This is a genomic window from Dyadobacter linearis (assembly GCF_907165045.1).
GTDB lineage: Bacteria > Bacteroidota > Bacteroidia > Cytophagales > Spirosomataceae > Dyadobacter > Dyadobacter linearis.
The window spans coordinates 56740-107176 of record NZ_CAJRAU010000012.1; the positions used below are offsets into that span (position 1 = coordinate 56740).

General features: G+C 43.4%; 44 protein-coding genes and 1 pseudogene (1 of these 45 cut by a window edge). 34 read left to right on the top strand and 11 right to left on the bottom strand.

What is annotated here, in order from left to right:
• Together KOD92_RS26080 and KOD92_RS26085 are read right to left on the bottom strand one after the other, a co-directional pair.
• On the bottom strand, positions 1-707 hold the 5' portion of the coding sequence (locus tag KOD92_RS26080; RefSeq protein WP_215236552.1) for an ABC transporter permease. 685 nt of this gene lie to the left of the window's left edge; 707 of the gene's 1392 nt are visible here — the first part of the coding sequence; its start codon is at positions 705-707; its stop codon lies beyond the left edge, outside the window.
• Positions 704-2143: an ABC transporter permease gene (locus KOD92_RS26085; RefSeq protein ID WP_215236553.1), complete on the bottom strand. Its 1440-nt coding sequence runs from the start codon at positions 2141-2143 to the stop codon at positions 704-706. The genes KOD92_RS26080 and KOD92_RS26085 overlap by 4 nt, the downstream gene beginning before the upstream one ends.
• A 203-nt stretch (positions 2144-2346) precedes the next feature.
• Here KOD92_RS26085 and KOD92_RS27805 point away from each other — a divergent pair, with 203 nt between their 5' ends.
• The 12 genes and pseudogenes from KOD92_RS27805 (at position 2347) to KOD92_RS26145 (ending at position 21283) form a co-directional block, all read left to right on the top strand.
• Entirely contained in the window at positions 2347-2676 is a 330-nt protein-coding gene (locus KOD92_RS27805) for a helix-turn-helix transcriptional regulator (RefSeq protein WP_215236554.1), read from the top strand.
• A gap of 88 nt (positions 2677-2764) precedes the next feature.
• Positions 2765-3079 (top strand): SDR family oxidoreductase, encoded by a 315-nt coding sequence (locus KOD92_RS27810; protein ID WP_215236555.1) that lies wholly within the window; start codon positions 2765-2767, stop codon positions 3077-3079.
• A gap of 118 nt (positions 3080-3197) precedes the next feature.
• A complete protein-coding gene (locus KOD92_RS26100; RefSeq protein WP_229254883.1) occupies positions 3198-3641 on the top strand; it encodes a Rossmann-fold NAD(P)-binding domain-containing protein in 444 nt (147 codons plus the stop codon).
• Between the two features lie 436 nt (positions 3642-4077).
• Complete coding sequence (locus tag KOD92_RS26105) at positions 4078-5007, top strand: NAD-dependent epimerase/dehydratase family protein (protein ID WP_215236557.1); 930 nt, start codon at positions 4078-4080, stop codon at positions 5005-5007.
• A gap of 189 nt (positions 5008-5196) precedes the next feature.
• Positions 5197-5304 (top strand): annotated as a pseudogene (locus KOD92_RS26110) (AraC family transcriptional regulator); the annotation flags it as partial.
• 202 nt (positions 5305-5506) lie between these two features.
• Complete coding sequence (locus KOD92_RS26115) at positions 5507-6154, top strand: response regulator transcription factor (RefSeq protein ID WP_215236558.1); 648 nt, start codon at positions 5507-5509, stop codon at positions 6152-6154.
• A gap of 27 nt (positions 6155-6181) precedes the next feature.
• Positions 6182-7948 (top strand): sensor histidine kinase, encoded by a 1767-nt coding sequence (locus KOD92_RS26120; RefSeq protein WP_229254885.1) that lies wholly within the window; start codon positions 6182-6184, stop codon positions 7946-7948.
• Between the two features lie 318 nt (positions 7949-8266).
• Entirely contained in the window at positions 8267-11329 is a 3063-nt protein-coding gene (locus KOD92_RS26125; protein ID WP_215236559.1) for a glycosyl hydrolase, read from the top strand.
• 22 nt (positions 11330-11351) lie between these two features.
• Positions 11352-14534, top strand: coding sequence for a SusC/RagA family TonB-linked outer membrane protein (locus tag KOD92_RS26130; protein WP_215236560.1), 3183 nt, complete (start codon positions 11352-11354; stop codon positions 14532-14534).
• A 26-nt stretch (positions 14535-14560) separates the two neighbouring features.
• Positions 14561-16090, top strand: a complete 1530-nt coding sequence (locus KOD92_RS26135; protein ID WP_215236561.1) for a RagB/SusD family nutrient uptake outer membrane protein — start codon at positions 14561-14563, stop codon at positions 16088-16090.
• Positions 16091-16113: 23 nt separating this feature from the next.
• A complete protein-coding gene (locus tag KOD92_RS26140) occupies positions 16114-19698 on the top strand; it encodes a VCBS repeat-containing protein (RefSeq protein WP_215236562.1) in 3585 nt (1194 codons plus the stop codon).
• A 463-nt stretch (positions 19699-20161) separates the two neighbouring features.
• Positions 20162-21283: a glycoside hydrolase family 26 protein gene (locus tag KOD92_RS26145; protein WP_215236563.1), complete on the top strand. Its 1122-nt coding sequence runs from the start codon at positions 20162-20164 to the stop codon at positions 21281-21283.
• 123 nt (positions 21284-21406) lie between these two features.
• Here the strand turns inward: KOD92_RS26145 and KOD92_RS26150 are convergent, their stop codons facing one another.
• Together KOD92_RS26150 and KOD92_RS26155 are read right to left on the bottom strand one after the other, a co-directional pair.
• Entirely contained in the window at positions 21407-21820 is a 414-nt protein-coding gene (locus tag KOD92_RS26150) for a Plug domain-containing protein (protein ID WP_229254886.1), read from the bottom strand.
• 133 nt (positions 21821-21953) lie between these two features.
• Positions 21954-22292, bottom strand: coding sequence for a winged helix-turn-helix domain-containing protein (locus KOD92_RS26155; protein ID WP_215236564.1), 339 nt, complete (start codon positions 22290-22292; stop codon positions 21954-21956).
• A 296-nt stretch (positions 22293-22588) separates the two neighbouring features.
• Here KOD92_RS26155 and KOD92_RS26160 point away from each other — a divergent pair, with 296 nt between their 5' ends.
• The 3 genes from KOD92_RS26160 to KOD92_RS26170 all read left to right on the top strand — a co-directional run bounded on the left by KOD92_RS26160 (position 22589) and on the right by KOD92_RS26170 (position 25845).
• Positions 22589-23188 carry a recombinase family protein gene (locus tag KOD92_RS26160; protein WP_215236565.1) on the top strand — a complete coding sequence of 200 codons (600 nt, stop codon included), beginning with the start codon at positions 22589-22591 and terminating at the stop codon, positions 23186-23188.
• A gap of 940 nt (positions 23189-24128) precedes the next feature.
• Positions 24129-25148, top strand: coding sequence for a PDDEXK nuclease domain-containing protein (locus KOD92_RS26165; RefSeq protein WP_215236566.1), 1020 nt, complete (start codon positions 24129-24131; stop codon positions 25146-25148).
• A 208-nt stretch (positions 25149-25356) separates the two neighbouring features.
• On the top strand, positions 25357-25845 hold the full coding sequence (locus tag KOD92_RS26170) for a hypothetical protein (RefSeq protein WP_215236567.1): 489 nt from the start codon (positions 25357-25359) through the stop codon (positions 25843-25845).
• A 1443-nt stretch (positions 25846-27288) separates the two neighbouring features.
• Here the strand turns inward: KOD92_RS26170 and KOD92_RS26175 are convergent.
• Positions 27289-27681: a hypothetical protein gene (locus KOD92_RS26175; protein WP_215236568.1), complete on the bottom strand. Its 393-nt coding sequence runs from the start codon at positions 27679-27681 to the stop codon at positions 27289-27291.
• A 163-nt stretch (positions 27682-27844) separates the two neighbouring features.
• Here KOD92_RS26175 and KOD92_RS26180 point away from each other — a divergent pair, with 163 nt between their 5' ends.
• The 9 genes from KOD92_RS26180 (at position 27845) to KOD92_RS26220 (ending at position 34989) form a co-directional block, all read left to right on the top strand.
• On the top strand, positions 27845-28129 hold the full coding sequence (locus tag KOD92_RS26180; RefSeq protein ID WP_215236569.1) for a hypothetical protein: 285 nt from the start codon (positions 27845-27847) through the stop codon (positions 28127-28129).
• A 59-nt stretch (positions 28130-28188) separates the two neighbouring features.
• Positions 28189-28707: a hypothetical protein gene (locus KOD92_RS26185; RefSeq protein WP_215236570.1), complete on the top strand. Its 519-nt coding sequence runs from the start codon at positions 28189-28191 to the stop codon at positions 28705-28707.
• 38 nt (positions 28708-28745) lie between these two features.
• Entirely contained in the window at positions 28746-29060 is a 315-nt protein-coding gene (locus tag KOD92_RS26190; protein WP_215236571.1) for a hypothetical protein, read from the top strand.
• A gap of 417 nt (positions 29061-29477) precedes the next feature.
• Positions 29478-29870, top strand: coding sequence for a hypothetical protein (locus tag KOD92_RS26195; protein WP_215236572.1), 393 nt, complete (start codon positions 29478-29480; stop codon positions 29868-29870).
• Positions 29871-29998: 128 nt separating this feature from the next.
• Positions 29999-30487: a hypothetical protein gene (locus KOD92_RS26200; protein WP_215236573.1), complete on the top strand. Its 489-nt coding sequence runs from the start codon at positions 29999-30001 to the stop codon at positions 30485-30487.
• A gap of 62 nt (positions 30488-30549) precedes the next feature.
• Complete coding sequence (locus KOD92_RS26205) at positions 30550-31710, top strand: hypothetical protein (RefSeq protein WP_215236574.1); 1161 nt, start codon at positions 30550-30552, stop codon at positions 31708-31710.
• Between the two features lie 365 nt (positions 31711-32075).
• Complete coding sequence (locus KOD92_RS26210) at positions 32076-32732, top strand: hypothetical protein (protein ID WP_215236575.1); 657 nt, start codon at positions 32076-32078, stop codon at positions 32730-32732.
• 10 nt (positions 32733-32742) lie between these two features.
• Positions 32743-34251: a T9SS type A sorting domain-containing protein gene (locus KOD92_RS26215; RefSeq protein ID WP_215236576.1), complete on the top strand. Its 1509-nt coding sequence runs from the start codon at positions 32743-32745 to the stop codon at positions 34249-34251.
• Between the two features lie 33 nt (positions 34252-34284).
• The gene (locus KOD92_RS26220; RefSeq protein WP_215236577.1) at positions 34285-34989 is read left to right on the top strand and encodes an Ig-like domain-containing protein; all 705 of its coding nucleotides are present in this window, start codon (positions 34285-34287) and stop codon (positions 34987-34989) included.
• Between the two features lie 1015 nt (positions 34990-36004).
• On the opposite strand, the gene KOD92_RS26225 is transcribed toward KOD92_RS26220, so the two are convergent.
• Both KOD92_RS26225 and KOD92_RS26230 read right to left on the bottom strand, forming a co-directional pair.
• Positions 36005-36508 (bottom strand): Imm26 family immunity protein, encoded by a 504-nt coding sequence (locus KOD92_RS26225; RefSeq protein ID WP_215236578.1) that lies wholly within the window; start codon positions 36506-36508, stop codon positions 36005-36007.
• Entirely contained in the window at positions 36508-39726 is a 3219-nt protein-coding gene (locus KOD92_RS26230) for a DUF6443 domain-containing protein (RefSeq protein ID WP_215236579.1), read from the bottom strand. Before KOD92_RS26230 ends, KOD92_RS26225 begins: the two co-directional genes overlap by 1 nt.
• A gap of 69 nt (positions 39727-39795) precedes the next feature.
• Between KOD92_RS26230 and KOD92_RS26235 the strand changes: the two genes are divergently transcribed.
• Positions 39796-40365, top strand: a complete 570-nt coding sequence (locus tag KOD92_RS26235; RefSeq protein ID WP_215236580.1) for a hypothetical protein — start codon at positions 39796-39798, stop codon at positions 40363-40365.
• Positions 40362-41636: an ATP-binding domain-containing protein gene (locus tag KOD92_RS26240; RefSeq protein WP_215236581.1), complete on the top strand. Its 1275-nt coding sequence runs from the start codon at positions 40362-40364 to the stop codon at positions 41634-41636. Before KOD92_RS26235 ends, KOD92_RS26240 begins: the two co-directional genes overlap by 4 nt.
• 146 nt (positions 41637-41782) lie before the next feature.
• On the opposite strand, the gene KOD92_RS26245 is transcribed toward KOD92_RS26240, so the two are convergent.
• On the bottom strand, positions 41783-42370 hold the full coding sequence (locus KOD92_RS26245; RefSeq protein WP_215236582.1) for a recombinase family protein: 588 nt from the start codon (positions 42368-42370) through the stop codon (positions 41783-41785).
• Positions 42371-42580: 210 nt separating this feature from the next.
• Positions 42581-43198, bottom strand: coding sequence for a hypothetical protein (locus KOD92_RS26250; RefSeq protein WP_215236583.1), 618 nt, complete (start codon positions 43196-43198; stop codon positions 42581-42583).
• 313 nt (positions 43199-43511) lie between these two features.
• On the opposite strand from KOD92_RS26250, the gene KOD92_RS26255 reads away from it, so the two are divergent.
• The 3 genes from KOD92_RS26255 to KOD92_RS26265 all read left to right on the top strand — a co-directional run bounded on the left by KOD92_RS26255 (position 43512) and on the right by KOD92_RS26265 (position 46279).
• On the top strand, positions 43512-44915 hold the full coding sequence (locus KOD92_RS26255; RefSeq protein WP_215236584.1) for a TlpA family protein disulfide reductase: 1404 nt from the start codon (positions 43512-43514) through the stop codon (positions 44913-44915).
• 327 nt (positions 44916-45242) lie between these two features.
• Entirely contained in the window at positions 45243-45674 is a 432-nt protein-coding gene (locus tag KOD92_RS26260) for a hypothetical protein (protein WP_215236585.1), read from the top strand.
• A 155-nt stretch (positions 45675-45829) separates the two neighbouring features.
• A complete protein-coding gene (locus KOD92_RS26265; protein WP_215236586.1) occupies positions 45830-46279 on the top strand; it encodes a hypothetical protein in 450 nt (149 codons plus the stop codon).
• An 81-nt stretch (positions 46280-46360) separates the two neighbouring features.
• Here KOD92_RS26265 and KOD92_RS26270 read toward each other — a convergent pair whose 3' ends face one another.
• The gene (locus KOD92_RS26270) at positions 46361-47224 is read right to left on the bottom strand and encodes a DUF5712 family protein (protein WP_215236587.1); all 864 of its coding nucleotides are present in this window, start codon (positions 47222-47224) and stop codon (positions 46361-46363) included.
• A gap of 178 nt (positions 47225-47402) precedes the next feature.
• Between KOD92_RS26270 and KOD92_RS26275 the strand changes: the two genes are divergently transcribed.
• The 4 genes from KOD92_RS26275 to KOD92_RS26285 are packed head-to-tail and all read left to right on the top strand — an operon-like array spanning position 47403 to position 49018.
• The gene (locus KOD92_RS26275) at positions 47403-47789 is read left to right on the top strand and encodes an ArsR/SmtB family transcription factor (RefSeq protein WP_215236588.1); all 387 of its coding nucleotides are present in this window, start codon (positions 47403-47405) and stop codon (positions 47787-47789) included.
• Entirely contained in the window at positions 47786-48373 is a 588-nt protein-coding gene (merTP, locus tag KOD92_RS26280; RefSeq protein ID WP_215236589.1) for a mercuric transport protein MerTP, read from the top strand. The genes KOD92_RS26275 and merTP overlap by 4 nt, the downstream gene beginning before the upstream one ends.
• 6 nt (positions 48374-48379) lie before the next feature.
• Positions 48380-48589, top strand: coding sequence for a GDCCVxC domain-containing (seleno)protein (locus tag KOD92_RS27500; RefSeq protein ID WP_139012237.1), 210 nt, complete (start codon positions 48380-48382; stop codon positions 48587-48589).
• A gap of 18 nt (positions 48590-48607) precedes the next feature.
• On the top strand, positions 48608-49018 hold the full coding sequence (locus KOD92_RS26285; RefSeq protein WP_215236590.1) for a bleomycin resistance protein: 411 nt from the start codon (positions 48608-48610) through the stop codon (positions 49016-49018).
• Positions 49019-49055: 37 nt separating this feature from the next.
• On the opposite strand, the gene KOD92_RS26290 is transcribed toward KOD92_RS26285, so the two are convergent.
• The gene (locus KOD92_RS26290) at positions 49056-49670 is read right to left on the bottom strand and encodes a recombinase family protein (RefSeq protein ID WP_215236591.1); all 615 of its coding nucleotides are present in this window, start codon (positions 49668-49670) and stop codon (positions 49056-49058) included.
• Between the two features lie 119 nt (positions 49671-49789).
• Between KOD92_RS26290 and KOD92_RS26295 the strand changes: the two genes are divergently transcribed.
• Positions 49790-50437 (top strand): DUF4158 domain-containing protein (locus KOD92_RS26295; RefSeq protein ID WP_215236592.1); only part of this gene is annotated, 648 nt, incomplete at its 3' end.

The window sequence follows — 50437 nt, forward strand, 5'->3', positions numbered from 1 at the left end:
AAAGCAATAACCAGTACTGAGATTGTGAACCAGAACAATACGTAAAGCAACACGACAAGTAGCAGCTGAAACGTAGGCGCTGAAACGGGAAGCTGCAATGCAACAACTGCTGTCAAAAAGACCAGCAACGTAGTTGTTAGAATAATTGCCAGTCGAACCAGGAGCTTACCCGCAATGGCTGCGCCAATGCTATCGCTGGTTGTCCGGACTATTTTCCACACGCCATTTTCCTGTTCTTCCGAAAGCACATTATAAGTAAATGCAATGATCAACAGTGGGAAAAGAAATATGAAAACAAAGGATGCATCCAGGTTGCCAACTAGCAGCGTGAGCGGGTTGGTGAGCTCCGAGTCGTAAAGCTGGCCTTCAATGGCCAACATTTTGACCTTCAATGTGAAGGGGTTCACATCCCGTTGCCCGATCGAGAATTTTTCCCAGGGCGATGCAGGGTTGGTCGTGTAAAAGAAAGGATAATAGGCGGTGGAACCCACCATTTTTCCTGTTCCGTGTCTGGCAATTTCTTGCAAATGGTGTTTTTGCACGTCAGGCACGAATGCTATGGTTTTCTGCTGGCGATCGATTACCTGGTTGCCATGATAAAAGCTGTAAAAGCCAAAAAGCAACAAGCTGATCGCTCCGATAAGCACGGTTTTTCCCAGCAGGAAATTTTTGATTTCCAGAAATAGGACTTTCATATTTATTTTCATAACTGGTAAGCTCGTTTGGAGGAAACATAGGTCAATGCACCAAATCCCGCTAAAACCCACGCAAGCAGCGCAGTCAGACTTAAACCGCCGGCAGTCAGGTTTTGGTTGATGGTTAAAGGCTGGAAGGCAAAGTCAGGTTGCTCCTGCCAGTTTTTGGCGCTAACCTTTTGTTTGCTATCGTTTTGGTATTTGATCTGGGTCAAATGAATCTCATTGAGCTTTTTAGTTTTCTCGAAACGGTATTTTTCTGTTTGCTTTTGAAATGCTGTGAAACTATCAAAGTCGGTACCTGAAAGGTTCATAGAGATGTTACGGATCGCCAGGTAAGGGTCGATAAAGCTCAGTACCGAGGATACAGCATTTTGCGATTTGTAAATGCTAATCAGCCGATCGAAATGTTCATTGAAGATGTTTGATGATATGTTTTCACCTTCCTGCATAACCAGCGCACCATAATTAACAGGTAGATGTGAGATCGAATCCACGCCGTATTTTTTTAAGGTATTAGCTTTCAAACTGGCAAAATGTGGATCGTCTGGATCGTGGCTGTCACCTTGCTCGCTTACATCTTGCTCAATAGCCTGCTCAAAAGCAATTTTACCGGGAGCCTCGTGCAAGCTGCCTCCGAGCGACTGGGCGCTTTTGGGAATGACAATGAAGAACAGCATCCAGATCAGCACCAAGACCATCAATGCATTTTTGGAAGATTTGCTCATTGCCGATACAGCGACTACCAATATCGTAATGATCAGAAAATAGAGCGCATACAAAAATGTCAGCAGTAGCGTGCGCAGTAGTGTTTCTCCTTGAATCTCACCAGTAATGAGCAGGTTGCCAGCGATCAGGCTTACCAGTAGCAAGGGTAAAAACAATGCCCAGACGACAGCGGTTAGCCCGGCCGTTTTGCCAATAAGAATATCCAGGTAGGACGCCTTTTGGCAAAGCAATATTTTGAGCACACCATTCTGTTTGAGCCCGGATATGGTCTGAAAGCCAATAAAAATGATAAACAGTGGCACGAGCAGTTGCAGCACCATGGCCATGCTAAGCTCGCCAAACCGCAGCATTCCATTGGAAAAGCCTGCTTCGCTCATGTTGACCGTATTTTGCCGGTGTGCTTCCAGAAACACAGAATTGCCCACGTAACTGTCCAAACCAAAATCAAAAAAGCTAAGCGGGGATTTTTCACGAAAAACCATGTAACCATAATGGGCAACACGGTGCGGGTGCCGGTTGGGCTGGCTCATCCATTGGTCGTGCACCTGCTGATGCGCGTTTTTTTGCTGATGGTTGAATTTGCTTACATACTGCCAGCCTGTAAATGTGGCGAGTAAAGAAACAACCAGCAATACGGAAAACAATGCAAGCGGGATCTTACTACGGAAAATGGAAGCCCACTCCTGGCGGGCGATGATGGTAATGAATTTGAAATGCATTGTATATATGTATTCGTATATCGCAAGTACTGCACCAGATTCTCGATGCAGTATGCTAGATGCAACCGCGTTGCAATTTAGATAGATTACATTTTTTTTGCATCATAGTTGCAAAGATAAATTTAAGGTAGGATCCGGCTACAAAGTGAGGATTATGTAACCGCTTTGATGTGTTTAGAAATTCGGTCGTTAAAATGTAATTGGTGCTGGATGATCGTTTAAAGATTTATCCTAAAACGAAGCCAGTCAGCACGAGCAACCACCTCCCTATCTTACAAAGTGCTTTGACAAACTATCAATTGATTGACATTCACTACGAGTCGGCTCAAAACGAAGCAACTTCAAGGCAAGTACAACCTTTCGCACTGCTCCTGAGTACAGAAGCCGATTGGCTTCTAGTCGGTTGGTGTCGATTACGGCAAGGCTTTCGTATTTTTCGGCTAGATCGAATCTCATCTCTTCACGTGCTAAACCTTTACTTTAAGCCTCATTCCATTACGCTGAAGCAATATTTCGATACACTTGGAGAATAAATAAAAAGACCCCTGACATACCTTTGTCACACGAGCAGGCTACGTTTGGCCATCTAAACAATCATTTATTCCACCAAACGAAAAGCGTATGTATATCATTCTTGGAGCAACGGGCCATGTAGGCTCGGCAGTGGCTCAATCACTGCTGGATCAAAACGAATCAGTAACTGTGCTAACTCATGATCCGAAAAAGTCGAGCGAATGGGAGAGAAAAGGGGCAACCGTATCAGTTGTAGATGTACGCGACGTGGAAGCTTTACGTAACGTATTTAAAAAAGGAAAGCGGCTTTTTGTCCTTAATCCGCCAGCCCCCCATCGACTGACACAGCTTTGGAGGAGCGTAAGAATGCTGCCTTTATCTTGGAGGCATTGCAGGGTTGGGGATAGAGAAGGTAGTAGTTGAATCTACCTATGGCGCTCAGCCAGGAGATAAGATTGGCGATCTGGGAGTACTTTACGAATTAGAGATAGGTCTGGCTAAAACGGGGATTCCAACCAGCGTAATACGAGCGGCTTACTACATGAGCAATTGGGACATATCGTTGCCCACAGCTCAAAAAGAAGGAAAGGTGCATACGTTCTTTCCGCCCGATCTGAAACTGCCAATGGCTGCCCCAGGTGACTTGGGTCGGATGGCAGCCAAGCTACTCATGGAGCCTATCGGGGAAACAGGTCTGTATTATGTGGAAGGCCCCAAACGTTACTCATCGGCGGATGTAGCTGCTGCTTTTGAATCTGCTTTGGGCAGACCGGTGAAAGCTGTACAGACGCCTCACGAACAATGGAATACTGCTCTAAAAGCTGCTGGTTTTTCATCAGAAGGAGCCGATTCGATGGCGGCCATGACGGCTATTACGATAGAAATGATTGAAGGAAAGTTGGAGTTACCCAGCGCACCTGAGCGAGGTGCCACCTCATTAGAGAGCTACATCAGCGCAATAGTGGCAGAGAGCAGCAAAAATTAATGAGCAAATCTTATCTGATCCAGTAATATGGGACCATGACTGGTATTTTATCAAGATTAATCAAGAATTCATGTTGGTCCTCGCTTTCAGAAAAAGTCGTTTAAGATAAAAGTTGTTATCAAATGCTTCTTTGGAAATTGCAATTTTTCTCCTAACGAAATTTAGAAATAAATTTGTTTGGGATATACTTTTTTAATGCGCTGATTCCCTAAACATGTATTGATCTATTATCGCTCCTACTTACTTCGCCACTTTTTGATCATTTTTACGCCAACAATGTTCGGTTCAGCCAGTTGTATGGGTTTATCTTCAAAAGTCAAATAAGGAGGAAACCGAAGCTTAGTTCAATTACTTTCTTAAGTTTGACCTGTATCTATTGAGAACGGAAATACTCATTTGATCTGGCGATATATTTCCGTTAAACATAAAATTTATCATGAAAATATTTGTAACAGGTGCAACTGGATTCGTAGGAAGGGCTGTCGTTGAAGAATTACTTAGTGAGGGCCACCAGGTGGTAGGTATGGTAAGAGACCTGGCCAAGGCGGCGCCCTTGACCAAAAAAGGGATGAAAACGGTGGTTGGTGAAATGACCTCTCCTAAAACCTATTTGTCTGCCATACCCTCGGTTGATGTGGTCATACAGACAGCTCAATTAGCAACTAAGGGGCGCTTCACTAATTCAGCCAAGGAGAGGGTTAACCAGGCAGATGAATTAATGACGCTGGCTCTTGCAAATTCTTGCATTCAGCACGACAAGGTACTTGTCTACACCAGTGGCTGCTTCAATTATGGAGATCATGGTTCTAAATGGATAAACGAACAGACACCTTCGAAACCGTCACCCTTGGGAGAGGGCCATGCTCATGTAGTGTATCAGTTGATGGAGTTGCATAAGAGACAGGGGTTAAAACTGATTGTACTTAGTCCTGGTTTCGTTTACGGGCCGGGTGGTTTGTTTAAAGCGTCGTTCTACGATACGATGAAAAAAGGCCAGCTTCGGGTTTTCGGGAAGGGTGAGAACTACTGGAGTCCCATTCAAGTGAATGATTTGGCCAAGGCTTTCAGTTTGGCCGTAACTTACGGACGCCATGGCGAAGTTTACAACATTGTAGACGATACACCCATCACTTTGCGTCAGCTGATCGACCATATTACAATGACCCAAGAAGTAAAACAGGTCGGGACAATTCCACCTTGGCTGATTGGATTGATGATTGGAGGTCCGCTGGTTAAATCGCTTACAAGTTCTTTCCGAGTAAGCAACCAGAAAGCGAAAGAAGAATTGAACTGGAAGCCGCAGTATGAATCCTTTGAAGAAGGAATAAAGGGTGTTATGAGAGATCTCAACAAGAGTGCCGATTGACTCAGATTTTATCTTTGAGTTAAATTAGGAAATTGCGTTCGTCAAACCGGTTGACTCGTGAACTTTTTACTGGTAGAATTTGACTCATATGCAGATTAAGAGATCCGCGCTGGTTGGTAAAAGTTCTTCAAATAAAGCAAGCGGAGCACACTTTGGCAAGTTGGCTTAGGATTACTTACCACAGCAGATGCGGCTTATGCGTTGGGCTTTGAGCATCCGCAATCTTTCAATAAATTATTCAAACAGAAAACCGGCATGTCACCCGCTGCTTTTCATAAGTTGCTGTATCCGAATTAGCAACTGGTCACTTACTAGATGGATGCTTCCTGCCAAGCTTCTTCATAGTTCCTTGGCGACCAGATACATGACGTCTGATTCCCCAATAATGTCCTTAGGGTTTTCCCTAAAATTTGTGAGATGGGAACTGTTGGATTTATGTTCACGGCTGATTCATCGTACTTTCGATAGATAGATATGAATTTATACTGTATATATACGCATGATACGAGTTCTCATTGCTGATGACCATAATGTCTTTGTTGAAGGCATAGAGTCGCTCATTTCAGGATCACTGGATATTGAAGTGACGGAGCGCTGCTACACGGTACAGTCAGTTATTGAGCGATTAAGCCAGACTACGATCGATGTCATTTTACTTGATATTTCGTTTCCCTGCATTGAAGACGGCCTTGGCCTTTGTGAGTATATAGTCCGTACGTACCCGGAAACGAAAGTGGTAGCACTGACGATGCACAACGATGCCAGTCTTATTAAGCGGGTCGTGAAAAAGGGGGCGAAAGGCTATTTGTTGAAGAATACTACGAAAACGGAGTTGCTTCAGGCCATCCAGGCGGTTCACCACGAGAAGCAATATTTTAATGAATCGATCACGCAAATTCTGCTGAACGATAATCCCAAGACCAGAAGGTCAACGGCCGGCATTGGCGCAAAACCACATCTCAGCCCTCGCGAATCGGAAGTGCTTACCCGCATTGCACAGGGATTAACAACACAGCAGATGGCCACTCAGTTATTTGTGAGCGCCAAAGCAATTGAATTTCACCGAAGCAGTCTATTGATGAAGTTCGGTGTTCCTAACACAGCCCTACTGATAAAGACGGCTATGGAAATGCAAATGATTGATTAGTTCTATTTGTCATTACAGGTAATGCTCATGAAATGCTTTTCTCTCCGGTCTGGTTGGCGGATCATTCTCCTCTTCTTGGTTATTTTGACCGGCGGGTTACAATCTGCGAAGGCGGTATCGGACACGACGTTTGTTGATAGCTTAAAGAAACAGATTAAACTGTTGGTTCAGGATAAGCATTATAGTCAGGCTGCAAAGGCTTATGATTCCCTGGGTAAACTATACCATCGGCAGTATGGATATAATAAGTATACGATGGACTCTTATTTCAGCAGCTTGAAATACTACAGCCTGATAGGCGACTCGCTGGGGTATTTTAATCAGTACCTGGTAATAGGAGATTACTACACCCAGGACTATTTTATGCATGCTTACGCCAAACAATATTTGAAAAAAGCCCAGCAATATTTCGAGCGAACCCATAACATGCCCAAAGTCATCGAATCTCGATTGGGTTTGGATAATATCGCTCAATATGTAGAACCTATGCCGCCCGGTTTGAAAACTCACTTGCGTGAAACCGAGCGGCTTAGCGTAAAGTACAAACAACCCTATTCTCAGGCGTATGCCCTTAGTCTGCTGGCCAATACGTACTCTCGGGACAAGCAGCCCGATTCTGCATACTATTTTGCCAGCCGAAGTCTGATCATATCAAATCGATTAAAAGTTAACTGGTTAATTGCCTTAAATCTCTTTTACCTGGGCCTGGTCGAGCAGTTCAGACATCATAGCCTGGCTGCTATTGAAGCCTACCAGAAGAGCTACAACCTATCGAAGGCGGAAAATAATCTGGGTATGATGCGGGAATTGTCGCGGCACACGGCAGATAGCTATTCCCGTATGGGCGACCATAAAAAAGCATACGATTGGTCATTAAGAACGCTCGATTTTACGGTCCAGTTTTACGCATCCGAACAAACAAAAAGTATTCGTTTGCAGGAACTAGATAGTCAGATCAAAACGCTGGCAGTTGAAAAACAACTGGTTGAAGAACAAAGTCGCAATCAGAACGTATTGAACTCTGCGCTATTCATTGGCCTGATAATCAGTATTATCGGCGTGTTTACATTGGTGTATCTAAGACGTCAGCAAAAACTGATTGATCATCAGCACACGGTCATCGCCCAGCAACAGATTCGACAATTGGAGCTTAAATCGCTACGTGCCATGATCGAAGGTCAAGAAGGCGAACGAAGTCGAATTGCGCGTGATCTACACGATGGTCTGGGCATTCAACTTTCCCGAATTAAACTATTTATTGAAGCGCATCAGGAAGAATTGCCTTTATCGGTCAAGGAACCCTTGAACCAATTCCTGGACGAAGCCTGCACCGAAACCCGGCTGATATCCAATGATCTGCGCCCGTATGCGCTATCAACATTTGGCCTCGTTCCAGCCTTGGAAGACCTGGTACAGAAACTGAATCTGGTTAATAAAACGAAGCTGATTTTAGACCATTACGGCGAGATGCCACCGTTGGGCGATGAAGCTGCCGTGATGATCTACCGGGTAGTGCAAGAGTTGCTCAATAACGCGCTAAAACACGCACACGCCAAGGTGGTGACGGTTCAGCTGATGGTCAATGAAGAAACAATCTTGATTAGTGTAGATGACGATGGCCTAGGGGCTGATTTCGATAATCTGCTATTAAAAGGAAGTGGTATCGCTAATATTAAGTCCCGTATTGCCTACCTCGGCGGGCATGTCATGTGGCAAGGCGAAGTCGGAAAAGGAACATCTGTGATGATTTCGTTGCCCATGCAAAAGTTACAAAAAACGGAAGCGCTTGTATGACAGAGGTTGCGCGCATTTAAACCTGCGTTAACATTGTCACTTCCGGAATCAACACTGAATCTTTCCCATAAAATCCGCCACTCGAAGCATCATTGCAAAAGTGCGAGGCGGCTCCCGTAAAAATCATCCTTTTCAAGACTCAAAGCAGGAATTGAATCGGCATCCTTATCTAGGGTTTTCCCTAAGTTTTAAAAAAGTAGGGTTTTCCTTAATCTATGTCCATGTCGATTCGTCCTATTTTTGCTGGATAAAATTCTATTTATCTAGGCCTTAACTTTTACCTCATACAGTATGCGAACACCTGTACAAATCCAATTTATGTCAGCAATTCGAAAGCTAACGGCAATTCACGCCTTCATTCTGACTGCTTTATTAAGCATTAGCACGTCGATATTCGGCGCAGATCCAATTAAACTGGAAGCCGAAGCCGCTCAGGGTGTGGCCCTTAATGGCGTACAGATTGTGCAGGATCAACCCGGATATTCCGGTACGGGCTACGCCTGGGGTTTTGATGACGACAGCAACGGGGGCGATAACATGGTTTTCACCTTTGCAGCTCCGGCAGGGAGTTATCAGCTCACCATTGCATATTACTCACCTTACGGCGATAAAAAGACCCGAGTGAGTGTCAACGGTGCCAGCAGCGAACATGATTTGAAATTAACCGGTACGGACTTTGGAGCTGCGGTAATCGGTTCGTTTCAACTGCTGGACGGGCAGAACACCATTACAATCAACAAGAATTGGGGCTATTACGGCATTGACTTCATTGTGCTGACACCCGCATCGGTCAAGCCGCCCACCGTTGTTCCGCTGGTCAATGGACGGGCAGAAGCCGAGGCTGGCGATCTGACGGGCGTAGATGTATCAAGCGCCAATACCGGATTTTCGGGAACGGGATATGTAACAGGCTTCGACAATGCGACAGATCAGGTGAGTATTACCATTAACGCCGCCGCGGGGCTATACGATTTGTCCATCGGCTATGCCTCACCCTATGGCGACAAAGGGGTTGACTTTCAGGTAAATGATGAAAAAGGAAGTAGTACACTAAAACAAACATTTGGAGGGTTTACCAGTTCCGGTGCGGGAAAATTTCTGTTGGCCAACGGATTAAATACTATCACCATATACAGGGGTTGGGGATACTTTGATATCGACTACATTCAGCTAACGCCAACCACGGCCTCCTTGCCAATCAAGCCTTCAAAAATGCTGGTCGATGCGCAGGCTACATTGTCAACCAAGGGATTGTTTTCGTATCTGGTCGATCAATATGGGAGTAAAGTACTTTCAGGACAACAGGATGATGTTGAATATGTTTTAGAGAAAACGGGCAAAGAGCCGGCTATTGGTTCGTTCGACCTGATGGACTACTCGCCCAGCCGCGTTCAGTTCGGCACGTCGCCCATGCGTAATAGCGAAGCTATTATCGACTGGGCGAAGAAAGGTGAAGGCCGCGGGATTATCAGTCTGATGTGGCACTGGAACGCGCCGACCGATCTGATCAATCAGGCACCCGATCAGCTTTGGTGGCGGGGATTTTATACCGAGGCTACGACCTTTGATCTGGCGGCCGCCCTCGCCGATAAAAACAGCACCCGTTACCAACTATTGCTCAGTGACATTGACGCCATTGCCTTGCAACTCAAAAAATTTCAGGCAGCTGACGTACCAGTTCTCTGGCGCCCGCTGCACGAAGCCCCCGGCGGCTGGTTCTGGTGGGGAGCAAAAGGGGCGGGTCCCTTCAAGGAACTCTGGCAATTGATGTACAATAGACTGACCAATTATCACCAGTTACATAACCTGATCTGGGTGTATACGGGTACAGACACGATCAACCCCGACTGGTACCCTGGCGATCAATATGTGGATGTTGTTGGCGAAGATATTTATGCAGACCCAACGGCCAATTTGAGTGGCAACTGGGCGAATGCGCAAGGTCAATTCAACGGCAAAAAACTGGTTGCACTAACCGAAACGGGCAATTTGCCAAACCCCGACAAAATTCGTGGATTTGCTACGTGGTGGTCGTGGTTTGCGGTTTGGACGGGAGCGGACTATATCAAAAAACAGCCGATTGATCAGTTGAAGGCTGTATATGCGGATAACGATGTGATCACGCGGGATGAGCTTCCAAACTGGCGGCCACCTGTTACGCTAAAAGTGCAATATCAGGATGCGGACAAAGGCAATGCCAACAATTCGGCGATCCGGCCAAATCTAATGCTTGTCAATGAAGGATCAACGCCGGTTCAATATAGTGAGCTTACGGTCCGGTATTGGTTTACGGCTGAAAATTACTCAGGTATCAATGCTTACATTGATTACGCCCAACTCGGCGGCAGTAAAATCAAAACTAAATACGTAGCCCTGCCCAATCCACGTAACGGCGCTACCGGGTATCTTGAGTACAGCTTTGATCCATCGGCGGGTAATCTGGCAGTTGGTAATTCAGGCGTAATCCAATCACGGTTTGTTAACAGCGATTACACGAACCTGAGCGAGCAAGACGACTATTCTTATCAGGCGGCAACGAATTTTACCCTCAACAACCACATCACATTGTACCGTACCGGCTCAGATGGTGTACCGCAATTGATCTGGGGTATTGAACCCGATGTGGCTCCCTCGGTCGTGAAACTGAAAGCATTAACCCAGAACCGGAACGGTGCAACGAATAGCAGCTCGATCAATACATTCATGAGCATTGTTAATGAGGGTAATGTGCCTATTTCTTTCGGTGATCTATCAGTTCGCTACTGGTTTACGGCCGAAGGAACGCAGAATCTGAATTTTTTCATGGATTACGCCAGGCTGGGGAACGCCAATGTGACGGGTCAGTTTGTGCGGAATTTCAACCGAAGCAAGAGCGATACCTATTTGCAGCTTAATGTGAAGCCAACAGTGGGGATGCTGTACCCTGCAAGCAATACCGGCAATATCCAGTATCGCATTGCCAAGGCCGACTGGTCTAAATTCAACGAGAGCAATGACTATTCATTCAAGCCAACGGCAGCAATGGATACAAATAGTTACGTCACAATCTATTATAAAGGTCAATTGGTATTCGGGACCGAGCCGGCCGTGCTTAATAACGCGCGTATGGCAGCTGAGCAAGAAGCGACTTCTTTACAGGTTTCAGTGCTTGGAAATCCGGTGGTTGGAGAAAATGTCCAGATAGAAATTCGTGGTGCCGAGGGCGCTGCGGTGTGGATATCGCTAACGTCAATAAATGGCGCGACTGTACTTGAAAAAAAGGTAGATAAGGCTGCTGGAATAGAGCGCCAGGTACTCCGTTTGGGCAAAAGCGCCGGCATCTATGTATTGCGTGTGAGTACGCAAAATGAGTCTTCAATCGTAAAAATCATCAAACCTTAATCAATAAATGCTAATTATAAATATGAAAGAAACTTTATTATTTGATAGAATCACCCAGTACAAAACGCTGACGTTACGTTCACTCCTACTGGTCGTGCTCAGTGTCTGTGCAGCCGTTGCCCAGGAGCGGCAGGTTACTGGTAAAATAACGGAGAGCCAGGGGGCTGGTGTTGTGCCAGGTACCAACATTACTGTTAAAGGCACCACTACGGGTACTACCTCAAATGCCGATGGTACGTATACGGTAACCGTTCGGGACAATACTTCAACGCTTGTATTCAGCAGCGTCGGCTATGTTAGTCAGGATATCGCGGTTGGTACGAAGTCAGTCATTGATGTGGATCTGGTCCCGGACACCAAGGCCCTGAATGAAGTTGTCGTGGTGGGTTATGGTACCCAGCAGCGGAAAGACATTACCGGGGCTATCAGTTCAGTAAGTGCGGCGCAGATAGAAAAAGTGCCTGTCACTACCCTGGATCAGGCACTTCAGGGCCGCTCGCCCGGGGTTCAGGTGACGAATAACGATGGCTCTCCTGGAGGCGGAGTTTCCGTTCAAATCCGCGGAACAGGTACTTTCGGCGACAACTCGCCCCTGTACGTGGTGGATGGTTACCCTATTTCTGGCGGTCTTAATACGTTGAATCCCAATGATATTGCGTCAATGGAAATTCTTAAAGATGCGTCGGCAACGGCCATTTATGGCAACCGGGCTTCGAACGGGGTCGTGATCGTGACGACCAAGCGTGGCAAACAGGGTGCATTGCAAGTTTCGTTTGATGCATATGGATCAGTGCAGGCGATTCCCGAATTATATAAAGTACTGAATGCGCAGGATTTCGCTTCGTTTGCCACGGAGATCGCTGACAAGGAATCCTATCCGGTTTTACCGGAATGGCGCAATCCATCGACACTAAGAAACATCGACTGGCAGAAGGAAGTGTACCAAACGGGATACCGCCAAAACTACAACCTGGCTTTGCGTGGTGGCAGTGACAAAGTGCAGACATCGCTTTCGCTGGGCTATTTTGATCAGAAGGGAACAGTTAAATTTTCGAATTTCAAGCGTTACAATGGTAGCCTGAACCTGGATTACACGCCCGCCAAATGGATCAAGGTTTCAACGAGCATGAAGTACACCCGCACGGGCGGTTTCGTTGGTTTTGGCTCCGGCCTGAATGGCGTTGGTAACCTGACCAAACTGGTACCAACCATGACGGGTAATCCGGTGACGGACCAGGTTAAAGATGCCAATGGGAACTACGGCTATTACACGAAAGGCGCAACTGCGGTTTCGGGAAGTACCAACGTTATTGCCGATCTGGAAACCACCGACCGCGACCAGGAATCCAATAACCTGCTGACCACTACGTATCTGGAAATTACGCCAGTTGAGGGTTTGCGTATAAAAACAAACTTTGGCTGGAATACCAGCGATGGATCAGGTTATTATTTCACGCCGACAAACAACCGGTTACTGACACCGCCACTGGCGTTTTATTCTCAGAATGCCAGCAATACGGCGGAGTGGTTGTGGGAAAATACAATCGCTTATACCAAAACATTTGGCATTCATTCTATTGACTTTGTGGGCGGGGTATCGGCCCAGGAAAATAAGTTTCGCCAGAGTGGCGCCAGTGGCTCCGGACTAATTAGCGACGAACTTCGCAATGTGGGGTCTATCCAGACAGTCACGCCGTATGGCAATCAGCAAACCTGGTCGCTCGCTTCGCAGTTTGGGCGTTTGACCTATAAGCTACTTGATCGCTACATCATCACGGGTACTGTACGCCGCGACGGCTCTTCACGTTTTGGTCCGGGTAACAAGTACGGCGTATTCCCGTCTGTGTCGGTTGCGTGGCGTCTGAAAGACGAACCTTTGCTGGCGTCGGTGAATGCGCTGAGTGACTTGAAGTTACGTGGTAGCTGGGGGAAAGCAGGCAACCAGAATATCGGACTGTTTCAGTACCAGGGTATTTATAGTTCAGGAAGCAGCCGGATCGATAACCGCGGTTATGTGTTTGGGCAAACAAAAACATATTACGACGGTCTTGTCCTGAGTGCGTTACCTAATCCGAATTTAACCTGGGAAAATCAAACGCAGTCGAACATTGGACTGGACGCATCTTTCCTGAGTGGCCGTATCAATTTCACGGCCGATTACTATGTGCGCTCATCGAGCGGTTTCCTGCTGAACGTGAACGTACCTAGCCAAACAGGTTTCAGTACAGCCACCCGGAACGTAGGTAGCATTCGTAATAGTGGTCTGGAATTGGGATTGGAATACCGCGAGTCGAGTAACGCTTTTAAATGGGGTGTCAGTGCAAACGTAACAACGGTTAGCAATAAGATTATCAGCTTTGCCGACGGACTGACCTCAGTAGGTAACTTCTCTGATCTTGGGTTTCCGAACTTTGGCGGCAACCTCTGGACCACGTTTACCCAATCGCAGGTAGGCGGTCAGGTAGGTGCCTTCTACGGCTTCAAATCAGCCGGGATCTTCCAGGCGCAGGATGAAATCAATGCATTGAATGCGGCCGCAGCTGCTAAAAATGGCACTGGTACGTTTTATCAGGCATCATCTACCGCACCTGGCGACCGCCAGTTCGTCGATACCAACGGGGATGATCGCATTACCGACGATGACCGGGTGATAATCGGCAGCCCGATACCGAAATTCTTTGGGGGTGTAAACTTCGATGGGTCTTACGGACAGTTCGATGTGTCGATGTTCTGGTATGCATCGGTCGGGAACGACATCCTGAATTATGCGAAAAGGAATCTGCAAAGTCTGGCTACCAACGGCGGCGTGGGCGTAGAGAACGTAAGTGAAGAATTTTATTTGAACCGCTGGACGGAAACCAATCCCTCAACGACCTACGCGCGTGCTGTGAGAGATGATAAAAGCGGTAACACGCGGGTGTCGGATGTATACGTAGAAGACGGTTCGTTCCTGCGGTTGCGCAACCTGCAAATCGGCTACACACTGCCAGCTGCCTTGGTACGCAAAATCACGTCCAGTCGGGTTCGGGTGTATGTGAGCGGGCAGAACCTGGTTACGTTCACCAAGTACACGGGCCTGGATCCTGAAATCGGGCAGGTGAGCGATCCGAACAATGGCAGCACGAGTGCGACTGTGAAAGGTGTTGATGTGGGCAATTACCCGACTTCACGCTTCTTTACACTAGGTCTGAATGTGCAGTTTTAATCCTTATCAAAATACATAAACTGACTATGAAATTATATAAAACAATAGGTCTGCTCGGTTTTCTGGCAGTGGTACTGTTGCCGATAAGCTGTAAGGAATCATTCCTGGAACAAAAAAATACACAGGGCATCACGGAAGACGCGCTGTTTAAAAAGCCCGAAGACGGCATTGCGCTCGTGACGGGTATTTATGACACATTCCATGATGTAGATTTTACGCTGAAAGCATTGTGGTACCAGGCCAACTTCCTTTCGCAGGATTTCAAAAACTATGGAGCCGATACATTCTTTGAAACCTATGAAGTGCCCACCGGTTTTGATGCGCTGAATATTTTCTGGTCGAGGGCGTATCAGGGCGTTGCGCGCGCCAACTCAGCGATTCCGATTATTGAGACTATGAAAACCAACAGGATCATTTCGGACACACTGGCGAATCGGTTAACGGGTGAGACGTTGTTTTTGAGGGGGGCTTTTTACTATTACCTGGCATCCAATTTCGGAGGTGTTCCACTGGAATTGCAAACCGTAACAGACGACGGCCGTCATCCCCGGAATACGCAGGATGAAGTCTTCACCGCTGTTGCCGCGGATATGAAAGCAGCTGCTGACCTATTGCCCTGGCAGCAGGATCTGACCGCTGCGGATATTGGCCGCGCTACCAAAGGAGCGGCCCTGGCTTACCTGGGTGATGCGCAGATGTGGTTGAAGCAATATGCTGAAGCTGCCGCTACCTATGAGCAAGTAACTGGCAAATATCAGTTGGAAGACAAGTTTATCAACATCCATGAGTTCAATAACCAAAACGGTAAAGAGTCCATTTTTGAGATTCAGTACATTGCCGGCAGCGATATGTCGTGGGGTCATGCGAACGACTCTCATTGGCTGGGAACCTTCGGAATGCCGGAAGAGGTCTCACAATTTGGATACTCATACGCAGATAAGAAGCTGTATGATTCGTTTGAAGCGGGAGATACCCGGAAATTTCCAACTGTTCTGGGCCCCGGCGATGTGCACCCCAGCCCGGCAATCAGGATTAGTGATTATCCTCTGGTGAAGCAAAACTATCCCGGGCTGAACACGTTGGGAACCCTAGCGAAACCCTGGAAAGGATCGGACGGATTGCGATCGGGATACTATGGCGTGAAAACTTGGCGTGATCCTAGTGCGACGGGAAATTCGGGTAACCCGGCATATATTTTCAGCGGTCAAAACCTGATTTTGATGCGCTACGGGCAGGTACTTTTGAGCAAAGCCGAAGCATTATACAAAAGTGGTAATGCTGCTGGTGCCTTGGCTGTCATTAACGGACAGATCCGCAAACGCGCCGGTCTTGGTGCAGCCACCGGCTCAGACGTAATGAAAATTTTGCTGGAAGAATACCGGCATGAGCTGGCAGGCGAATTCTCGCTCTGGTTCTTACTGCGCCGGTCGGGTGAGCAGGCCAACTACGTAAAAGAACGGTATGGTATTGCGGTGCCCCCCGGAAAAGACCTGATGCCGATCCCGCAGCGACAGATTGCGACCAATCAGGAACTGGTGCAAAACCCGGGATACTAACCCGGTGTTGAATTTACAGATTCATGAAATTTCACTACGTTCTTTATTTGGCTTTTGTGCTGGCATCCTGCAAAGACGATACATTATTCGAGGCCATTTCATCGTCAAAGTCGGGCATTGAATTCAATAATCTTATTGCTGAAAATGACTCGATCAACCCACTGGATATGGTCAATATTTATAACGGTGGGGGCGTGGGAATCGGGGATTTTAATAAAGATGGCTGGCCGGATATTTACTTCGTCGGCAACCGGGTTTCGAGTCGGTTATATCTGAATAATGGCGCGCAGGGAGCAACGTTTGAATTTACTGACGTGACCGAAAAGGCGGGGGTCGATGGCAAAGGGCGATGGGGGAGAGGGGTGGCCGTTGTGGATATCAACAACGACGGCTGGGATGATATTTATGTCTGTAACACCCTTTCGAAAGACTCGCTGGAGCTTCGTAACATACTGTATGTTAATCAAAAAGAAACAAACGACGGCGTGCCCATATTCAAGGAGCTGGCCGCTGAATATGGTTTAGATATCCACGTGCAATCAACGATGGCGAACTTCTTTGATTATGACAACGATGGCGACCTGGATATGTATCTCACGGTTAATGAAGCCTCCCCGGAACAGAATCCGAATCAGTTTGGATTGAGCCGTTTCGAAGGCCGACGGAGTATGGGACGTTTATTTCGTAACGATTGGAATGCCGGGCTTGAACATGCCCGGTATAGCGACGTATCGTCGCAGTCCGGCATCTCGCTGGATGGCTTCGGCCACACGGCCACGGTGGTTGATCTGAATCAGGATGGCTGGAAAGATATATCTGTTGCGAATGATTTTCTGTCGAGCAATATGCTTTACATCAACAACCAGAACGGCAGTTTTACCAACCGCTCCCGGGAGTATTTCAAACATACGTCGCTCAATGCGATGGGGCAGGATATTGGCGATATCAACAACGATGGACTGGCCGATTTAATGGAGCTGGACATGAATCCGGAAGATAATTACCGGAAGAAAATGATGATGATGGCCAACAATTACGCTAGTTATCTCAACTTTGATCTGTACGGTTATCAGTATCAGTACGTTCGGAATACGCTGCAACTCAATCAGGGGCCGCGCGTTGGGGCGAAGGATTCAATTGGTAGTCCGGCATTCAGTGAAATCAGCTTTATGAGCGGCGTAGCCCAAACAGATTGGAGCTGGACGCCCTTGCTGACTGATTTCAACAACGACGGTTTCCGGGATCTGATCGTCACCAATGGCTATCCGAAAGACGTTACAGACCATGATTTCATCGCTTACCGGGACCAGCCCAACGAAACGACCACAAAAGCGAATATTTTAGCCCAGATCCCGGTCGTCAAGATTCACAATTACGCCTATCAGAATACGGGTGATCTGACCTTCCGGGATGTTACCTCGGATTGGGGCTTTGATCAGCCGACATTTTCAAATGGCGCGGTTTACGCCGATCTTGATAACGACGGTGCATTGGATATCGTCATCAATAACATCAATGACAAAGCGCTGATCTACAAGAACAACGCCCGAGAACGGAATAAGGAAAACGCGCATTATTTGCAACTGACATTAATTGGTGATAGCCTGAACGTTGCTGGCCTGGGCACGTTTGTATCCATTCACTTCGCTGGCAACAAGCAGCAGGTTTATGAACATACACCCTATCGTGGCTACCTGTCTACCAACCAGTCGATCGCCCATTTCGGTTTGGGCAATGTTGTGAAGCTTGATTCTGTCGTGGTTAAATGGCCAAACGGGAAAAAGCAGGTTTTGCAAAATGTAAAAGCCGATCAGAGACTGACTGTATCCAGCAAAGATGCGTCCGCAAACTATGATTGGTCAGTGCCAAAACTGGCTGCTAATGCATTGTTCACCGATGTAACAAAAGAAATAGGATTAACCTACCGGCACAAGGAATTTGATTTCATCGACTTCAACATTCAAAAACTGCTGCCGCATAAATTGTCGGAATACAGTCCGGGTATGGCGGTGGGCGATGTGGATGGAAATGGTAGGGATGATCTGGTGATCGGTGGAAATGCGCACGATCCCGCCCAGCTTTTTTTACAGCAAAGAAATGGGAAATTTTCGCAGCGAAATGTTGTGTTAGAGCAAGCTGTTGAGGGAGATTACAAAGACGAAGGTATCCTGCTCTTTGATGCCAATGGCGATTTGGCGCTGGATCTGTACATCGCCCGGGGCGGCTACAAAAATGCACCCAACACGACGGGTTATCAGGACAAACTGTATATCAACGATGGAAAGGGGAATTTCACAGAAACCACGAATGCCTTACCGACTAATTTGACCAGCAAATTCTGTGTTCGCGCCGTCGATTTCAACCGGGACGGGAAATTGGATCTGTTTGTTTCGGGTCGGGTTGAACCCTGGCATTATCCCAAACCCGTGTCCAGCCTGATCCTTCGAAACGATAGCCAGGAGGGACATACCAAATTTACCGACGTTACCAAAGACGTAGCGCCCGGTCTGGCGAACATTGGCCTGGTCTGCGATGCCTTAGTCACAGACTTTGACAATGATACCTGGCCCGATTTGATTTTGACGGGCGAATGGATGCCCATTACATTTTTAAAGAATAACAATGGCCGATTTAATTCCATTACTGAAACAACCGGCGTTGGAGACAAACCGGGCTGGTGGAATAGTATCGTCGCAGGTGATTTCCGGCACACGGGGCGGATGGATTACATTGTGGGCAATACGGGACTGAACACCCTGTTCCAGGCTAGTGAGCAGTTTCCGGTGTACATCACAGCCAAAGATTTTGACAATAGCGGTAACTATTCGGCTATTCCGTCGCTCTTTTTACCAGATCAGAATGGGGAGCCGCGCGAGTTTCCCATGCACGGTCGGGAGGATCTGATTAAGCAAATGAACAGTGTCAAAAAGAAGTTTGGCAGTTTCAAATCTTTCGCCGGAGCCACGATGGAGGATCTGCTCTCTGCCGAGCAACGCAAAGACGCCATTCGCCTGAAAGCTACCATGCTGCAATCCTGTTTTTTGCGCAACGAAGGCAATGGGAAATTCACGCTGATCCCGCTTCCGAAACAGGCGCAAATATCCGTCCTGAACGGCATGGTCGTCGATGATTATGACGGAGATGGAAATCTGGACGTAGCCATAACGGGCAACGATTACGGCACCGACGTCTCGATAGGCCGGTATGATGCGCTGAATGGGTTGGTATTACTCGGTGACGGGAATGGCAATTTCAACCCGCAGTCGATTCTGCAAAGTGGTCTTTACATTCCGGGCAACGGAAAAGCATTGGTCAAATTACGAAGCAGCGATGGACGCTACATGATGATTGCCAGCCAGAACCGGGATGTATTAAAGGCATTTGAATTGAAACATAATGTTAAAAATATTCTCTTAAAACCCACGGATATCAGCGCCCGGGTGAAGTATAAAAATGGAAAAATGCTGAAACATGAATTTACCTATGGAGCCTCATTCCTGTCGCAATCCGGCCGTTTTCTCACGATTGATAAAGACGTAACTAATGTCGCAATCACAGACTTTAGAGGCCAGCAAAGGCAGGTGAAAGGCAATGAAGATTTGCACTAGTCTCAATGATGCCGGGCAGGCTTAGAAGACGCCATAACAACGGAGCAGCTTACTGATATGGTAGAGTATTTAAGCATTTTAAAGAAAATGTAACGCGACATCAAATATCGGGCTAATAAGATTTATAAAAACATATTAAGTAATGGAGATCAATCAAAACAGGCGTTCTATTATAAAACGATCGCGGCGGGAGCTGGCTTGCTAGGGCTGCCCATGACGATGACTGACGTTTGGGGCGCAACTCGGCAAGCATTTGGACCAGTTCTGAATGGGCAAATCAGGCATTCGGTATGCAGGTGGTGCTATGACAAAATTCTTTTCGAAACCTTCGCAGGGGAAGTGAAAAAGTTAGGGATCACCGCTATCGAGTTGTGTGGTCCGTCCGAGTGGCCTGTTTTGATGAAAATGGTCTTAACCTGTTTATTTCAAAGCCTGATATATATTTTAGTATACATTAATTCACATGAATAGAATAACAATCGTTTTTACAGCACTTTTCATTGCATCATTTTCCCTGTCTTGGGCTCAAAAGCTAATCGATCCAAAGGCTACACGGGAGACCGCTGCACTTTACAGGAATATGCACGAGCTAGCCAAAAAACATACACTTTTTGGACACCAGGATGCAACGGATTATGGACATGGCTGGCGTGACGAACCAGGCCGATCGGACGTGAAATCAGTCGTTGGCTCGCACCCGGCGGTAATTGGTGTGGACATTGCGCCATTGACTGGCAGGTCTGCCGAGTCCATAGAGAAAAGTCAGGAGCGTTTGAAAAAACTGGTTACTGATACCTATGCTCGTGGTGGAATTACCACCATCTCCTGGCATTTTTCTAATCCGGTTTCGGGCGGTGGTTTTTACTGGAAGGATTCGGTTTCGTTGCCAGCGGTTAAATACATTGTTCCGGGAGGAAAAAACCATCAGGATTACAAGCTCATTTTGCAGAGATTAGCGGGCTGGTTCAAAAGTCTAAAAGGAGCCAATGGAGGGCAGATCCCCCTTATTTTCAGGCCGTATCACGAGTTTGACGGGGACTGGTTCTGGTGGGGCAAATCACATTGCACGCCGGATGAATTCAAGTCATTGTGGCAATTTACTGCTGGTTATCTGAGGGATAGTCTGGATGTTCATAACCTGATTTACGCGTTTTCCCCGGATAACAAATTCAACAGCGTCGCAGAATTCACCGAGCGCTATCCGGGTAACGAATGGGTAGACCTCGTAGGAATGGATAATTACGGAGATATGGGCCGAGATGGCAAGTACAATTTGGAGCAGGCTATTAAAAAACTCAAAATCGTAAATGACTTTGCATTGGAAAACAAAAAGCTCGCCGCTTTTACCGAGACGGGTCTTGAATCCATCGTGAATCCGGTTTGGTATACGGATGTGCTACTTAAAGTACTCCAAAAGAACAAGTTGAATCTGGCTTACGTGCTCGTTTGGCGCAATGATACCAAAAGTCCCACCCATTATTACGCGCCGTTTCCCGGGCATCCGGCCGTACCGGATTTCAAAATGTTTTATGACCACGACTACACGATGTTTGAAGGCGATTTAAAGAATATATATAGCAGATAGGATTAATGTTTACACGCTCAGGAAATGGAGAGAATGGACCATCTGAAATTTTTTAAAAAGTAAATTCGAAACCAACATCTGCCTGGCGAGCATGAGCAGTTTGTTGAGTTGTTTGGATCGATCTCACAGAGCCAGGCAGCGCAAATCATGGACGAACTTTTTGGTGTTGGCACCATAAAGGATCGATGCGAAGCCTTTTGAAACATTAATTTCGGCAAGATCAAAAGTGGTGAAGCGCCCCATATCCACATAGCCATCATAAGGAACGTAAACCGGAACGCCATCGATGAACACCGGCACCTGGCGCAAGTCAAACCCGCGCACGTAAACCACGGATTCATTTCTTTGGCCAACATTAGCAATGCTCACACCTGGCAGGATGTTGAGTGCATTGGAAAAGATCGGTGCGGTTAAATTTTTCGATGCGTTGGTAGGAGAGCACACTATTACTATCCTTGCCTGATAATCCCGAAATCCTGACTTCCCCAAGTTGAAAAGTCCTGCTAGTGTTGGCTGAATCCAGTATTTGCTGACCATGGGTCAGTATTGGGAGACAAAGAGTTAATATTAAATGGGGTAGAAATGATCTCATTAAATCGATATGTATTTGTTTACATATCGCAAATATAAAGAGTCGTGTCATAACTCCATATTAAAGTTTAATGTCAGATCACGGATAGGAGGTCTTTTTCTGCTCTGGCAACTTCCATAAGTTTTTCGTCCGCCTCTTATAAGCTTCCATAACCTGCTTCCCTGTCTCCGTAATGATTGCCCCACCTCCATGCGTTCCGCCCTTTTGGGTAAGCACATATGGACTAGTTCCAAGCGTATTCATAGCATCGACCATCGCCCAGGCCTTCTTATACGAGAGCCCCATTGCAGTTGCGGCCTTGGCAATTGAGCCAGTTTCGGCAATGTGTTCAAGCAGTTCGTAGCGTCCGGGTCCGAAGAATTTTGTTTCTTCAATAAAAACCCAGTGGCGTATACGTATCTCAGTTTTTCGGTTCATATCTCAATGCTCACAATTAAATCTCAATCCGCAAAGCTAAGTTCCAAATCCATATAACTCGCGTATTATGCAACCTGGCATGATCACGAATCTGCGGAATCTGGTCACTTTAAATATGTAACCGCTTTGAGCTGTCTAAAAATTCGGTGGTATTTATGTACTCTCAGCGCCTCTAGTTTTTCTTCCCTTCTAGTTCTCAAAATGCCCTTTTTCTGCCATTTTAAATTACATTTTAGTGGTACACTAAAACAAATTACTGTATATTACAAATTGGCATGTTAAACTGTACTATTGGAATGGTGATTGGATACATAAGGGTTTCTAAGACCGAGCAAAACCAGGATCTTCAATTTGATTCTCTTAAGAAGGCGGGTTGTGAGAAAATTTATCATGAAAAGATTTCAGGCGCTTCTTCCCAAAGACCAGAATATTTAAAGATGATTTCAGAGCTGCGAAAAGGGGATGTCATAGTCGTCTGGCGAATTGACCGACTGGGCAGAACAACTTATGAGCTTATAAAGCTCATGGTCGAATGGAAAGAAATGGGAGTGGACTTCCGGAGTATTTCTGAAGGAATAGACACTTCTACCAAAATGGGCCGTTTATGGTATATGCTCAGCTCGGTCTTTGCTGAAAATGAACGAGAGATATTGATGGAACGCACTTTAGCTGGCATGGAAGCTGCTAGGGCTCGTGGAAGGGTAGGAGGTAGGCCAAAGGGACTTACCAAAAAGTCAAAAGAGTTAGCAAGTTTGGCCGCTACGTTATATCAAAGTAAAAAATACACTACTATGCAAATATGTGAGCAATTGAAAATTGGTAGCAAGGCGACGCTCTATAATTATTTGAGGCATGAGGGAATTGAGATTGAAGGGTGGGTGAGAACCATAAAATAAGTTTGAGTGCTATTGCTTTGTATAGTAATTTGATTTGTTCGCCTTATAAGAATTTCAAATGTCTTGGGGAATGAAGATTTTTTTGAAAAATGAACCTATTTTCCTTAACTATTTCTGATTAGAGGGGTTTACTACGCTGCAAACGGATTAACCTTTTCGTGCGGATTAACAATGACTATCTGTATTCGCTAAAAAATGCATTATATAGCCAGCCTAAACAACATTACTATGAATAATAATAGGATAACTAAAACTAAGAAAACGATACAATTAATTTTATTTTTTATTTTGGCCTTAAATATAATTTCATTTAAAAGTCTTTGGATCTCAATAGGAGTCATAGCTGGAGCAATAATTTTAACGGCATTCACATTGAAGAAAGACTCAAAAGAAAATAAAAATCATGCTTATTTGTCAATATTTGCTACCCTAGGTTTGGTTGTTTTTATTTTGTATAGAAACTTCATGTGAAAATTCTAATTGCAATAATTGACTGGAAAAAATTTGGTCAGGTGCAGCATATATCGCTTGATTTTTGTTCAGGTATTGATTTAGTAGCGAGACATGTGAATTGACAATATGTCGAGGTACTTTTGAGCGATTAGATGAAAACCTAATTGTGGGAATTTGTTCAAGACATGAGGGTGTGCTTAGATAAACCCTTATGGCATTTTACAAGCGGACGTTCTTAAAATGCCATATCGGGATACTGCCTCAATTTAGTCGATTATACCATTGCGACAGTGTCGCAACATTTGAGTTGGTAGTAGCTCCTGATATCGTCTCCTTTGAGAATACCGTGTGGAATCGATGTACTGAGTGACTTATCAACTCCACAAATTTATTTTGCCTTGCCTTATTGACATATTAACTTACCAGGAAAATTGCGAATACGCTGTATTCACAATTGGTTAACTGGCTACATTTTATCTAATAAATAATGCAAGTAATAGTTGATATTCAGAATATCATACGTGAAGCGCGGAACCGAGCCTACCAGAGTATAAACGTTACAATGGTAACTGCGTACTGGTTGATAGGAAGACGTATAGTGGAAGAGGATCAGCAAGGCAATACCCGAGCTGATTATGGGAAAGCGCTCATAGAAACACTATCTGAGTCTTTGCTGTCTGAGTTTGGTAAAGGATTTTCCCAAAGAAATTTGGAGCAAATGAGGACGTTTTATCTTGAATATCCAATTCCGCAGACAGTGTCTGCGGAATTCCAAGCAGATAATGCTGATTCCATCAGAGAAACGCCAGCTTTCAGACTGAGCTGGTCGCATTATTTAAATCTGATTTCTATCAAAAACATTGAAGAAAGAAGGTTTTATGAAATCGAGTCAATCGAAAACAATTGGAGCATCAGGGAGTTGAAGAGGCAATATGACTCAGGTCTGTACATGCGATTGGCACTGAGTACAGATAAGGTAGGGGTGAAGCGCTTATCTGAAAAGGGGCAGTTGATGGAGGGTCCAGCTGATGCGATTAAGGATCCATATATTTTAGAATTTCTGCATCTAAAGGAACATTTCAGTTATTCGGAGAGTGACTTAGAAAATGCACTAATTGATAAGTTGGAGCATTTTCTTCTTGAACTCGGTAAAGGGTTCACTTTTGTAGCCCGTCAAAAAAGAATCACTTTTACGGATAGGCATTTCTATGCAGATTTGGTGTTTTACAACCGTTTGCTGAAATGCTTTGTCATTATCGACTTGAAAATAGGGGAGATACAGCATCAGGATATTGGCCAGATGCAGATGTATGTCAACTACTATGACCGTCAAATCAAACTTGACGACGAGAATAAAACTATTGGAATCATCCTATGTCAGAAGAAGAGTGATTTGTTAGTGGAACTAACCTTACCTGAAAACAACGATCAAATTTTCGCTAGTCGCTATGAAACAGTTTTGCCAAGCAAAGAGGAATTAAGTAACCTCTTAAACTCTAAGAGCTAACCTCACGAAGTTTCATCTCACTTATTACCATAAAAAAAGCATTTCAAAACAGTAAATGCTTTTTTTTCTATTTGATGGTTCTTCAATACTCAACCTCGCATAACAGCCGTTATGGAAATTACCTATATGAGTAACATTACCTAATTGACCAAGCCGATTAGATCCAAAAGACTACTTGCCAATAATTAATTTTAAATAATGCGTGTACATGGTGAAATCAAAGCCCTTTAGAGGCTTACTGAGGATAAGCTTGTTTATGACCTTTGTGACCTTTTTAGTAGCAGGCTGCAAAGAAGATCCCTATGTTATTACATGTAAAGACGGCCTCGTAGAATATCAAGAGCTAATGAATGGAGAGTTAGTTTCTTTTATGAATGTTAAAGACGCTGATAAGGTCATTCAGCGGGTTATCCGATCTCGATCTGAATTAGAACAATCTCTTGATCTTTCCAGGGTAAACGCTAGGATAGATTTTAAAGAGAAGACGTTGCTTGCCGGTCGTATATATTCCAGCCAACGGGCTAATTTGATTCGGCAGGAAGTAACTAGCGACTGTAAGCGAGAGGAAATAACTTATAGCATCACCTTAAAATATCACCAATATCTTCCCGAATCGGGCTACACAAAGTTCTTTGCTATCATTCCAAAAATTTCCGACAAAACAAAGGTCAAACTTATTATTAATTATGAAAACTGACGTAACTATGAGAAACCACCTACTTAGAGCATGTGTACTTCAAATTTTCTGCTACAATCGTAGTTTACAAAACCTTTGAAGGAGTGTTCCAGCTATGCTAACCAAATAATATTTTGTTGTATGTTAGGCCTTATGTTCACTGAAATATCCCCGGCTTGCGGATACCTTTGAACTTGATGAGAAAAGTGGCAGAGGAGTAAGATTCCAGCGTGTAGTTTAGCAACCGATCTGGGTCTTGATGTAAGATTTCCGACAACATGTTCCAGCAGCCTACGCATCCATTCCCCCTATTCACAGCTCCTGCCCGCACCCCTAAAAGTGTTGTTAATGCCTATTACTGTATATTAAACAATTAGAATTGCGCTCAAACTGATAGACTAGGCGCACTAGGTCGCAAATTGATTGCAGTTCCTCCCAAGTCAAAAACGACCAAAACTTTAATTCAAGTTTTAAAGAACGAGTATAAAATGCCCTACTAAAATTAAAACATATAGCTGCTATCCAAATAAATATTGTCAGTAGAACAGACTGCCATTCCTCAGAAACGTTTAATATTGGTTCTGGAACAATTTTAAATAAACTGAAGAATAGAATAAAGCAAATAGCTAGCATGACGAGAGTACTGTTAAAAAACAGAATTCCGAAAGATTTGGGAGATCTAAAGAAAAATAATTTCTCTGAGGTATATTGCCGCAATAATAAGGAGGCACAAACGGAGCTTAGCTGCTTTCTATTCAGCTGGTGGACTGAAATAATGTGTTCGTTTAGTTCTCGCTGGTGCAGTTGATAAATTAGTCTTTCTTTCACGCCGATGTAAAAGGTGAGCTCGCGATTATGATCACGCCATCCGTAGGTACGTGTAAGATAATAAAAATAGACGTCATTTAATGGTCGAAATACCGACTCTAGTAACAATCCAATGAATAGCGCTGGAATTGCTACCATAGAACTGTCTCTCAAAGTTCCAACATGAAGAACATACATAATTCCACAGAGCAGAAGGCCAGGAAGATACATTCGAATTGTATCATGAAAGCTCAATTTTTCCATTGCACTTACTATGTTATGATGCTAATATATGGATTTATTAGTCTGTCGGTGTGTAGAAAGAGTTATGTGTGTAACGTATATAGCAGGCGTTATGATTGCTATTAAAGTCTCACACCAGCAACTCTACGCTGTTAAGTAATTCTATCCAAAACTTTCAGCACATTAAGCTACAGCTTTCACCTGCTTCTAATCTGGCCCATACCTAGGAAAACAATACAAGTTGCACAAAGCAGACTGGTCGTCACTCACGCTGCCCGCTCCATTCGCTCCGCTCCCGTGTTGGTGTTGCCATTCCTGCCTTTGGCCTTGCGCCTGCCTGGCATCGTTCTCCAACGGTGGAGGGCCAGCTAAAAAGCAGAACGATGAAAACCGACCAATTCACAAAAGCAGATCTTAACCCTTTGAAACTACCTCCTTTGCCTTATCTAGCCTATTTTTACTGCTTAAGACCTTATTATCTCTCATAAGAAGACCAAGGACAATCACAGTAAAAATACTTTGTAGACTGATGGCTATTGGCACTCTCAGATCGCCACCTTCATTGTTGAACCACAGTTCATTCAATTGGGTAAGTTGTATAACAAAAATGCCAGCTCCAAGGATAAGTACTAACACAGCAACTCGCTTTGACGTCGCAAATATGAGGTAAAGCAGTCCTATAACAAACAGAACGGTTACAGCAAAGAAAACCATTTCTAATTTTTTGCCATAAGCAAAGTAGGTAGTAAGTACCGGAAGAAGAGACAGTGCCAAAAGTATGTATACTATTTTCTTAAGAGCTTTCATTGCATTACCTGGTTGATTTGGTGTCAAACTGTTTTTCCCATTCTTCAAGTGTGAAAATCCTATCTCCCACCTTAACACCGGCTATTCCTATTGACAGACCTAACACTGAAAAATCTTACCAGACTTATTCCACTTCGATAGCCAGAGAGTCGTTGTCGTTTTCTTGACAACCTCTATCATAAAGGATGATCAAAGTCTTGGAAAGCACGTTACTACTTGTGGAGACATTGGTAAGCACGGCCCGGAGATTGAAAGCAAGAAGAATGCGGAAGATGCCGATCAGTTCGCAGACCCTATGCGCTCTATTATCGACGAACTAATAGCCGAAGGCTTTACAATAGTACGCGGGATCTTTGGCGAGATGGAACAGGCGGGTTGTGCAAACCTTCAGGAACAATGGTCAAAAATGGCACCGCACGTCAATGTACCGATTGTTAAAGCAGCTTAAACACATCTATTCCATAAGGTAAGGTTCTTGGAAAAGGATATAATATGCATACCTTGATTATGAAAGAATTTTCTTCTCTTATGGCAAACGAAGTTAAATGTCCAAAGTGCGGATCTACGCAGATAACGGCGAATAAAAAAGGTTTTAGTCTGGGGAAAGCTGTCGCGGGAACAGTTGCTGTTGGTCCGTTAGGAGCTCTTGCAGGGGTTCATGGGAGCTCCAAAATAGAAATTACTTGTCTTTCATGCGGAAACTTCTGGAATCCAAAGGTTGAAGCTGACCAGATTAGAAATGGGGTCACAATACAAACTACGTCATTCCATTTACTTAAAGAGGATTGGCATCGGGACTTTGTGTCTGCTTACGAAAATGGCAACCGTGCATTGGCTAATTCAATTTTACAATTAAATGACCCCACCACATTTGCTCGAAGAGGGGTAGACAGATTTTATAATGACTTACCAAAATCAGAAACTTTTGTACCCGGAAGTGATTCCAATCAGCAAAACGGAATTTTAATGATTGCAGTTGTTGTAGTCGTCATCCTGATAATCATATTAATTTCTAAGATATTTTGAACGATGGTATTCTTATTAAAAAAGTAAATTGATCAAAAATGGAGTTTAATTTTACGGTTACAACACAGAAGGCTGAATTGATTACCAAGGAAGAATATCGTCTGTATTGGTTGGGAAATAATAACTCGGTATTACCTGACAACATTGGAACGTGTAAAGTACAGTTGGACGATAATCAGGTTAATTGTTCTGCGACAATAACCACAGGAGGGATCCGGCATACCTTAAATGACGCGACTATTGCTGAATTTGTTCCTAATGATGTTCTTGAAGGTAAATGTAAATATGGCATCATGTTTAAGAATGATATCAATGGAAATGAATATGTTTATGGTTTCTTTCTTGAATCATAATGCTGATTAGCAGGAGGGTCTGAGGATCCTACGCAACTTCAATTCAAATATAAAATCTCTGAGAAATTACTAACAGATGTGAAAAACCCACAGCTGGTGGTGAGTCCCATCTTGGAAATATACGTTGACAGTATAGAAAGGCGAATTGATCCTTGTTACAAGAGCAGTGTTTTGTAGCAAATAATCAGCAAAATCCTGGAATATAAGGTATAACAGCATCAGATCCGGTGCTTCCCAAAATAGTGAGATAAGACGTATCAAGCTTATAAAAAGGCAAGGCGTATCAAGCTTATAATATCAAGGGATGTGGCGGCTAGTTTGATCCAAAAGTTAAAGCGCTTTTTCTTTTCCATTTCGACCGTATTTTTTTGCAATATGCGAGGTAAATATCATGTCTCAAGAATATTTAAATCGGGTATGAGAAAGATAGTATTTTTTGTATTGGCTATTAGCTTGTTATCTGCCAGTTGTCAGAGGCGCACCCACATATTTGGGTTTGTAGGAGACGAGAATAAGAAAGCGATTATTGGCGCAAAGATGGCTGTTGTTAAAGTGAGTGGTAAGTATCCATCCAAGGCTGATACGCTGGCAATCGGTTATAGTAAAGAAAATGGTTACCAGCTAAATTTGGTCAAACAAGGACGCCATAAGAACGTTCAACTCGTAAACCCCTATCTGATCAATGCGGATTTACAAGATAAATTCAGGATTTCGGAAGTCTCAAAAGGAGGGAAAGCGATACCTGACTCGGATTGTTGTGAGATTATTATCGGAGTAGCGAACGAGCACAGCTTTCTGCTTAAAAAATAAGCGACTTAGATATTATGTATTCAGAGGGGCTTAGTTGATTATCAGACTATCATCAGAGTTGTGCAAATCATGTTTGTTGCTATCCTATTTATATATTGCACATTATTATTCACCAATTAGCACTATAAATGAAAGCTAAAAATATCCGGTTTTTCTCACCGCAGGAAAATGAGCTCCAAGCAGAAAAGAATGCCAAAGCAAAAGCCCTTCCAAAAGGCTATATCTCTGCTGCTGGCAAAATAGTGTTTCCGTCAGCGGCCATTGAAGAATTGGGCATTGAACCTGAGACTACTAAATTTCAGGTAGGGACTGATGGTGGCAAGCGCAAGATCAAAAACCTTTACCTGGTGCCAACTGAGCAGCAAAGCGCCTTTTCAATCGTCCGCACTGGCCGAGGCTACTCGCTGCCATTGGATGTGATCCTTTCAAAAGGAGGGATCGACTACAGCAATCAGAAGTATGTGTTTACAGCTTCCATCTTTCAGCATGAGGATTCAGTTGGCTATGCTTTGGAAATCGTTCCTGAGCAGGCTATCGAAAAGGTACCCTATACCGGAAAGCCACGGGGCCGCAAGCCAAAAACAAACCCGCAAGATTCTGATCAGGTTCCACAGTAAAGATAATATTGCCGGTAACCAGTATACGTCAATAATAATGCCGGTTACCGGCATTAAATATTATGCACAATCATTTTGCCTTTCTTAGCGAATGGGGAAACAACGCACTTGATTTCTCTAAAAGGCCAGGTTCGGCCATTTTACCAACAACCCATTTTATTGTCTGTGCGATAGTCATTGGCAAAGCTGATGTGCCGTGCGTCTTGCCTGTACTTGAAGCGGTGAGCAAGCGCCACTTCAATGGTGGTCAGATTGATTCAGAAATGATCAGCAGCGACCACATCAAAAGGAAACAAATCCTGGAAGACCTCGAAGAGTTGCCCTTCCAGATATTTTCTGTCATTGTAGATAAGCGGCAGCTGATAGGAGAGGGCCTGCGCTACAAAGGCTCCTTTTTTAAATTCCTGCATGGTCTGGCCGACCGGGAGCTGTTCCGGATCTTTCCCGACCTGGAAATGTTCACAGGCCAGATCCAGGATGAAACCTTTATGAAAGGGTTCGTCTCTTATGTGCAGCAGAACCATATCGCCAACCTTTTCAATGAGTCCTCCTTTGGTTTTATTGCAGCACAGGATAGTTTGATGGTACAGACCGCTGGGTTCATTGCCGGGACGCTGGCACGCTGCTATGATGAGACAGTCATCACTGATCAAAGGGCTGACTTTATAGAAGTCCTTAAACGCAAAGTGGTTACTATCAGGTTTTGGCCCGATGCATTCGAGCATAACCTGATCAGCCGGCCGCAGCCAGGGCCCAGCTTCGACCCGCTATTGTCTGAGCTGAGCGTTAACCTGGCCAACGACTTCCTGCATCGCAAATCAGCCGATAGAGCCCCGCAGGCTATTGACCAGGTGAGCACCCTGAGCTATCTGCTCTTTCATTTCAGGCATATTGACCCAGTCCGCTATATCACAAGCTTTGAGCTCATGGAGCATATCAGGGCCCGGAAAGGAAAAAACGTTTCGCTTCATTACTTTCAAACCAAGGTAATAGCGCCCCTTAGGGATGCAGGTGTGCTGATTGCCAGCAGCTCGCGCGGATATAAGCTGCCGGCAAGTGAGCAAGATCTATATGACTTTGTCAGCCACAGCAATACTATCATTGAACCAATGCTTTCCCGGGTAAAACGGTTTCGTGACCAGGTTCATATAGCATCAGATGGGAAGATCGATGTGCTGGCTGCGGACGAGTACAAGGTGATCCGAAAAGTGATTGATTTCTAGGGAGAAAGTTGTGTATTTGGATAATTTACCATCGTCTGCCATAGCCAGTCACACTGATTATTTAATTTATGAAGTAAAGGGTAAGTTAAATTCTTCAATAATATCTGCAATTCTGCAGAGCCCTTGTCTCCATCCTTATTTGCTAGTGCTGAACACCTAATGCGACTCCGCTGCTGGTTAAATATTATTTTGGAATGTAAACTTTGGGAGAGTTCCTATGCGTATTACGTTTTTGTTACCAAAAAATAAGATTTTGGGAATATTTTTTTGTAACCTTTGGATATATCGTTGTTATAAAATAATATTGACAACAAAAATAGTTCTACAACCTGTTGGGTAAACTACGAAAAAGCTTAATGCTTAGAATGCTCGTATCTACGCTGCTTCTGTTTACAGATATCAACGTTGGTACAGCTCAATCTGTTGAGGATTCTACTCGTTTCGAAATTGGTGTAGACCTACTGTCTCCATTTAGTAATTTGAGACTAGATCGATTAAATAGTACCTACGGATTAATTTTTAAAAGAGCTATCTCACCTACTGGGGCATTACGCTTGCGCACTGACCTAGGTATTGATTATATGCCTTCACCAACGATAAAGGGCACTAATCAGCCAAGAGAATTTTCCACTTCCTTTGACTTAGGGTACGAAAAAAGAAATAGATTTAACCGCTTTGTCCATTACTATGGCTCTGATTTATCTTTTCGATACTACAAATTAAATAGCACAGTCCTGATTGGAATATCCGGCACGAGCGCCTCACCCTATACCAATCAAAAGGGTAGGATTGTAGATTTTGGAATTTCTGCTTTCACAGGCGGAAAATACTATATAGCAAGCCATATATCATTATCTATTGAAACTACTGCCTTATTAAGTTACGCTGATATCTTTGAAAAATCACAAGACTTTGACGTGAACGGTAATGCATTGGGGAGTGCCGTGCCGACAATAGATACCAACGGAATCACATTCAAAATTATGCCTATATCAGTAATTTATTTAAGCTATTACTTCTAAATATGACTCTATGAAAACTCTCTGCTTATTTGTCATTGCATCATTGATTTTCATTCACTCGCATTCAAGGGCACAAACCGTTTACATAAGTGGCACTTTTGCCGGAGTTGAACCTTACAGCAATTACACTTACAAAGCACAAATAGGAGGACTAACCCCAGTGCTAAGCGCATTGGAGTGCGTTTGGGAATTGGACGGGCTTGCGCCCGGAGCAAGCCCGTCTCTCTCAACAGGCCCAACATACAGTGCGAAAAATGGACAGATAAGCAATGTCCAATGGGAAAATACTCCCGGAAGCTCTGATCCGAAATGGATAAAAGTCACTGTTTACTATAGAAAAAATGGAGATGACCAGACACCGTTGATATATCAAACCCCAATATCAGTGAAACATATCAGTATTCCGGGGCCGTTGAACATAGCCGGATCAAACTATTCGCATAATTCAACTTTCTTTTTGAATTGCGGTGTTACCAACTTACCGGTCTCATTTCCAGCAGTTACTACATCAGATCCTGTGTCAGCAGTAACCTACACATGGACATATCCTCCAGGTTGGAACGGTCCTATAACAACAACTACGCCAAGTGCTAACATAAGTTCTCACCAAAGTAACCCAGGTAAGATAAGGGTCGAAGCAAAGAGAAATGACGGGACATCGAAAACTTTTATTTCGGTGGATGTTACAAGGCCATCTCCAACTGTAACTGGACTCAGCTCCTCTGATCCGTATTGGCTGCTTTGCAACCCCTCGCAAAAATTGACACTATCAGCTAATGCGTCAGGTAATACCGTCACTGATAAGTTTATTTGGACGCCTTATGACGGTGTAAAAGTTAATAACTCAAATTCGCCACAAACGATCCTTGGCAGTGTTTCTGCAGATTTAACAGCTTCGGCACAAGGTAGCTTTAATGTAAAAGGGTACTCAACAGTTTGCGGAAAGTCAAGTACGACCTCCATTACAAGGTATATTTACTATGGACTTCCTGCCCTGTCAGGAGCAAATCAATACCTTTTTGAGCCAACGACCAATTTGTGGCACTGTTCTGTCAATCCGCAGTATTCAGCAAATCATAACTGGACGGTGATATCGGGAGATGCGAGCATAAGTCCGACTTCCTTTGCGGCCTACGTGAGTAGCGTTAATGGTGGCGTTGTTGCAGTATCATTGTCGAATGGGTGCGGGTCAACCGGGCAACAGTATTTTACTATTCCCCCATCAGGAGGAATGCTCATGGCTTACCCAAACCCCGCAAAAGAACAGCTAACCCTCCAACTAAAAAATACTGAAATTTTAGAACTGCTTCCTGAATCCATAACATTAGTTGACGAACTTACCGGCAGTGAGGCTCTTTCAGTTCCAGTGAATGACATATTTCAGAAAAAACAGTTTCAAGATGGGAACAAGTTATTGTTAGATGTAAAGAGCCTTCGAAGAGGAATCTATTATCTTAATATTATATCCAAACCGAATTCTAACCAGAAGAGCCAAAAGATTAGGATCAAGCTTGAATGATGAGGACAAAGTAACTTAAATCTTCCAAAATATATGAAAAATATAATTTTGTTAATATTACTACTAACATATGCGGGATCTTGTCGCGAGAAAACTACGGACCCGGTACCTACAATCGATGTTGGTAGTCCAGATCTTAAATATGATCAAACTAGACAACTTAAAGTCATGCAAGGATCGCAAATTTTGGATTTTAAGTCATACATATGGAAAATTGATGACGAGAGTATCGGGACAGTGAGAGCAGATGGATTGTTCACCGCCAGAAAAGTTGGTGAGTCTATTATAAGCGTGTCTGAACAAAACGGAAAGCTTCTTAGCCAAACGAAAATTGTAGTTACCCCTTACAGTACTTTGTGTACTGAACCTATCACTGAAAGAGGTATATCAAGTGCAGCTATTTTGTCACGTGAAAGGCGATCATTGAATTCTAAACTACATACTAGATTAGATTTTTTTGGAGAAAACGAAAAGGTAAAAAAAGTTATTTATGAGTTGAACAGTCAGGGAAATCTTGAATTTTCGGTCTTAGTTCTTGTTAACACCAAGGCGGTCTATGAAGAGGCAGAGTTGTTCTTGACAGAAAGGTACCCGACACATATTACTGAGGAGGGGATGAACTATTATCTTAATGATAAACGCGACCAGGCTATATATGTTGGTAAAACCAACGAAAATGAATTTAAGATTTCCTATACGCCCCAAATTTCCGGTGGTTTGAGGAAAGTACAGCATTGACTTTCCCGCAATTTTAGATGCCTCGCCGCCTGAGTAATAGGGGTGAATTGTGAGGATAGCTAAGGTTATTGATGTTCAGCCAATGGACGAAGGGTTGAAAATTATTCAAATGAAGTATAATTACTAGAATTATCTCCATGAAACACGCCGCTGTTAACCGGCGTCGAAAAATTAACAATTTTGATTGAAAGGTTACTTTGTTCTTGTGATGTGTATTGGCGGCTAGTGCAAAATGAGGTTTTCAATGATCATTTATGTTATATTCTCTAATATCAACCTATCTACATTTAAAGGATGCATACTAGGATGAAGAATGAAAAAGAGAAGACTAAATTGTTTATTTAACATAACAAAAGTTATAAAACACACAATATGTTACTAATAATCATGTACAATATATTTGTAACAACATGTAGATTAGTAAAATTGCTACTTTTCAAAAGACATGTTGTCTAAACGTTTCGCAGAAATTGTTACCGCCGGCCAGATCCAGCAGACGTTTCTACATTGTTATAAGCCCAGCTTTGCCGTTTAAACCGGTGGTATTTCAAGCACCGATCCGGCAGCAGATTCCTGATATCGAAACAGCCCAACTGCAACAATTGATAAAGGATTTATTGGGCGGACACCCAATAAAACTTAGACATGACAAACTACATAAGGTACTGAAAGACACCAATTACTATCGAAAAGGCAAATGTATAAGGACCACTAACTCTGAGCACTGCTATCACAAGTATTTAACCGTGCTAAAAACCTGATTCACAAGCGCGCCAACATACTCTGTGCGGCCAACATGACCTACATCCACTGCGTTCAAACTTCGTTTACCTGCCGGTGATCTTAGGCACATATACGCGCAAAATTGTCGGCTGGCACCTGGGCAACTGAATGTTAATCCGGTGACCGCTTGAAGTCTGATCAGGAATTGTCTTCTGGCGGCTGAATAACCAAAATCAAATTCCGACACAGTTCTATATACTCTCCCGACTGGCTTTTTTTACTACTTCACATATTATTTTCCATCAACTATCGCAATACTTTCAAGCGTCCTTTCATAAAGAAGTTTATCGTAATCTTCTCTCCATTCCTCTAATTTATAGTAGGCCTTTAATGCATTTTCATACCTTACTGGTGCCACGACGGTTTCATATTCCAAGCTATCAAATTCATTCTCCTTTGCTTTCCTTAACCTATCTCCCTTGTAGCTAACAATTTGAACATCAGGTGGTGTGCCTAATTTATAGTAAGGCAATAATACATTATCCAGGTTTGACTGCCTATTTCCAATAACTTGCCAGTATTTGTGGTATAATAAAGCATCCATGGTATAGCCCAAAAATAAAATATCATCCTTAATGATTTCATCCAAACTAGGCCAGTCTTGCCCTGAATAGACTTGCTTAAAAACAACAATAATGAAGTTACTTTTATTTGGAATTTTAATAATTTGCCCAAAGCCAATTTTATCATCACTAAGTGGTATCGTGAATAAATCTCCGATTTTTAATTTCTTCATTAGCCTTTCTCTTTTCTAATTACATTCCTTTTATTTGACGTCCCGCCATCTGGATTTGATTTATTCGTTGGTCCTCCTCTTGCGTCCAAAGCTTTTTGTTCCTTTAAATTTAAATCTTTTCCAGGCCTTCCTTTATCAATTTTCTGAAACTCAAAATCAGCTTTTGGATTTGCTCTTGCATGTTCGGCTTGCCTTGCAGCATATCGTTCTGCACTTTTTGCCTGTCCAACATAGGGTTTCAGGCCTCCTTCTACCATATCTGTACGTAAATAGACTACCCCTTTAGATAAAACATTATCCAATATTTTTCCACCTATGCCAGCCGCTACACCAACAGCCGCATCTATGGCGACAGATTGAACAGTAATTGCTTTTCCTTGAATCGCACTGTTTATTGCACCACCAAAAGAATTAGCTCCACCTGAAACTACCGCACCCGTCAGTAAACTTGTCCCACCTGTTAAACCTGCTGCTCCGCCCGTAATACCTCCTTGTAAAGCTGCTCCGCCAACCGCATTCCAATTTCGAATTTCTCCATGATTATATAGCTGTAATCCCGCTTCAAGCCCGCCACCAACCAAAGCTCCAACCCCGGCACCAATCAGTCCTGTTATAACTGGAAAATTTCCATTGGGATCACTCCGCAAGATAGGGCTATTCCAACCGTATTGATAAACAGACTGATTTTCCTGAGTTTCGGTAATTGGATCTACTGCCAAAAACCTTCCAATCTGCGGATCGTAGAACCTTGCCTGCAAATCTATCCAATTTGTTTCTCTTTGAGACTCCCTTCCGATAAATTTGAACCTATCCGCCGGGCTTCCGCCCACCTTCTCCGCATTCGCATTCAAAGGCAGACCTAATCCCCATGGATCATAATGGTTTTCCTGTACAACAATCGGTGGATAGGCATCTCCAGGGCCCGTTGCCCCCGATTTTTCTCCGCACCGGCAGGCTACCCGCAAATTGCCCAGGTGATCATTGATTTGGTACTCGTAGCGGTAAAAAGTGTTTGTGATACCTGCAGGTGCTGCCACACTTCCGTTCAACTCAGGATTAATTGCCCGTTGCGGTGGAAGTAAGCGTCCTTCTGCGGTTGGAATAAATTCCAGACTGTCGTTGACATATACCAATCCAGCCACATAGTCATATACTTTACCAGCGCCAAAGTTTGCTTTTAATTTGGTGCCATCAGCTGCATAATTGTAAGTGATTGCCTGTCCGGACTTTGTAATCGTCTGAGGAAGGTTTAGATAATTATAAACGATATTAGTGATGCCTTTACCGGAATCAGTTAGCAAATTACCGTTTGCGTCATATGTATAATTTGAACTTGGTCCAAAAAACTCGCCGGCCGCCGGACTTGGACTTGTCCCAGTCTCAACAATACCAGAAAGTTTGTTAGAGTTGGCTGTGTATGCATAAGCAAGGTTATCGACAACTGAACCGTTAAAAGTCCTTTTCATATTGACGATATTACCATTGTCATCATAGTTTACTTTGTTTGCATCCGATCCACCCAACGCAAAAACTGTTGACGATTCGGATGAAGTAGTTTTGGTCAAATTACCTGTCTTGATCCGATTAAGATTGTCATAGGTGAATGTATATGTATATGGGTCTTTTGGTGTTATAACAGGCGCGTCCGCATAAGCACCTGTGCGTTGGGCAGAACGATAATTTGAAGTTTGGATGTTCCCTACATTGTCATACCCAAGCGTCATCCCAAAGAAATCGGTTTCGCTACCAGTTACAAGTTGGGATGGGTCATTCAGACTGGTCATCCATCCGCGCATATTATAGGTGTAGTCGACTTTCTGAATATTACAGCCCAGCGTCTTTGATACCATTTCGCCTATGCCATTAAAGCTGTACCGACCGACAGGCTCCCAGTACGCACCGTTAGTACCTGTATTAGCGTCGGTCACCTTTTGACAAACCGCCTTCATCCTCCCTCCCCTGTCATAAGATGTCAGTGTCTCAACAACAAGGCTATTAAGCGTTGAAAGCTTTGCTTCCAGCTCCCTTCCAGCAAAATCAAGCTTATTTGACTTCCTGTCGTAGCCGCTTTTATGGTTTTGTGAAACCACCTGGATCGGCTGGCCAACATTGTCATAATAGGTCGTAGTGCGCAGCATCGTACTTCCAAGATTCCGATTTTCAACTGCAACCAACATTCCCTTTACATTCGCGAGCTTAGCTACAGCATAGGCATGTGCCAGATCAAAATTTTCCTGGGTACCTGTGACCGTAGGATAGGAATCATAGTAGTTGTGTGTGATCTCCTGCGAACCCAGGGAAACTGTTGAAACCCTGTTTAGGTCATCATATACGTTAGTGACCACTTGTGACTTAGCATCTGTTGTTGTAAGAAGTCTGTCCCTGGAATCATAAGTCATTGCTGTTGTACCTGCACCTGGGATTTTTTTGGATGTCATCCTACCGCGACTATCATAGCTATACGCAAACAAAAGGTCGTTGGTAAGAGGATCAAAGTTGGCGCCGGATAATACAGAAGCTGCCTTGGGAGGAATTACACACCGCAATAATCCGAAATCATCAAAGCAGTAATACGTTTTTTTCGTGGAGACATCCCTACAAACAATGCGCCCCTCAAAATCTTTATATTCAGTAGTCTTGTTGCCATTTTCGTCTAAGAATTCTGTCACGTATACCTTACCAGCTGCGGCATTGGAGACGTCGACTTTATTAGTTGAAAAGTTATAGGTCAGTATTTTGATCTCACTTGCTGAATTGCCCCTGTAAACAAACTGCTGTGCGGCGCTACTACCAGGTGCCTTTTGAGATATTACCCTATTTAAGGGTGAATTGTCATAGGCAATCTCGGTAAAAGCATTGCCCGTCTTACCTGCATCTTGAAAGTACTGCTCCTGTGGAGAAGTAGCATTATCGACAAATCCTCCTGATGATGCGGCTGTTGCATAAGCAAGATACTTTTTTGGCTCCCTGCCATATGCGTCATATACAATAGGCTGTACCAAATCGGACTGCTGGGATTGGTCTGCAAACGAATACCCGCCAGCTTCGCGTTTGACTTGTTGCATAGGCCTGCCCAGTCCATCCAAGTAAGAAATGGTCTGCGCGACAGAAGTTCCATCTGAGTTTAAATGCGTGTTCTCAATAATGTAATTTCTATTAGTTGAACCACTAGCTGATTCAGAGACTGACGGGTTGGTCACATCTTTTACGGCAGGCAAATCGCAGTCTGTACAACCGCAATCAGTACCCGAGGAGCAACTTTCAAAATTGATTTTGACTTGCTAAAAATGTTAAGTCGCACTGTAGATTTGCGAGAAGGGTGGGTTCCAGTTGGTACGGAAAGTTTTGGGGTAAATATCGGCCTTATTCCTACTCACAACGCCGCAATCGAAATTACTTTTAATGCATTGAGGCGTGTCCATTCGAAGATATCTTGCATCGTGGATGGAGATCCCGCTGGTCTTGGCTATGCTAATATTATCCACGCTATGGCGGTACCAGGAACAAAAATTCTTTGTTGGCCGCCAAATTGGACTATTGAAGATGTCTTAGTTTGGTTAATGCGAGCTGATGAAGTTGCCGCCGTAACTATGTTGAGCAGCAAGTTATCTCACTTTCCAGCAACAATGGGCGCATTTTTAGCATTATTAAAATCAGCCGATCGCGCAACAGGAGGAATAAAGGGGGATATGGTTGCTTATGAGGCTATAATGGAAGTTGTCTATGAGATCCAATCGATTAATCGCAGAGCTCAGAACCTTTTAGCAGGATTGAGGGCAGCGGTTGATGGAGTACAAAACCCTTTGTTTATTCCGGAAGTGGCTCCAAGAGAAAACATCTTAATATTCCAGCCATGAATGTGACAGCGTTTGAAGGGCCAGCGGGATGCGGAAAGACATTTACGCTCATTCAGAGATTAGAGCAAAAAATCGAGCAGGTGCCTATGTCACCTAATCAGAAGATCCTTGCTCTTACATATATGCATGGCTCCAGAAAACGCTTATCGACCAAACTTTCTGGTATAAATTCATTGAGAGGCCGATTTGATTGCCTTACAGTTGATAGCTTAGCGGCGTTTATATGCAGGCGATGGGGTACCTTACAGCGAAATCTAAATCTTGGAGTAGCTACCGACGATGATTATGATGGTCAATGTAGTAATGCGAGCGAGTTACTAGCTCGACCTGATGTTCAGGCATGGTTTCGAATGAGCTATCCATTTGTTGTTATTGACGAGGCGCAAGATTTGTGTGCTATCAGAACCTTACTCATTTCATCTATTGCGCAATCCACAAATATTTTTGTAGCCTTAGACGAATTTCAGTGCTTGGATAGTAAATTGAGGCCAAATCCTGCATTTGAGTGGCTTCATACACAGTGTACTCCGACAAGTCTAACTATAGTTCATAGAACTAATGATGTCGATTTATTAAACGCAGCCTTGGCAATACGCGAGGGAAGAGCACCGATTTCACGGCGTAATTTTCAATTCAGCGCTACCCAGGGTTTGTACGTTGCCGCTGCAGCAGTTGCTTATGCAATTGCGTTTGGTAAAACGGCAGACGTGGCAATTATCATTCCGTCACTTTCCGGAGGTTTCGCAGTTCAGGTAATTAATCGCGTGAAAAGCCATGCTAGCGGAGCAAGGAAGTTGGGGCCGTATAATATTAGTTTGGAACAGTCAGATTTGGCAATGGTCGACTCATTAATTGAAAACTTACCCCATCAGGAAATCTTTTCTTATCATGAAGCAGTTGCTTTCTGGCAAAACCATCCTAAGGGCAATGCTATTTGTCGATCTGTAGGCAGTTGGCTATTAAAGCAAAAAAGGGTAAAAGGCACTCATGAATTTCTGAGAGAGGAAATTGTCAAACAAGTAAACTTAATTGTTACTCGCCATCGAAACTTTGCAAGTCATGATAGAACTGGCTTTAAAGCAATGACAGTTCACCAAGCTAAAAATAGGGAGTTTGATGGAGTCATTGTTCTTTGGCCATATACAGTAGCAGGTAACTCTGAGGCTAAAAGACGGCTACTGTATAATGCGGTCACTAGAGCAAAGCATTGGTGCAAAGTTTTCGTGCAGCACCCTTCAATATTGAGCAGCTCACCGTTTGCTGTTAACTAACTGTTAGAAAGTCTATTTCTAATTACTATCTGTATGTTTTCTAGATTAATGGCTGGCGTTCCAGCTCCGGGCTTAGAGAAGTATAAGAGATTATCACAATCAGAAAAAAAGCAATTTTTACTAAATAGATATTGTTGGTACCACGATTATTTTGCGTTTACTGGTAAAAGCCCAAGCTCCACCTCTTTAATATATCGGTAAACTGTTGCCCTACTAATGCCAAGAACTTTGCCAATTTCAGCCACTGTCTTGTCCTGCGTATCATAAAGTGCTTTGGCTGCATGAGCCTTAGACTGGGCTTCTTTGTTTAACCCCTTAGGCTTCCCTCCCATCCTACCGCGCGCCCTGGCAGCTGAAAGACCAGCCTTTGTCCGGTCACGGATCAAGTCACGCTCAAACTCGGCCAATGAAGCAAAGATGTTAAAGATCAACCGGCCTTGTGCCGTTGTCGTATCAATAGCATCGTTCAGGCTCCGGAAGCCAACTTGGTTTTGCTGGAATTCATTGACCAAATGGATCAGGTCTTTGAGCGAACGGCCCAACCGGTCGAGCTTCCAGACAACGATGGTATCCCCTGCCCTGGCCGTATCGAAAAGCTTGTTAAGCTCTGGTCGCTCTTTGACAGATGACACCTTCTCGCGAAAGATGCGCTCGCACCCTGCCCTTTTGAGGTCGTCTATTTGAAGGTCCAGGTTCTGTTCTTGGGTTGAAACCCGTGCGTAGCCAAAAATCATATCGTATGTCTCACTTATTCAGTCAAAGGTACAAAAAAGCGACAAAGAAATATGAGACAGGCATTTAACACACTTTTTGTATAACTAAGTATATAGTAGGTTGATATGTCAACTTGTCGCTCAAAAGGGAGGTTATTTGCGATAGTAGTCTTATGCGCGGTCCAGTTGACCAGGTATACAGAAAAGTTGTCCACCCAAGGATATGTACGTCTACTTCAGTAAAACATCAGTGATCTTTATCCGAAAAAGCGCATCAGTAAACCGGGCTGTTGCAGGCATTCTATTTCGTAATACTAGTAGATCTGATTCAGTATCTTGGCTAAATGAAATATCTAAACGACCTTCCACTATCCCTAAGTCCTTATCGAATTTTGTAACCTTTATCCATCCAGGTTTTAACCCTTTATAAACGTAACGGTTAACCAGTCCACCAGTATTTCCTATGTATGACATGCTGGCGTACTCATTTTTTTGTTGGCTGCGTTTGTTCAATTTTGCGACTTTAAAGTGGCCCTTTTTTAAGGGAACATTGTAGATTACCAGGCTCTGAGTTCTAGTGCATTCGGGATCTATGCATCCATTATTGGTATTTGGTTTTGGGCCACCTCCCATACCAGGATAATCAATGTCGGTAAAGACAATAAGATTGAATTTCTGGCCACTTTCAATTTCTCCCCCAGGCTCCTTAATTCTTAGCGCCTTACCAGTTCCAAACCATACAGAGTCATTCAAAACACTAATCACGTTAAACTTGCTGTTGGCTGGCAAAGAAGGCTGCTTCGTACACCCTAAACAAATTACAAATAAGATGATACTTAGAGCTTTCATAGGCGTTCGTTTTCACTAAAAGAGGCTATTGTGCGTATTCTAATTCATAGTTATATGAAAGTTTCTTTAATCCAAGATTAATTGGCAGGTTAACCAGGCTAGTAGCCTCATACTGAGCCTATGGTTCACATGTCATCCGGTTTACCCGTGAGCGATGGTAAGTGTCAAAATACCCGACATTTAATAAGAACAAAGAAATATAAAGTTTTCTTATATATTGCAACTATAATAATATAAAGCTGATCCTATTGAAATTACAGCGTATGAAAAGCACTTTCAAAGTGCCATCAATCAACTCAAAATTATGTTTCCCATGAAGCTTATAATGCTCATTATTTTGATGATTGTAATTCAAACACCTTCCAAGGCTGACAGACAGTCCGTTTTAATTTCAGGTAAAATTACCAATGATTATCCAAGTATTTTTATTCGAGAATTTGACCTTTACTTACAAGATGATGTAATATTTAGTAAAGCGACTATCAATAAAACTGATAGCACATTTGTCTTAAAACTGCAAATCGCTGAACCCAGAGAGCTATTGCTTATCGATGCGCCAATTTTTATAACACCGGGAGACTCAATAAATTTAATTACTGATGGGTCCAGGATTTTTTCAGCCAGCGGGAAGAATAGAAATAACTATACTTTTTTCTCTATTCTGCGTACTCGCATGATCATACCTCCTGCATTGGAAGAAAAGTATAGTAACAACTGGATTTTGTTCAGAGAAGACTTACATAAAAATTTTTCAAAAAACAGACAGATTAGCGACAGCCTTATAACGGCACTTTCACCAACGAAGCCGTTAGCAGATTATGTAAACGATGTGCTAACATGCAGATATTTAAATCTACTTTACTCGACTGCAAATAAACGAATTGCTAAGAGATCAGTTCCCAAAGATTATCTTAGCCAATTTGAACAAAGCAATAGTTTTAAATATGCCCAGAGCGATCACACTACCTACGCATTAAAAAACAACAACACATGGAAAGAGTTCGTGGTAAATTACGTATCATTTCAAACTGACGATCTATCGACGAACGAAGAAAGGCTTGTAGCTCACATAAAGATCAGTAATAAATATTTAGATAATAAATACCACGGTAGGTTCATGGTATTCACACTGGGAAAATACTATCGAGAGACTAAAAGCGGCTTTAACCTAAAACTAATTGATAGCTTGAGCACAGTGGCATATGAGAAGTTAGACGACGAGTACATTTATAAATCCAATTTATCTGCATTTCAGAAAAAAATAGGTATTCATAACGTTGTAATCGATGATAGCGTGTTGCGTACGCTACTAAAAACTCCCTCTGATCAGTCCATAACGTTAAATGATCTATTAAATACCAATGGAATCATTGTCGTTGATTTTTGGGCGAGTTGGTGTGGACCATGTATTGCTGACAGGCAGGGAGGTAGTGGTACATTAGATTTGTTCAAAGAAAATAATGTTGCTATTTTGAGCTTATCCATCGATGAATCAAAACCTAAATGGTTAGAATCACTTAAAAAGTACAATTTCGACTCCAACGAGTTCTTGTTGCCAGATTCCCATAATTCGCCACTTGGCAAATTAATTAATCTGGGTGGTATACCTCGTACGATTGTCCTGGGCCCAAAAGGGGAAATGTTAGCTTTGGACTCTCCCAGGCTGTCCGATACTTTCAGTTGGTATACCTTGATTAAGAAATGGAAAGCACAATAGCACATATTAGCTTAGCCCAGAGAGAAGCTTGATTCCTTGCTATGTCACATACAAGAACAAATGGGAAAAGTCCCATCTCCTTGTACTATCCCAAGAACTTCGCCAAAAAGCCACTGACCCCCTTGTTCTGTGTTTTGTTGTTTAACATAAAATCTGTTATACAAACTCACCAGGCCGGTTCTGGGTTTTGTGCTGGCTTTGAGAACAAAAGGGAAAAGTAAGGGATTGCATTTTTTAAATATAGCTCTTGATCCCTACAACAATAACAGGTTTTTTAGTGTCATAGTTATCAATGAGTTTAACTCGAATTCTTATTTGACAAAGGCTATGGAAATACAACTCATTTTTAAAAATTTAATACCCCGAATATTCCCCTTTGCCCTTTTGACTTTGGCAATTGTTGGATGTGACGCTTGCGATACACGATTAAGGCATATAGATGCTCGCGGAAAAATTGTTGGCAGTGACCAATGTGCAAATAATACGCAACAGGTCTGGCTTATGGACATAAACATGCCGGAAACTGTGTTGCCTAATACTAACATGATTTTCCCTCTTGGCGCTGATACAGTAAATGGGGTTTATTATACAAGTTTAGTACGTGTTTTTGTGGATTTAAAAGACGTAGATACAATGGCAATTCACAATGGCAATCAATTCCAATTTAAGCTGAACCCAACAGATAGGGAATGTTCTTTATCTCCGTACCAACTTTCAAGCTATCAGGCTTTTGGTGAGTATGGGTTTATAGAAAAGTAATCGCCAGGTCAATTCTCTCTCAGTTTGGGTAATCTACAAACCAATATCTATATTGCTTTTAATGATTGGTTTGCTTTTGGTTCATGCCCCTAATGGGCGAACTTATGATGCTAATTTGCACATGATAACTGGAATAAGACCTTAATAAAAAATATATGAAAAACATCATCTGGCTACTTTTCCTCGTAATGACAATCTTCTTAGGTTGTGAAAGACAAAAGGGATTTGATGCCGCTGGTCCGATTTCTAGTCACCTAGTTGGTAAGTGGAAACTGGAAAAAGTTGTCAGCTCCACACAAACAAAGGTTGGAGAGCAAATCGGCTACTCAGAGACCTTGGAGTGTGGCAATAACCAAGAAAACGACTATGACCGGATTTTTAGAGATAATATACTTGATACTACTTATGTATGGAGCCGAATTCCCGGAACCGATTCAGATGCAAAAAAAATGACGGTATTAGTTAATTATAGAGGTGGAATTAAGCGGTTTTACAAAATATACAGAGAGCTGGGTAAAGCAACAACCCTCGAAGCATCTGCTTATCTTCCTGAGCTTGAAGGATCTGCTGACACGTTGAAATATTACTATGTGCAGATGCAATAGCCAAATACGAAAAAGGTCTTTACTGCTTTATTGAAGCTTTTTTGTAGGTTTAATTCATCAGCATTCCGAAATAATTTCTTTTTACATCCCAAACCCAAAACCTCGCTTTTTCTGCTCTTGTCGGGGCTTAATTTCCGGCTGTTGTGCCAGGTCCTTCTTTTCCCCTTTGTTCTGCTCAAAAGCCTGGGTCTGCTCTTTGGCTTGCTTCGCCTGGTGGTTCCGGTCGGCCACAATCATATCGGCGCGCTGCATGGCTGTCCCATTTAGCATCACCTTTCGGTATTGGAAGGTTTCTGTTAGCTCACGCTCATAGCCAAACGTTCGGTCAAAAGCTTTCTCGCAGCGCTCCGTAAAATCCAGCCGATCAAACTGCCCAAATTTCTGGCTGTGGCCGGCGTTGCTCCCCCGGTGGTTGGTCATGGGGCTAATCAGCCGGCCGTTGTCTGCCGTCTTGCGGCTCACGATCAGCTGCGCGTGCATTTGCTGGCCTTCCTTCGCCTGGCCACGTTTCCGGATGCCTTGTTTTACTTCCGGATCTTCATGGGTGTAATACCGGTTGTATTCGATCTTGCCGTAGTACTTGATATCCTGCTCAGATAGTCCTTTATTGAAATTTTCTGCATACTCTTTCATCACTTCACGTGCAAAGGCTTTCAGCTTTTGCGGATCATTGCCAATATGGTCGAGCTCCTTTCCGGAAGGGCTAATATTAATTAGGTAAAATTTAGCTTCTGCCTTTTTAAGCTTGGCCACGTTCTGATCTATTCCAGTTTTAACCTGGTCAGGCCCGATATCATCACGCCCCTGGTCAAACCACAACTCTTTTTTGCCCAGCTTCTGATTTTCCTTTTCCAGGTAATCGGTCAGCTGTCCGCAGCTGCCGGTATTGCCGCCTGTTTCACTGGCGGTAATATTGAGGTTTTCGTTACAAATGGGCGAAAACATACGCTAAGAAACTAAGTTACTAGTTTATAGCGCTACCATTTAACATCTGGAAGCTTTACAGTCAATCCGTTATTATCTACGAGTGTGAGCCGATTTTTGGGATCTTTAATATTTCAGAAAAATCATATTTAAGCAAATACTTAAATATGATTATATTTGTCTAAAATCATAGGCAAATATGGAAAAAGAGTTAGATCAAGCCAGTAGCTGTATCCGTTTGTTCGCTGATCAGGTGCAGATCCAGGTATGTAAGGAAATATTATTTGAAAATGAAGACGCTTTTACCCGATTATCTCAGGTTTATGCACTTGCTGGAAATGATGCCCGCCTAAAAATACTTTATCTTCTCCAGCAGCAGAATGAGCTTTGTCCTTGCGATTTAAGCGATATTTTGCATATGACGGTTCCGGCTGTTTCTCAACATCTTCGTAAATTAAAGGATGCCAGCTTAGTACGTACCCGAAAATCCGGACAAACCATTTTTTATTCGATCATACCTGATCAGGCAGATGTCATCAACCAATTATTTATTCATATTCCCAATCAAGAAAGTATAGCAGTATGAAAGCACCCAAAGTTACCGCTAATGCCGGTATTCTTACTGCATTGGCAAGTTCTGTTTGTTGTATCACACCGTTACTGGCCATGGTGGCCGGGACAAGCAGCCTGGCAACAACTTTTGATTGGATTGTGCCTGCACGTCCTTATTTTATTGTTGGTACTGTATTGATTTTGGGTTTTGCCTGGTATCAGCAGTTAAAACCAGTTTCCGAAGCCTCATGTAATTGCGAACCTGTAAACAAACCATTTATGCAAACCAAAAAGTTTTTAAGCATGGTAACCCTTGCAGCAGTATTACTCATTACTTTCCCGAGTTATTCTGGACTAGTCTATCATCAGAAACAGGAAGTAAAACAACCCATTTCCAAGAAAGGGCAAACAGTCATTATAAAAATTAAAGGGATGACCTGTGAAGGGTGTGAACATCATGTCACACAGGAAGTCAATAAATTAAAAGGCATACAGCAGGTTCAGGTGTCGTACAAAAAAGGCAATGCAACCGTTAAGTACGACAGTACAAAAACATCACTGGCAGCAATTAAAAAAGCAGTCGATGCTACCGGATATAAAGTCGTTGAAACAAACTAGGCAGTTATGAATGTAATATTAGAATCTGTAATTTCCTGCCCGCACTGCAATACCAAATACGCTGAAACGATGCCGGTTAATGCATGTATGTACTTTTACGAGTGCACAAATTGCAAGACATTGCTAAGGCCAGCTGCGGGTGATTGCTGTGTATTTTGCACCTATGGAACGGTGAAGTGCCCACCGATACAAATGAACAAGTCATGCTGTGCCTAACAATATAATATCAATGCCATGAAAATGATGAAAACAATTCCGGCCCTTCCTGTTCAAAATATTGAAGAGTCCGTAAAGTTTTATTCTGAAAAATTGGGTTTCACGGCACCATATTATGACGACGGCTTTGCCAAGGTAGTCCGCGATGAAATTGAGATCCATTTATGGGCATCTTCGGATGAGAGCTGGAAGAACAAGGGCTTAGCCTTGGTTGCAGATCCAATTTGCAGTGGGGCCGAGAGCTTTCTGGCAGGCACTGCCAGTTGCCGGATTGAAGTCAAAGGTATTGATGAGTTGTACGAAGAATATAAAAAGCAAGGCGTTATATATGACGCCGAAACTGTTGTGGAAGAGCAACCATGGGGCGACCGGGAATTTCCAGCACTTGACCTCCATCGTAATCTGTTAACTTTTTATGAGGAGATTTAGAAAAACCCAGGCCAACATTGAGCTTAAAGTAACGCAATCAAACTGTATCTTTTGATTTTGATAGGTAGTTGTAAACAGTTCCATAGGCTATCCCTAGCTGTTTAGAAATCTTGTTCATTGATAACCCTGACTTTTGTAATTCAAAAATTTCATTTTGCCGATCTATTGATATAGTCGGCCGCGAAATACGTTTTCCTTGTGCTTTTGCCCTGGCCATACCGGCTTTTACCCTTTGACTGATCAGCGAACTTTCAAATTGAGCCAGGGAAGCCATCACATGAAATATCAGCTCACCGGTTGGTGTGGTGGTGTCAATATTTTCCTGATAGGATATAAAGTCGATACCCATGCTTTGAAATTCTTTCATTGCATTAACCAGTGCCTGGGTTGAACGTGCAAACCGATCATACCGCCAAACCAAAACCACATCCAGTTTTCTCTTTTTGGCCGCGGCCATCATTAATTTATACTGGATCCTGTCCTGGGTTGTTCCGGATGCATAGTCTATAAATTCCCCAATGACATCAAAGTTACGCCTGGATGCGTATTCTCTTAACTGGGTTAACTGAGTTTCTGGATCCTGTCCTTTATCCTGGGTGGATACCCTTGCATATAGTGCTACCCGTTTGGTTTGAATTACCTGGTTTTTCATTTAATTGCCTATCAAAAAGGAGTTCCTTTACAAAGATAGTTTTTGATATCAAAAAACAAGCTTTAAACCTATTTCAAGCGTGGTAGATTTTGATACCCTTTTTGATAACTGTTTTTCATATGGCATCACTATTTTTAAACCAGGCGCAGCGTGAACGCTACGAGCGGGTACCCATGGAAATATCTGAATATGACTTGATGCAATTTTTTCAAATATCGCATCATGATAAAATTTTTCTTAAATCATTCAGAGGGGAACATAACCGGCTAGCGATCGCCCTTCAAACAGGTATTGTGCGCTTCATGGGTTTTCTTCCCGACAAATGGCAAGTACAGATTCCGGCAAATGTAGCTGCAATGGTATGTGATCATCTAAATATCAATATTGAACGATTAGCACTATACGGGAATAGGGATGCAACCAGAACAGAACACTTGAATCTGGTACTAAGATATTTGAAGTTCCGTAGATGGCAACCCATGGATGAACTCTGGCTAGCGCCATGGCTTTTAAACAAAGGTATGGAGCATGATAATGAAGCCATATTGCTCGGGCAAGTTTGTTTAAAGCTTGGACAGGAAAGAATTTTGAGACCATCAATTGGAACATTGGAACGAATTGTAGGGAGTCTGGATGAACAGCTGCACCAGGAAACATACCGCAGGTTCAGTTTGCTTTTAACCGAAGATATGAAAACCAGGCTGACTCAAATTTTAGAATTGGATATTCTCCGTGGTATTACTTTGCATCGGTGGCTTTGCCAGGTA

Excerpts from the sequence above, each read along its gene's own strand:
- KOD92_RS26205 (WP_215236574.1), top strand. The coding sequence starts at position 30,550 with ATGCACAATCATTTTGCCTTTCTTAGCGAATGGGGAAACAACGCACTT.
- KOD92_RS26155 (WP_215236564.1), bottom strand. The coding sequence starts at position 22,292 with ATGAACCGAAAAACTGAGATACGTATACGCCACTGGGTTTTTATTGAA.
- KOD92_RS26165 (WP_215236566.1), top strand. The coding sequence starts at position 24,129 with ATGCAAGTAATAGTTGATATTCAGAATATCATACGTGAAGCGCGGAAC.
- KOD92_RS26220 (WP_215236577.1), top strand. The coding sequence starts at position 34,285 with ATGAAAAATATAATTTTGTTAATATTACTACTAACATATGCGGGATCT.
- KOD92_RS26190 (WP_215236571.1), top strand. The coding sequence starts at position 28,746 with ATGGAGTTTAATTTTACGGTTACAACACAGAAGGCTGAATTGATTACC.
- KOD92_RS26200 (WP_215236573.1), top strand. The coding sequence starts at position 29,999 with ATGAAAGCTAAAAATATCCGGTTTTTCTCACCGCAGGAAAATGAGCTC.
- KOD92_RS26215 (WP_215236576.1), top strand. The coding sequence starts at position 32,743 with ATGAAAACTCTCTGCTTATTTGTCATTGCATCATTGATTTTCATTCAC.
- KOD92_RS26140 (WP_215236562.1), top strand. The coding sequence starts at position 16,114 with ATGAAATTTCACTACGTTCTTTATTTGGCTTTTGTGCTGGCATCCTGC.
- KOD92_RS26275 (WP_215236588.1), top strand. The coding sequence starts at position 47,403 with ATGGAAAAAGAGTTAGATCAAGCCAGTAGCTGTATCCGTTTGTTCGCT.
- merTP (WP_215236589.1), top strand. The coding sequence starts at position 47,786 with ATGAAAGCACCCAAAGTTACCGCTAATGCCGGTATTCTTACTGCATTG.
- KOD92_RS26185 (WP_215236570.1), top strand. The coding sequence starts at position 28,189 with ATGAAAGAATTTTCTTCTCTTATGGCAAACGAAGTTAAATGTCCAAAG.
- KOD92_RS26210 (WP_215236575.1), top strand. The coding sequence starts at position 32,076 with ATGCTCGTATCTACGCTGCTTCTGTTTACAGATATCAACGTTGGTACA.
- KOD92_RS26285 (WP_215236590.1), top strand. The coding sequence starts at position 48,608 with ATGAAAATGATGAAAACAATTCCGGCCCTTCCTGTTCAAAATATTGAA.
- KOD92_RS26135 (WP_215236561.1), top strand. The coding sequence starts at position 14,561 with ATGAAATTATATAAAACAATAGGTCTGCTCGGTTTTCTGGCAGTGGTA.
- KOD92_RS26225 (WP_215236578.1), bottom strand. The coding sequence starts at position 36,508 with ATGAAGAAATTAAAAATCGGAGATTTATTCACGATACCACTTAGTGAT.
- KOD92_RS26260 (WP_215236585.1), top strand. The coding sequence starts at position 45,243 with ATGGAAATACAACTCATTTTTAAAAATTTAATACCCCGAATATTCCCC.
- KOD92_RS26160 (WP_215236565.1), top strand. The coding sequence starts at position 22,589 with ATGGTGATTGGATACATAAGGGTTTCTAAGACCGAGCAAAACCAGGAT.
- KOD92_RS26195 (WP_215236572.1), top strand. The coding sequence starts at position 29,478 with ATGAGAAAGATAGTATTTTTTGTATTGGCTATTAGCTTGTTATCTGCC.
- KOD92_RS26150 (WP_229254886.1), bottom strand. The coding sequence starts at position 21,820 with ATGGTCAGCAAATACTGGATTCAGCCAACACTAGCAGGACTTTTCAAC.
- KOD92_RS26175 (WP_215236568.1), bottom strand. The coding sequence starts at position 27,681 with ATGAAAGCTCTTAAGAAAATAGTATACATACTTTTGGCACTGTCTCTT.
- KOD92_RS26245 (WP_215236582.1), bottom strand. The coding sequence starts at position 42,370 with ATGATTTTTGGCTACGCACGGGTTTCAACCCAAGAACAGAACCTGGAC.
- KOD92_RS26255 (WP_215236584.1), top strand. The coding sequence starts at position 43,512 with ATGAAGCTTATAATGCTCATTATTTTGATGATTGTAATTCAAACACCT.
- KOD92_RS26265 (WP_215236586.1), top strand. The coding sequence starts at position 45,830 with ATGAAAAACATCATCTGGCTACTTTTCCTCGTAATGACAATCTTCTTA.
- KOD92_RS26250 (WP_215236583.1), bottom strand. The coding sequence starts at position 43,198 with ATGAAAGCTCTAAGTATCATCTTATTTGTAATTTGTTTAGGGTGTACG.
- KOD92_RS27500 (WP_139012237.1), top strand. The coding sequence starts at position 48,380 with ATGAATGTAATATTAGAATCTGTAATTTCCTGCCCGCACTGCAATACC.
- KOD92_RS26120 (WP_229254885.1), top strand. The coding sequence starts at position 6,182 with ATGAAATGCTTTTCTCTCCGGTCTGGTTGGCGGATCATTCTCCTCTTC.
- KOD92_RS26240 (WP_215236581.1), top strand. The coding sequence starts at position 40,362 with ATGAATGTGACAGCGTTTGAAGGGCCAGCGGGATGCGGAAAGACATTT.
- KOD92_RS26170 (WP_215236567.1), top strand. The coding sequence starts at position 25,357 with ATGGTGAAATCAAAGCCCTTTAGAGGCTTACTGAGGATAAGCTTGTTT.
- KOD92_RS26105 (WP_215236557.1), top strand. The coding sequence starts at position 4,078 with ATGAAAATATTTGTAACAGGTGCAACTGGATTCGTAGGAAGGGCTGTC.
- KOD92_RS26085 (WP_215236553.1), bottom strand. The coding sequence starts at position 2,143 with ATGCATTTCAAATTCATTACCATCATCGCCCGCCAGGAGTGGGCTTCC.
- KOD92_RS27810 (WP_215236555.1), top strand. The coding sequence starts at position 2,765 with ATGTATATCATTCTTGGAGCAACGGGCCATGTAGGCTCGGCAGTGGCT.
- KOD92_RS26125 (WP_215236559.1), top strand. The coding sequence starts at position 8,267 with ATGTCAGCAATTCGAAAGCTAACGGCAATTCACGCCTTCATTCTGACT.
- KOD92_RS26130 (WP_215236560.1), top strand. The coding sequence starts at position 11,352 with ATGAAAGAAACTTTATTATTTGATAGAATCACCCAGTACAAAACGCTG.
- KOD92_RS26290 (WP_215236591.1), bottom strand. The coding sequence starts at position 49,670 with ATGAAAAACCAGGTAATTCAAACCAAACGGGTAGCACTATATGCAAGG.
- KOD92_RS26145 (WP_215236563.1), top strand. The coding sequence starts at position 20,162 with ATGAATAGAATAACAATCGTTTTTACAGCACTTTTCATTGCATCATTT.
- KOD92_RS26270 (WP_215236587.1), bottom strand. The coding sequence starts at position 47,224 with ATGTTTTCGCCCATTTGTAACGAAAACCTCAATATTACCGCCAGTGAA.
- KOD92_RS26115 (WP_215236558.1), top strand. The coding sequence starts at position 5,507 with ATGATACGAGTTCTCATTGCTGATGACCATAATGTCTTTGTTGAAGGC.
- KOD92_RS26235 (WP_215236580.1), top strand. The coding sequence starts at position 39,796 with ATGTTAAGTCGCACTGTAGATTTGCGAGAAGGGTGGGTTCCAGTTGGT.
- KOD92_RS26100 (WP_229254883.1), top strand. The coding sequence starts at position 3,198 with ATGAGCAATTGGGACATATCGTTGCCCACAGCTCAAAAAGAAGGAAAG.